This window comes from Pseudomonas sp. NPDC008258, from assembly GCF_042956345.1.
In the GTDB taxonomy this organism is placed as follows: Bacteria; Pseudomonadota; Gammaproteobacteria; order Pseudomonadales; family Pseudomonadaceae; genus Aquipseudomonas.
Map to the genome: position 1 here is coordinate 1 of NZ_JBIBGE010000013.1, position 56025 is coordinate 56025.

Here is a 56025-nt window from a genome sequence, read left to right on the forward strand (position 1 = left end):
GTCTCCCACGGTCTGTACTGCGCTAACAGTCAGAAGCTGGCTTTGTCCCTCCTCCTCCCTTCAAGTCTAACCATACAAGCTGGCTTGCCGGCGATGGGCTGCAAAGCAGCCCCAAATTCCATCAGACTGGTTTTGCCCCCATCAGCCCGGCAATCGACAGGAAGCAAACCCCGCTGAACACCGCCAGCGCCAGGGTAAAGCGCAGCCCCACCTCTTCAGCCTTGCGCAGCCGGTTCAGCCTTACCACCAGCCACCAAACGGCAAACGCGCCAAAGGTATAGATGACGCTGGACGCCAGCACCCAGGTCTGCCCCAGCGGCCAGCCGACAAGATGCACCAGCCACCAGCCGGTGAACGGCATGCTGACCAGGCACAGGCCCATCACCAGCCAGACGAACACCAGCGGCCGGCGCAGCAGCTTGGCGTAGGCCTGGGCATCACCTTGCCGGCGGGCACGCACGGTCCAGATAACCAGGCCAAGGGCGCCCAGCAGCAGCAGGGCGGTGGCGATGATGTGCGGGGTTTTCAGGGTGGTCAGGTGTTCCATGTCACTGTGTCCTTGAGCAGGCCATTTCGTGCTGGCTTCTTCGCGGGCTTGCCCGCTCCCACAGGGACATCACACGCCTGAGGCCTGCGCAGTACCTGTGGGAGCGGGCAAGCCCGCGAATAGGCCCTAAGGCCTAGCTTAGCCGCTCAGCCCAGGAACAGCTTGTAGGCCGGGTTTTCGGTTTCGTCCCAGTACGGGTAGCCAATCTTGGCCAACGCTGCCGGCACCAGGTGGCGCTCATCCTCCGGCACCTGCAACCCCGCCACCACGCGCCCGTCAGCCGCGCCATGGTTGCGATAATGGAACATCGAAATGTTCCAGCGCCCGCCCAGCTTGTTAAGGAAGTTGAACAACGCCCCCGGCCGCTCGGGGAACTCGAAGCGCAGCACCATCTCGTCGCTGGCACCGGCCGAATGACCGCCGACCATATGGCGAATATGCAGCTTGGCCAGTTCGTTGTCGGTCAAGTCGGTAACCGGGAAGCCCTGCTCGGTCAGGTGCTGCACCAGCGCCGCTCGCGGGTCGCTCTCCGGGTGCGTCTGCACGCCGACAAAGATGTGCGCTTCGTCCGAGGTGTGCTTGCGGTAGTTGAACTCGGTGATCTGCCGCTTGCCGATGGCTTCGCAGAAGGCTTTGAAGCTGCCCGGGCGCTCGGGAATGGTCACGGCGATGATCGCCTCGCGCTTTTCACCCAGCTCGGCACGCTCGGCCACATGGCGCAGGCGGTCAAAGTTGACGTTGGCACCGGAGTCGATGGCCACCAGGGTCTGCCCGGCCACGCCGTACAGTTCAACGTACTTCTTGATGCCCGCCACGCCCAACGCGCCGGCAGGTTCGGTGATCGAGCGGGTATCGTCGTAAATATCCTTGATAGCCGCGCAGATCTCGTCGGTACTGACGGTAACGACTTCATCCACATGGTGACGGCAGATATCAAAGGTGTGCTGGCCGATCTGGGCCACTGCTACGCCATCGGCGAACAACCCGACCTGCGGCAGCACCACGCGCTCACCCGCCGCCATGGCCGCCTGCAGGCAGTTGGAGTCGTCCGGCTCCACGCCGATCACCTTGATCTCCGGGCGCAGGTACTTCACGTAGGCGGCAATGCCGGCAATCAGGCCGCCACCGCCCACGGGCACGAAGATGGCATCCAGCTGGCCAGGGTGCTGGCGCAGGATTTCCATCGCCACGGTGCCCTGCCCGGCAATGGTGTGCGGGTCGTCGTAGGGGTGAACGTAGACAAAACCCTTTTCGTCCACCAGCTTCAGTGAATACGCCAGCGCCTCGGGGAACGAGTCGCCATGCAGCACTACCTTGCCACCGCGTGACCGCACGCCTTCGATCTTGATCTCAGGGGTGGTCTTGGGCATCACGATTGTGGCTTTTATGCCCATCTCACGCGCCGCCAGGGCCAGGCCCTGGGCGTGGTTGCCGGCCGAGGCGGTAACCACGCCACGGGCCAGCTCCTCCGGGCTCAGCTGGGCCAGCTTGTTGTACGCCCCACGGATCTTGAACGAGAACACCGGCTGCAGGTCTTCGCGCTTGAGCAGAATCTGGTTGCCCAGGCGCTTGCTCAGCTGCCCGGCGCTCTGCAGCGGGGTTTCGACGGCAACGTCATAGACGCGCGAGGTGAGGATCTTCTTGACGTACTGTTCGAGCATCGGGAACGCATCACTGGGCCGCGGGACAAGGGCTGGGAGTCTACCCCAGCGCTACGTCGGGCGACCACAGCAAAGCCGCCCAAGCCGTTATACTAGGCAACTTTGAAAACCGCCCTGCCCCTTTTCGGAGCCCGCATGACCCAGGACCAACTCAAACAGGCCGTCGCCCAGGCCGCTGTCGACTTCATTCTGCCCAAGCTGGATGAAAAGAGCGTCGTCGGCGTCGGTACCGGTTCGACCGCCAACTTCTTCATCGACGCCCTGGCTCAGCACAAGACCGCCTTCGACGGCGCAGTCGCCAGCTCCGAAGCCACCGCCCAGCGTCTGAAGGGCCATGGCATCCCGGTCTATGAGCTGAACAGCGTCAGCGAGCTGGAGTTCTACGTGGACGGTGCCGACGAGAGCGACGCGCACCTGAACCTGATCAAGGGCGGCGGCGCAGCCCTGACCCGCGAGAAAATCGTCGCGGCCGTGGCAAAGACCTTCATCTGCATCGCCGACGGCAGCAAGCTGGTACCGGTGCTGGGCGCCTTCCCGCTGCCGGTCGAAGTGATCCCGATGGCCCGCAGCCACGTGGCCCGCCAGCTGGTGAAGCTGGGCGGTGATCCGGTTTACCGTGAGGGCGTGGTGACCGATAACGGCAACGTGATCCTCGATGTGCACAACCTGCAGATCACCAACCCGGTGGAGCTGGAAGCGCAGATCAATGCCATTGTTGGCGTGGTGACCAACGGCCTGTTTGCGGCGCGGCCGGCGGATCTGCTGCTGCTGGGTACCGCTGAAGGTGTGAAGAGCCTGAAGGCCGAGTAACCTTCTTCGCGGGCACGCCCGCTCCCACAGGTACTGCACAGGGTCTGAAACCTGTGGCATACCTGTGGGAGCGGGCGCGCCCGCGAATAGGCCCTCAAATCCATCAATCAGCCGGCTGCTTGAACACATAGAACAGGTTCGGCTCACTGACCATGTAAATGGTCCCCGCTTCATCCATCGCAATCCCCTCCGCCTGCGGCACTGTCGCCTGCAACCCCTGGAAACCCTTGCGCAACGACAAGGTACTGAGCGGCCGGCCCTTTACATCCAGCTCCAGCACCAAACGCGACTCGTCCGACAGCGCCAGCAAATGCCCGCTGCGCTCATCGAACTGCAAGCTCGACAAATCCCGCACAAACAGCCGCGCATCACGCTTGCGGTCCTGCACCACATGCACGGCATAAGGCTTGTCCGGGTTGTCATGCGGGAAGCCGTGCACCTCATAGATCAGCATCGGGTCACGCTCCTTGGCCACGAACAGGCGCTTACCCGCCGAATCGTAGGCCAGGCCCTCAAAGCCCTTGTTGCCGTTCAGGCCGATGCCCAGGCTGAGCTGCTCGGCATCGCCGGCATCGAGGAACATCGTGTCGTCTTCCAGGCGCACGCGAATCAGCCGCTGCTGACGCTCATCGGTGATCACGTAGCTGTTCGGCCCAACGTACTCGACGGCTTCCGGGTCGCCGAAACCGGTCAGCGGTACGCGGCGCAGGATGCGGCCGTCCAGCGACAGCTCGATCAGCTCCGAACGGGCGTTGGTGACGGTGAACAGGGTCTTGCGGTCGGGGTCGTAGGTCAGCGCCGAGATGTCGTCATCCAGCCCTTCGACCGCCTTGGCCTCCACCACCACCCGGTAGCGGTCCAGGCCAATGCTCTGCTCGGCGGGCTGCCACCAGGTCTTCAGGTTGAACCAGCCACGCTCGAACAGGCGAAACTCCTGCCCGGCCCAGCCAAGCAGGAGCAGGCCGAGAACGGCAAGTATCAGAAACAGACGAACAAAACGGCGCATAGGGCAGACTCGACACAGGGATGGCGAATCTAACCATTAACGGCTGAAGCAAAGCTTAATGCCAGCGTCAGGCAAATCTGAAGGTGCTGTCAGTTTTTCTTGAAACGATAGAACAGCGCCGGCTCGCTGACCATGTACAGGTTGCCCTTGTCGTCCATGGCCACGCCTTCAGCACGCGGGATGGTGTCTTCAAGCCCGTTGAAGCCGCCCAGCAAGGTCATGAAGCTGACTTGCTGACCCTGTTCGTCCAGCTCCAGCAGCATGTTGGAGTCGGCCGAAAGCACCAGCAAGTGGCCAGTACGCGGGTCGACGCCCACCGCCGAGAGGTTGCGCAAGTCGAGTTCATCACTGGGCAACGGCTGTTTTTCACCCTTGAGCGGGCTGCGGCCATCGCTGTTCCAGGTGTAAAGCTTGGGCGGGCGCTCCTCGCCGATGATCAGGCGCTGACGCAGTGGGTCCCAGGCCACCGCTTCGAAGCCTTTATTGCTTTTCACCGACGGGCCCAGGTCGTGGCTCTGGAAGTCGTCGTGGTTCAACGAGGTGGTCTGTGCATCCACCTTGACCACGGTCAGATCATGCAGGCGCTCGTCGGTGATGGCCAGGTAGCCGTCTTCCAGCACGGCGACGCCTTCCGGGTTGCTCCAGCCGTTGAGCGGGATCTTGCGCAGTACATCGCCGTCCAGGCTCAGCTCGACCAGGATCGGGTTCTTGCCCATTACCGCGAACAGGGTACGGGTACGCGGGTTGAAGGCTAGGTCCGAGGCTTCGTCGTCGTCCATGCCCGGCAGTGGCTTGGCATCGATGTCCACCTGGTAGTCCGGCAGCCACACGCTTTCACTGCGCTCGGCAGTGCTTTCGAAGCTTTCTTTTACCCACAACGCGCCACGGTCATCCCAGTGCATGGCAACGGCCACGCCATAGCCGATCACCGCCGCCACGGCCAGGCCGAAGGGCCAGCGCAGGTAGAAGCGACGCTTGGAGGTTGCCGGGGCGGAGGGTGATGGCATGCGAGGTTCCTGGGGAAATGGGCGTAGGTGCGCGCATTATCCGGATAGGGTGTGAAAAATCGGTAAACGGGTCTGGCCTCTTCGCGGGCACGCCCGCTCCCACAGGAACCGCGCAACACTCAAGGGCGGCGCTGTACCTGTGGGAGCGGGCGCGCCCGCGAAGAAGCCAACCCGGTCTTGAATCAGAGCACCCGGCTTTCGAAGCGGCTTACACCCGGCAGCTCCAGCACCAGCTCATCCCCCACATTGAACGGCCCCACACCCGCCGGGGTACCGGTGAGGATCACATCCCCCGGCTGCAGCGAGAAATGCGCCGCCATGTACTGGATCATCGGCACGATCGGGTTCAGCATCATCGCGCTGTTGCCGTCCTGGCGCACTTCGCCGTTGACGGTCAGGCGCACCGGGATATCGGTCACGTCCTCGAAGCTGCCAGCCGAGACAAACGGCGGCAACACGCAGGCGCCATCAAAACTCTTGGCCAGTTCCCACGGCAGGCCCTTCTCTTTCAGCTTGGCCTGTACGTCGCGAAGGGTCAGGTCCAACGCCGGGGCATAACCGGAAATGGCGTCCAGCACCTCTTCTTCAGTCGGGTGGGCCGACAACGGCTTGCCCAGCAGCACGGCGATTTCCGCCTCATAGTGCACCGAACCACGCTCGGCCGGGATCTTGAAGCCACCCTCGGCCGGCACCACGCAGCTGCCCGGCTTGATGAACAGCAGCGGCTCGGTGGGGATCGGGTTGTCCAGTTCCTTGGCATGCTCGGCATAGTTACGGCCGATGCACACCACCTTGCCCAGCGGGAAGTGAATGCGCGTGCCGTCTACGTACTGGTGCTGGTAACTCATGGCCGACTCCTCTGGATACTGCTTTTTATTCAGGAGCGAAGATCTTACCCGGATTCATGATGCCGTTAGGGTCGAACACGGCCTTTATTGCCTTCATGCAGGCGATTTCTTCGGGCGAGCGGCTGTAGCCCAGGTAGTCGCGCTTGGTCATGCCCACGCCATGTTCGGCCGAGATCGAGCCGTTGTAGCGTTTGACGATGTCGAACACCCACTTGTTGACCTTGGTGCACGAGGCAAAGAAGTCATCCTTGCTCATGTGTTCGGGCTTGAGGATGTTCAGGTGCAGGTTGCCGTCGCCGATATGGCCGTACCACACCACTTCGTAATCCGGGTAATGCTCTGCGACGATGGCGTCGATATCCCGCAGGAACGCCGGCACTTTCGACACAGTCACCGAAATGTCGTTCTTGTATGGCGTCCAGTGCGAGATGGTCTCCGACAGGTATTCGCGCAGTTTCCACAGGTTTTTCAGCTGGGTTTCGCTCTGGCTCATCACCCCGTCCAGCACCCAGCCCTGCTCGACACAGTGCTCAAAGGTAGCCAGGGCTTCGTTGGCCACTTCTTCAGTGCTGGCCTCGAACTCCAGCAGCGCATAGAACGGGCAATCGGTCGCAAACGGTGCCGGCACATCGCCGCGCGCAAGGATCTTGGCCAGGCCCTTGTCGGAAAAGAACTCAAAGGCGGTCAGGTCCAGCTTGCCCTGGAAGGCATGCAGCACCGGCATGATCGAGTCGAAGTCAGGCGTGCCCAGCACCATCGCCGTGAGGTTGCGCGGTGCCCGGTCCAGCCGCATGGTGGCCTCGACCACGAGCCCCAGCGTGCCTTCGGCGCCAATGAACAGCTGACGCAGGTCGTAGCCGGTGGCGTTCTTGATCAGGTCTTTATTCAGTTCCAGCAATTCGCCCTTGCCGGTGACCACTTTCAACCCGGCGACCCAGTTGCGGGTCATGCCATAGCGAATCACCTTGATGCCGCCAGCATTGGTACCGATATTGCCGCCAATCTGGCTTGAACCGCTGGAAGCGAAATCCACCGGGTAATAAAGGCCCTGTTCTTCGGCGTAGGCCTGCAACTGCCGAGTGATCACGCCTGGCTGGCAGACCACGGTGCGGTCGAAGGCATTGAAGCCGAGAATCTGGTTCATGTAGTCGAAGGAAACGACAACCTCGCCATTGGCCGCCACGGCGCCGGCAGAAAGGCCGGTACGCCCGCCAGAGGGCACCAGCGCCACCCTGTGCGCATTAGCCCAACGCACAATCGCCTGCACCTGCTCTACTGTCTTGGGGAACACGATGGCGCTGGGCGCCGGCGGGTAATGCTTGGTCCAGTCCTTGCCATAGGCCTCAAGGGAAGCCGCGTCAGTCAGGACCTTGCCAGGGTCGACAAGGGTCATCAGTTCTTCAATTACAGCGGGGTGGGTCATCGCTGGAACTCTCGACTTATTCATAGTCACCCTGAGCACTCTTCACCTGTCGGGATAAGCTCAGATTGTGTCGCGTATGCTAGCATAGCCCTCCCGCTGTTCATGCTAAGGCTGCCCTCGCGCCTGGCATCACCCCTCGCCATTTTTTCTCCGGGATACAGGTTTACGCAGATGAGCAAGACTTCTCTCGACAAGAGCAAGATCCGGTTCCTTCTTCTTGAAGGTGTGCACCAGAACGCAGTCGATACCCTCAAGGCTGCCGGCTACACCAACATCGAATACCTCACTGGTTCGTTGCCGGAAGCCGAGCTGAAGGAAAAGATCGCCGATGCCCACTTCATCGGCATCCGTTCGCGCACCCAGCTCACCGAAGAGATCTTCGACTGCGCCAAGAAACTGGTCGCCGTTGGCTGCTTCTGCATCGGCACCAACCAGGTAGACCTGGAAGCGGCCCGCGAGCGCGGTATTGCCGTGTTCAACGCGCCGTACTCCAACACCCGTTCGGTAGCCGAACTGGTACTGGCCGAAGCCATCCTGCTGCTGCGCGGCATCCCTGAGAAAAACGCCTCCTGCCACCGTGGCGGCTGGATCAAGAGCGCGGCAAACTCGTTCGAAATCCGCGGCAAGAAGCTGGGCATCGTCGGCTACGGCTCGATCGGTACCCAACTGTCGGTCCTGGCCGAGAACCTGGGCATGCAGGTGTACTTCTTCGACCCGCTCACCAAGCTGCCACTGGGCAACGCCGTGCAGGTCACCAGCCTGAACGAGCTGCTGGGCCTGGCCGACATCGTCTCGCTGCACGTGCCTGAGCTGCCATCCACCCAGTGGATGATCGGCGAGAAGGAAATCCGTGCAATGAAGAAGGGCGCGATCCTGATCAACGCCGCCCGTGGCACCGTGGTCGAGCTGGACCACCTGGCTGCCGCCATCAAGGACAAGCACCTGATCGGCGCCGCCATCGACGTGTTCCCGGTCGAGCCGCGCTCCAACGACGAAGAGTTCGAAAGCCCGCTGCGCGGCCTGGACAACGTGATCCTCACCCCGCACATCGGTGGCTCCACCGCCGAAGCCCAGGCCAACATTGGCCTCGAAGTGGCCGAGAAGCTGGTCAAGTACAGCGACAACGGTACCTCGGTGTCCTCGGTCAACTTCCCGGAAGTGGCCCTGCCGGCCCACCCAGGCAAGCACCGCCTGCTGCACATCCACGAAAACATCCCAGGCGTGCTCAGCGAGATCAACAAGGTCTTCGCCGAGAACGGTATCAACATCTCCGGTCAGTTCCTGCAGACCAACGAGAAAGTCGGCTACGTGGTAATCGACGTTGACGCCGAGTACTCGGACCTGGCGCAAGAGAAACTGCAACAGGTCAAGGGCACCATCCGTTCCCGCGTACTGTTCTAAGTTTTCTTGCTGCAAAAAAAGGGAGGCCCTGGTGGCCTCCCTTTTTTTGCCTGTGACATCGGCATCGCCTGCTTCGCGGGCTTGCCCGCTCCCACAGGAATCCCGCAAACCCGAGGCTTACGGGATTCCTGTGGGAGCGGGCGAGCCCGCGAAGAATCCAACGCTTACTTCACGTCGACAGTAATCTTCTTCGACTCGACGCTTGGCTTGAACGGCACGTGATACTGGTCACCCAGAATCAGTTGCAGCGTGTGCTTGCCTGGCGTCAGGGTAATGCTGGTTTCGGTCTGTGCTTTACCGAAGTGCAGCACCTGCGGCCCGGCTGGCAGTGCGGTGCCGGCCTCTGGCATCAGGCTGGTCGGCAGTGGCATGTCGGCAACAGGCTCTTTGTCCACATCCACCAGCAGGTGGTGGTGCCCGGTGTGCGGGGTCTGGTCACCGGCAGGCTTGAGGCCCATACCCTCGATGCCGAACTTGACGGTGAAGGTCTTGTCGACTGTTGCACCATCGGCGGGGGAAACGATGAAGACCTTGGCCTCCTTGGGCGGCTCCTGGCTCTTCAGGGCGTCCGCAGCAACGGCAAAAACCGACGCTCCCATCAGCAGACCGGCAACGGCAGCACGCGAAAATAGGCTGTTCATTCACTTCTCCTGTGATTCACTTAATGACCGCTGCCGGTGTCCAAAAGCAGCGGTAGTTCACCTTAGTTGAAATATCCGCCAAGGTGTTCACATTGTCTGACAGAAATATTTCGGTCATGGTTAAACATTGCCGAGGCTTCAAGGTCATAGGCTGCGCTCGATCACGGCGAGGAAGAAAGCCGTGACGAAAGTTACTCATCTGCTGAAAGAAAAGGGGCATTCATGCGTTCGACCATAGGGGTACTGCTGGCAGTACTGATCAGTCCATTGGCCCAGGCGGAGCTGATAGACGAAGTCGCCGACCGGGGCGAACTGCGCATTGCCGTGCAGCCTGACAACTCGCCGTACGCCTTCAAGCAAGACGATCGCCTGACGGGCTTCGACATCGAATTTGGCCAGGACCTGGCCCGGGAACTGGACTTGCGCGCCGAGTTCGTCGAAAGCCCTGCTGCTGAGGTATTGAGCGGTGTCGAGAGTGGGAAGTACGACATTGCGCTCACGCCATCGACTGATGCGCCAAAAGGTGACGGCCCGCTCGATGTGAGCCTGCCGATTGGCGAAAAGAAGCTGGTGATTCCGTTCCAGAAGGACAACCCGGCGTTCGAGAGCGCGGTGAACAATGCGCTGCAACGGCTGAAAGACAGTGGCCGCACGGCCGAGCTTGAGCAGAAGTGGTTCAAGGGTGTGCAGGAGACTGCGGCCGGGCAGTAAATTATCGAGTGCCTGTCCCGGCCTCTTCGCGGGCACGCCCGCTCCCACAGGATCACCACATGATTCGAGACCTGTGCAGTACCTGTGGGAGCGGGCGCGCCCGCGAAAGGGCCGGGACAGGCTTAAACTGAAAGCCCAGCCAGCGCCCGCTGCGCCTCTTCCAGCTCCAGCTCACTGAACACCAGCACCCCCGCCCGCCGCAGCAACGCCGTGGTCACCCCTTCCCCCGCCACCTTCACACCACTGAACGTGCCGTCATAGGTCAACCGGTTGCCACACGAAGGGCTACCCGCCTTCAGCACCGCCACGCCAATGCCATGCCGCCGCACCAGCTCCAGCGCCAACTGCGCCCCGGCCAGAAACTCGGCACTGACGTCCTCGCCGGTCACGGTAATCACCTGCGCGCCGCCATCCAGCACCTCACCGCCCTGCCCGCCCGGGATCTCCGCAGGCGGGCGCGGCGTCGGCAAGCCACCGGCTACCTCCGGGCACAACGGCACCACACGCCCTTCGGCCTGCCACTGCTGCAACAGGTCGGGGTGGCCACTGGCGCGGCCGTCATAACGCACCGGCTGCCCCAGCAGGCAGGCGCTGACCAGCACCTTGGGCAGGTCAGAACGGGTCATTGCCACGGCGCCGGAACCAGCCGGTCAACGACAGCCGCTCACGCCCGGCCGGCAGCACCTCGTGGGGCACCTCACCCGACAGGAACACCACCAGGCAACCCGCCACCGGGTCGACGTCGTGCTCTACGCCCTCTGCGAGGAACATGCGCAACTGGCCACCGTCTTCTGGCTGCCAGCCTTCATTCAGGTACAGCACGGCCGACACCATACGCCGGTCATCGTCGCGAAAACGGTCCAGGTGCCGGCGATAGAATGCCCCCGGTGGGTACAGGGCAAAGTGGCTTTCGAAGTCTTCCAGGCCCAGGAACAGGCCCTGGTTGATGGCCAGGCGCAACTGGTCCATGGCCACCAGGTACTGGTCGCAGGCCTCTGCCTGCCCAGGGTCGATCCACTGGATCTGATCGCCGCGGATGGCCTCGCGCACCTCCTGGGCAACCCCGCGCCCAACCCCTGCCGGGTTGAGTTCGCCTTCGGCATCACGGCGCCGGCATTCGGCCGCCAGCGCGCGCACCAGGTCAGCAGGCAAAAACAGCGCCTGCTGGGACCAGCCATGGGTGGCCAGATCGTCGACGACGGCCGCAAACATCGGGTGTTCGGGGGAATTGTGCATGGCGCGCATCATATCCATTAGCCATGCCGGCGCACAGCGCCACTTGGCCGAGAAATACGCGGATATCTCGACAAACCGGCGCCGGGCCAAGGACAATAGCCGTCTGCCGACAGGAGTCCTGAATGCGCCGTCTGTTTTCCCTGATTCTGCTGATGATCTGCACCATGCCTGTCTGGGCAGACAACCTGGATCAACTGTACAAGGCCGCCGGCTGGCCCGACCAGCGCGCCCACTTCAACGATGCCCTCACCGCCGCCCAGGCGCGCTACCGCAACAGTTTGCCACCCGCCGTGTACCAGGCGCTGGTCAACAACAGCAACCAGCGCTTCCAGGCCCAGGCGGTAGACCGTCGCGCCCAGGCGCAGCTGCGCGCCACGCTGGCCAACCCGGCACCGGCCCTGGCGTTCTTCCAGTCGCCGCTGGGGCGCAAGGTGGTGGCAGCCGAGCTGAAGGCCACACGCAAGGACGAGCTGGCCAAGAATGCCAAAGGCCTGCCGAAGATCCAGGCCAGCGACGACCGCCTGCTGGTCATCGGCCACCTGGCACAAGCCCTGCCCGCGCGTGAGGCTGGTGCCGAAGTCAGCCTGGCCATCGCCGGCGTGGCAGCCGACAGCCTCAGTTCGATGATCCCCGGCCTGTTTGGCGGCGGCCAGGCCCAGGGCCTGCTCGACGGCCAGCGCCAGCGCCTCATGAACCAGATCGGCGAAGACCTCAACAACACCCTGCTGTACGTCTACCGCGACCTGTCCGACGCCGAGCTGGAAGAGTTCGCCACCTTTGCCGAGTCGCCCGACGGCAAGGCGTACTACCAGGCTGCCCTGGCCGCCGTGCGCGCCGGCCTGGCGGTTGGCCAGAGCAGCAACGACCTGAAGTGATCAACCCAGGCGCTGGTCGATGAAGTCGAAATAGCGCTGGCGAATGCCCGGCAGCTCGTTGGCCAGGTGGTGGCGGGCCTCGGGCAGCATCAATATCTGCGGCTCGGCAAACTTGGCCTTAAGCACTTCAAGGTTGTAGGGCCAGTCCACCGTGCCATCGGCCTCCCCCTGCACGATCAACGGCCGCCGCGAGCTGCGCGGCGCGGCCTCGATGCGCTTGACCCAGGCGATCAGTGCGCCCACCCAGGCGGTAGGCAGGCGCCGCGGTTGCAGCGGGTCGGCCTCCAGGAATGCCAGGAAGCCCGGGTCGTTGGTGTTTTCGCTGAAGCGCCGTTCGATACCGTTCACGAAGTGACGCAGCACGCGGTAGCTCAGTTTCGACCAGCGCCAGGAGCAAGGCCTCACCAACGGTGCCAACAGGATGACCTGCCCGTCGATCGGGCTGCGCACACCTTGGTGCAACAGGTGATCCACCGCAATGGCACCGCCAGTGCTCTGCCCGCACAGGTGCCAAGGGCGCGGCAGGTGCAGCGTGAGTGCCTGGTCGAACAACGCCTCCAGCACCTGCTGGTACACCGCGAAATCACTGATGCTGGCCCGTTCGCCACTGGACAGGCCGTGGCCGGGCAGGTCGCAGCTGATCACCGCGAAACCCTGCTTGAGCGCCCAGTCGATCACATGCCGATACAGGCCCATGTGGTCGTAATAGCCGTGCAGCAGAAACAGCGTCGCGCTTGGCTGTTCGGGTAACCAGGCCTGCCCGACCAGGTCGAACCCCGCCGCCTGGAAACTGCCCAGCCAGCTTTGTGCCGGCAAGTTCAGGCCGTAGAAGCGCTGGTAGTCCTGCGCTTCGGCCGTCAACGGTTGGCGAGCGCTCAACGGCGCCAGGCGGCTGCGCAGGTGGTCGGGGTGAAAAGCAGCGGGCATCGAGCACATCCACATTGATGCAATGTATTGATCTGGAATCTTCAGCTCTGGCCGGCGTCATGGCAAGCTTGGGCTATGTGTCACCTGTACTGGCCCTATCGCCGGCAAGCCAGCTCCCACAGGTTATCCTCCAGCCTGAGGTCAGCGGATAACCTGTGGGAGCTGGCTTGCCGGCGATAGGGCCAGTGAGCCCACCACAAGATATCCGCGGACATCCATGCAGACGCGACTCGTCAAACCAATCTTGATTGCCCTTGCCCTGCTGCTCTGCGCCGCTCTGCTCTGGCAGGCCTACACCACCTTCCAGGCCCGCTACCTGCGCCCGTTCGACAACCAGGCCACCCTGTTCGACGGTAGCCAGCTGCAACTACCCGCCGAACTCGCCGGCCCCGGCCCAATCCGCGTGGTGCACTTCCGGGACCCGTCCTGCCCCTGCAACGTCGGCAACCAGCAACATCTAAGCGACCTGGTCAGCCAGTTCGCCGACCAGGGCGTAAGCTTCCATGTGCTGCAAAAGCCCGGCAGCCACGGCCAGTTGCCCGCCAACCTCACCACCCTCAAGCCCCTCGCCAGCCTGCCAGGCAGCGAGCACTTGCCCGCCTCCCCGGCAGTAGCCATCTGGGACAAACAGGGCCACCTCGCCTACTTCGGCCCGTACAGCGAGGGCGCGGTGTGCAACGCCAGCAACAGTTTCGTCGAGCCCATCCTCAAGGCCTTGCTCGACGGCCGTCAGGTCAGCGCCTCCAATACCCTGGCGGTCGGCTGTTATTGCCCTTGGGCGGGCTGACGCACCCGCGCCGGGTTACCCACCACTGTCGCACCAGCCGGCACATCCCGGGTCACCACACTCCCGGCCCCCACCACTGCGTTGTCGCCAATGCTCACCCCCGGCAGGATGATCGCCGCGCCACCAATCCACACGTTGTTGCCGATGGTCACCGCCCGCCCACTCTCCAGCCCGCTGCGCCGCAGGTCCGCGTCCAGCGGGTGGTCGGCGGTGTAGATCTGCACATTCGGGCCAATCTGGCAGTCGTCACCGATCCGCACCGGCATCACGTCGAGGACCACGCAGTTGAAGTTCATGAAGGTATTGCGGCCAACGCTGATGTTGTAGCCGTAGTCGCAATAGAACGGCGGGCGGATCACCGTGCCTTCGCCAACCTGGCCGAAGTGCTCCCGCAACAGCCCATGGCGTGCGTCGTTGAGCAGTTCGACGCTGCTGTTGTAGCGGTGCATCCAGTGTTTGTTGGCGATCTGCTCGGCCTGCAACTCAGGGCAGCCAGCATGGTAGAGCTGGCCTGCAAGCATCTTCTGTTTTTCGCTGAGTGACATGGAATCTCCTTCCCGGGGCTATGCTCTGTTCGCGAATCCGCCGATGATCGGACCACATTTTCTGCTTTGACGCACAAGGAGTCTGCATGAAACGCAGCCTGACCCTGTTGGCCGTGGTGGTTGCCGCGGCCGCCGGCGCCGGTTACTGGTACGTGCAGGGCAAGCTGCCGCAGCGCGAGGGCGAGGTGGCCATGGCCGGCCTGCAGGCGCCGGTCAGCGTGCGCTACGACGCCCGCGGCGTGCCGCACCTGCAAGCGCAGAACGAGCCAGACCTGTACCGCGCCCTGGGCTACGTGCATGCCCAGGACCGGCTGTTCCAGATGGAAATCATGCGCCGCCTGGCCCGTGGTGAGCTGGCCGAGGTGCTGGGCGACAAGCTGCTGCCCACCGACACCCTGTTCCGCAGCCTGCGCATTCGCGAACAGGCCGCGCTGATGGCCAGCCGGCAGGACCCGCAGTCGCCGGCCTGGCAGGCCCTGCAAGCCTACCTCGACGGGGTCAACAACTGGCAGGCCAGCCACCCCGAACCCGTGGAATTCGACCTGCTCGGCATTACCCCACGCCCGTTCACCGCCGAGGACACCCTGAGCATCGCCGGCTACCTTGCCTACAGTTTTGCCGCCGCGTTCCGCACAGAACCTGCGCTCACCTACATCCGCGACCAGCTTGGCCCCGATTACCTGGCCATCTTCGACCTCGGCTGGCAGCCCGAGGGGGCGCTGGGTACGCCACTGGCCGCTGCCGACTGGCAAAGCCTGGAAGCCCTCGCCCGCCTCAGCCATGAAGCGCTGGGCGAAGCCGGCATCCCACAGTTCGAAGGCAGCAACGCCTGGGCCATTTCAGGCAGCCATACCCGCAGTGGCAAGCCGCTGCTGGCCGGCGACCCGCACATCAGCTTCGCGGTGCCTGCAGTGTGGTACGAAGCCGAACTATCGGCGCCCGGCTTCAACCTGTATGGCTACTTCCAGGCGCTGAATCCGTTTGCCCTGCTCGGCCACAACCGCGACTTCGGCTGGAGCCTGACCATGTTCCAGAACGACGATGTAGATCTGGTTGCCGAGCGCACCAACCCGGCCGATGCCAACCAGGTCATGGTCGACGGCAAATGGCAGGCGCTGGAGAAGACCGAACAGCAGATCGCGGTCAAAGGCGAAGCACCGGTCACCCTCAGCCTGCGCCGTTCCCCTCACGGCCCGATCGTCAACGACGTGCTCGGCGCCACGGCCGGGCCTACGCCCATCGCCATGTGGTGGGCGTTTCTGGAAACAGAAAACCCGATCCTCGAAGGCTTCTATCAGCTTAACCGCGCCGACACCTTGGGCAAGATGCGCGAAGCTGCGGCCAAGGTCCATGCGCCGGGGCTGAACTTTGTCTGGGCTAATGCCCGGGGCGATATCGGCTGGTGGGCCGCGGCCCAGCTCCCCATCCGCCCTGATGGCGTCGACCCGGCGTTCATCCTCGACGGCGCCAGCACGCAAGCCGACAAGCGCGGCTTCTACCCCTTCAGCGTCAACCCGCAGCAAGAGAACCCCGCGCGTGGCTATATCGTCTCGGCCAACTACCAGCCGCCGGCAGCGGTGCCAATACCGGGCTACTACAACCTGCCCGACCGTGGCCGCCAGCTCGACCGCCAGCTGGCCAACCCTGAGGTGAAATGGGATACGCAGAACAGCCAGGCCTTGCAACTGGACACCGCCAGTGACCACGGCCCGCGCACCCTTGCACCGCTACTGGCAACCCTGCGCTCGGTGGCCGAAGGTGACGAAGAGAAGGAACTGGTAGAGCAACTGGCCGCCTGGCGCGGCGACTACCCGCTGGACTCGACCAGCGCCACGCTGTTCAACCAGTTCCTGTTCGAGCTGGCCTTCGCGGCCCTGCATGACGAACTGGGCGACACCTGGTTCCCGGTACTGATCAGCACCCGCGCCATCGACGCCGCCTTGCCCCGCCTGGCGGCGGATGCCGATTCGCCCTGGTGGAACACCCGGGGTGGCAACCAGCGCACTGGCCGAACGGAGGTGGTGCGCACGGCGTGGCAGGCCAGCCTGAAGCACCTGCGCGACACCCTGGGCAGCGACCCGGCCAGCTGGCAGTGGGGCAAGGCGCACACCCTGACACACAACCATCCACTGGGTGTGAAAAAGCCGCTTAACCTGCTGTTCAACGTTGGCCCGTTTGCCGCGCCTGGTACCCACGAGGTGCCGAACAACCTGTCGGCGAAGATCGGCCCGGCACCTTGGCCGGTGACCTATGGGCCATCTACGCGGCGGCTGATCGACTTTGCCGATGCCGGGCAGGCACTGACCAGCAACCCGGTTGGGCAGAGTGGCGTACCGTTCGACCGGCACTATGCAGACCAGGCCGAGGGGTATGTGCAGGGGCAGTATCAGCGGGCACAGATGGGGGTGATACCGGCGCAGAGTACCTTGCGATTAGTACCCGGCGAGTGACCCAGAGGGCTGCTGCGCAGCCCATCGCCGGCAAGCCAGCTCCCACAGGTCCGGTGCAGGCCTGAAGACCTGTGAAGTTCCTGTGGGAGCTGGCTTGCCGGCGATGGGCCGCAAAGCGGCCCCATTCAAATTTTATCCCTGCCACTTGCCTCCTTCGACGATCACGCTTTCCGGCTTGGTGTCATCGCTCAGTTCCTTGCGCACATACTGGTCATACAGTTTGAGCAGGAACTTCTCCTCACCCAGCTTGGCCAGTTCGGCGTTCACCCAGTCACGCAGTTCGGTATTGCCCTTCTTCACCGCCGGCGCAATCGGTGCCTCATCACCCAGCAACTGCGGCAGCACGCGGTAGCCCGGGTTCTGCTTGGCCCAGCTGAACAGGATCAGGTTGTCCTGCGCATAGGCATCGCCACGTCCGGTAGCCAGGGCTTGCAGCGACTCGCTGTTCTTCTCGAACTTGAGCAGCTTCCACTCCGGGTGGTTTTTGGTCAGCCAGATGTCAGCCGTGGTGCCGGTGGTAACGATGATGGTCTTGTCGGCCAGGTCATCCAGTTTCTGTACCGGGCTGCCATCAGCGACGATGGCCTGCACGGCAACGCGCAGGTTGGGGTTGGTGAAGTCCACCGCTTCCTTGCGCTCCGGGGTCACGGTCATGTTGGCAAGGATCAAGTCGACCTTGTCGCTCTGCAGGAACGGAATACGGCTGGCAGGCTCCACGGCAACGAACTCGACCTTGTTTTCATCACCCAGCAGGTTCTTGGCCAGGCGCCGGCCAATGTCGGTGTCAAAGCCTACGTAGCGGCCCTTTTCATCGACGAAGCCAAACGGCGGCTTGTCGGTGAACACGCCGACAATCAGCTTGTCGCGGGCCTTGATGGTTTCCAGGTAACTGGTGGCCGGCGATGCGGCCGCAGGCTTGGGTGGCTCCTCGGCCTTGTTGCAGCCGGCCAGCAGGGCCAGGCCGAACAACGGCGCCAGCAGTTTGGTGAGGTTGGCAGTTTTCATGACAGTTCCTTGTGCAGTGTCTTTGGCAGGCTTTCTACGAAGGAGAATTTCTCCAGGAACTGCTGCGCGCGTGCGGTCTGCGGTCGGGTGAAGAAGCTCTCGGGGTCGCCCTGTTCAAGGATCCTGCCGGCCTCCATGAACACGATGCGGTCGGCCACCGCGCGAGCGAAGGCCATTTCGTGAGTAACGATGAGCAAGGTCATGCCGTCGCGGGCCAGGCCCTGGATCACCTGCAGCACCTCCTTGACCATTTCCGGGTCAAGGGCTGCGGTCACCTCGTCGAACAGCATCACTTCGGGGTTCATGCACAGCGAGCGGACAATGGCGATGCGCTGTTGCTGGCCCCCGGACAGCTGCCGGGGGAAGGCATCGCGCTTGTCCAGCAGGCCCACCCGCGCCAGCAGCGCCTCGGCCTGGGCCTGCGCTTCGGCCCGCGCGCGTTTTTGCACTTTCAATGGGCCCAGCAACAGGTTGTCGATCACGCTCATGTGGCCGAACAGGTGATAGCTCTGGAACACCATGCCCACCCGCTGGCGAATGGCGCGCCAGTCGGTGCGCGGGTCGAGCAGCTCTTCCCCGGCCAGCAGCAGGTGGCCGCTGTGGGCCTGCTCCAGGCCATTCAGGCAGCGCAACAGCGTGCTTTTGCCGCAACCGCTGGGGCCGAGGATGACCACCACTTCGCCGGCCGCCACCTTCAGGTCGACGTCCTTGAGCACCTGGTGCTCGCCGAAAAACTTGTTGAAACCCTGGAATTCGATCAATGCGCTCATGAGTGGGCCCAGCGGCGTTCCAGCACGCGCGAAGCGGCGGAAAGCGGATAACAGACAATGAAAAAGAACAGGAACAGGGCGCCGTAGATCAGCACTGACTCGTAGGTGCGCTCGATGATCTGCTGGCCAGCCTTGATCACCTCTACCACGCCGATCAGCACCGCCAGCGAGCTGGTCTTGATGATCCGCGTGTAGATGTTGATGGTCGGCGGGGTCATGCGCTTGAGCGCCTGCGGCAGCAGTACGTAGCCATACAACTGCCAGCCGGCCAGGCCAATCGACAGCCCCGCCTCGCGCTGCCCACGCGGCAGCGAAGCCAATGCACCGCGCACCACCTCGCCCACCTCGCTGGCGCCCCACAGGGCCAGTACCAGCACGGCGCACCAGAAGCTGGGGATGCTCAGGGCAAAGAAAATCGGCAGGCCGAAGAACACCAGGTACAGCCAGACCAGTACCGGGATGGCGCGGAACAGCTCCAGGTAAATCTGCAAGGCAATGTTCAGGGCACGGTTACCCAGTGTTGCCAGCACGCCGTACAGCACCCCACCCAGCGTCGCGAACAGAATCCCCAGCGCCGAGATGGCCAAGGTCTGTGCAGCGCCGCCGGCCAGCTGCGGCAAGGCCTGCAGCAACAATTCAAACCCCGAACTGGCCATGTTGCAGCCTCCTTTCCACATAGCGCAGCAGCAACGAAAGCGGCAGGAACAGCAACACGCAGAGCAAGGTCAGCACGGTGAGCATTTCGTAGGTTTTGTAGTACAGCGCGATGTAGTTCTTGGTGGTGTAGAGAATTTCCGGCACGGCCACCGCCGACACCACGGTGGTTTCCTTGAGCAGGAAGATGAAGTTGGCAAACAGCGCCGGCAAGCTGAGGATGCCGGCCTGGGGCAGCAGCACATGGCGCAGCAACTGGCCCTCGGACAAGCCGATGGAGCGCCCGGACTCAAGCTGGGCACGCGGCACTGCCTCGATGCCAGCCCGCAACACCTCGGTTAGGTAGGCACCGCCCATGAAGGTCATGGTGATGATGGCTGCGCTGAAGCCGGAGATCTTCAGGCCTAGGCTGGGTAATGCGAAGTAGACGAAAAACAGCTGGATCAGCAGTGGCGTGTTGCGTGCCAGCTCCACGTAGGCTTTGACCAAGCGCCACAGGTAGGGGGTGCGCAGCACCAGCAGGGTGGCGTTGACCAGGGCTACCAGCAGGGATGTGGCGATGGCGATCAGGCCGACCTGCAAGGTCACGCCCACGGCCTTGAGGAAGGCGGGTAGCGTGCTGAGGATGAATGCGGTGTCGAGGGTCATGGGTAGAGCAAGTCTGCAGGGTGCGCGTGGGCACAATAACTAGACTCTAATGATCTAAAAACTTTTTAATAAATACCTTTATTGCATATGCATATCACCGACCCTGTGGGAGCGGGCGTGCCCGCGAAGCAAGCGCTGCGGTGCATGGCACCGGCTACGCCGGTGTTCGCGGGCATGCCCGCTCCCACAGGTATTGGCGGCCCCAGAAACAAAAACGCCGACACAAGGGTGTCGGCGTTTGGTTACGCAAAAATCTACAAGCGCATCAGAACGCCGGCAGCACCGCACCCTGGTACTTCTTGGCGATGAATTCTTTAACTTCCGGGCTGGTCAGGGCCTTGGCCAGTTTCTGGATGGCCTCGCTGTCCTTGTTGTCCGGGCGGGCAACCAGGAAGTTCACGTACGGCGAGTCGGCACCTTCGATCACCAGCGCGTCCTTGGCCGGGTTCAGGCCGGCTTCCAGGGCGTAGTTGGTGTTGATCATGTCCAGGTCGACCTGGTCCAGCACACGCGGCAGCATGGCCGATTCAAGCTCGCGGAACTTCAGCTTTTTCGGGTTCTCGGCGATGTCCTTGGGGGTGGCCAGAGCATTTTTCGGATCTTTCAGGGTGATCAGGCCAGCCTTCTGCAGCAGGATCAGGGCGCGGCCGCTGTTGCTGCCTTCGTTAGGGATGGCAACGGTGGCGCCTTCCTTCAGCTCGGACAGGTTCTTGATCTTCTTCGAGTAGCCACCGAACGGCTCGACGTGCACACCGATCACGGTTTCCAGGTGAGTGCCCTTGCCTTCGTTGAAGCTCTTCAAGTACGGCAGGGTCTGGAAGTAGTTGGCGTCCAGGCGCTTCTGGTCAACCTGCACGTTCGGCTGCACGTAGTCGGTAAAGACCTTGATCTGCAGGTCCACGCCTTCTTTGGCCAGGGTCGGCTTGATCAGCTCAAGGATTTCGGCGTGCGGTACCGGGGTAGCGGCAACCACCAGTTTCTCGGCAGCGGCGGCCAGGCCGGAGAACGACAGGGCAGCGGCCAGGGCAGTGGTCAGCAGGGTCTTCTTCATGGTGGTCCTTGTTCTGAATCTGGGCCATCGGCGATGGCGAATCGGGTGCCCAACCGGTTCACCAGCGGGCGTGAGGCGGACAATACCTAGATTTTTTATTCCGTAACAATATCTTTTACTTAGTTGCTTATTCCAAAAACAAACTGCCATCAGTCACTTTGCTTATGAGCAATGTCTAGCGCGCGGTGTTGAGCAAGTCGAGGTCTTCTGGCTGGATCTCTTCGCCATCGTTTACCAGCAAGGCAAAGTGGATGACGTTCTCCAGTTCGCGGGTATTGCCAGGCCAGAAATGCGCTTCCAGCACCTGCTGCGCCGCCTCGCTCACCAGCGGCACTGGCCGCTGCAGGCGTACGCTGTAGATGCCCACGAAGTACTCCGCCAGCGGCAGAATGTCGCCTGGCCGCTCGCGCAGCGGCGGCAGTTCAAGCGCACCCTCACGCAGGTACTGGTACAGGCGTTCGTTGAAGCGCCCCGCTTTTACTACCCGCGCCAAGTCGATGCTGGTCGCGGCCACCAGCCGCACATCCACCGGCTGTGGCTGCTGTGCCCCCACCCGGGTGACTTCGCGGTTTTCCAGGGCTGCCAGCAGCTTGCCCTGGATGGCCAGCGGCAAGTCGGCAATCTCGTCCAGGTACAGCGTGCCGCCGTTGGCCGAACCGAACCAGCCGGCGCGGCTGCTGGCGGTACCGCCATGGCTGCCGGCGCTGTAGCCGAACAGTTCGGCATCGGCGTAAGTGGGGCTGATGGCCGCGCAGTTGACCGACACGAACAGCCCGCCACGGTCGCTGGCACGGTGGATTTGCCGGGCCAGCAACTCCTTGCCGGTGCCGGTCTCGCCACGGATCAGCACGGGCAAGGGTTGCGGCGCCAGGCGCTCAAGGTCCTCACGCAGCTGCTGCGAACGCGGGTCGATGAATACCAAGGCCTTGGCGCGGATACTCAGCGGGCTCTTGTCCAGCTCGGGGAAGGTCAGCAGCGGCTGGCCAAACGGGTTTTGAAACGTCATGACGGACTCCCGCCCCAGGCCTGCTCAGGCCGGGCGTCAGGTAAACGGAAAACAGCAAGGGCTGTCAGGCGCGACGCAGTGCGCGCTGCTCAACCCGGCTCTGCAAGCGGTACAGGTAGGCAAAGCCTTGTTCCCAGCGCTCATGGCCGGACTTGACGTTGATGTGCCCGGCATTGCTCAGCAGCCCTGCCTCGGCGCCCCATGCCTGGGCCAGGTACAGCGCCCGTGGCACGTTCACGGCCGGGTCGTTGTCCGAGCTGACCACCTGGCTGGGGAACGGCAATACATCGGTCGGGATCGGCGCAAAATTGCGCAAGGCAGGCGCGCAGGTGGGCCGCTCGACATCCGCTGGTGCCACCAACAGCGCACCACGCACGCGTCGCAGCAAAGCCGGGCTGGCCTGCGCGGCCCAGTGGGCGACGGTTATGCAGCCCAGGCTGTGGGCAATCAGGATCACCGGCGAGCGCTCGGCGGCAATTGCCTGCTCCAGCGCCTGCACCCAGTCCTGCCGTTGCGGGGTCAGCCAGTCAGCCTGCTCGACCCGTGCACTGTTGGGCAGGGTGCGCTGCCAATGACTTTGCCAATGGTTGTCTGGCGATCCTTGCCAGCCCGGCACAATCAGGTAACGAATTGACTCATTGCGCATGGGGACGCCTCCAGTAAGTTTGCGTGCTTGGAGACAAGTATAGGGAGGGAGTTATATTCGTAAAGGAATAAGAAGCTATTTATTAATAACCAAATAAACATGCCAACACGAATCCTGTGGGAGCGGGCGAGCCCGCGAAACAGGCGACGCGGTGGATGGCACCGGCTCTGCCGGTGTTCGCGGGCGCGCCCGCTCCCACAGGGATCGCGAAAGCAAAAAAAAGGGCCAACCCCTGCCAAGAGATGTGGCCCATAAGCACTTGCCTGAAGAGGGTTGCCGGTTATCAGCGCGCGGTAATCACCGCCAGCTTGCTGATCCCCGCACGTTCGATGGCTGCCATGGCCCGCGCCACTTCGCCGTAGTTCACGCCGTCGTCGGCCTGCAACTGCACGCGCACGTCTGCGTCCTTGTCCTTGGCGGCCTTGAGGTTGGTTTCCAGCAGGTCGGGCTGTATCTGGTCCTTGTTGATGAACAGCTTGCCTTCACCGTCGATACTCACCACCAGTGGGTCCTTCTGCTCCACCGGGGCCACGGCCTCGGTCTTGGGCAGGTTGATGGGGATGGCGTTGGTCAGCAGCGGCGCGGTGACAATGAACACCACCAGCAGCACCAGCATGACATCCACCAACGGCGTGACGTTGATTTCACTGAGGACTTCGTCGCTGTCCTGGGTCGAAAAGGCCATATCAGGACGCCTCCTTCACCGGCTGGGTGAAACCGGCCTGGGCTTTTTGCACAGCGGGGTGCACCAGCACGCGGAAGGCACTCTTCTGCGCCAGGCTATAAAAGTCGTGGGCGAAGTCATCGAGGTCGGCAGCGGTCAGCTTGAGGCGGCGCAGGAAGTAGTTGTAGACCAGCACCGCAGGCACGGCGACGGCAATACCCACACCGGTTGCCACCAATGCCGCACCGATTGGCCCAGCCACGGTTTCCAGGCTGGCAGAGCCGGCCGCGCTGATGCCCTTGAGCGCTTCCATGATGCCCCACACGGTGCCGAAAAGGCCGATGAAGGGCGAGGTGCTGCCGATACTGGCCACTACCGCCAGGCCGGTTTCCAGCGAGCGGCGCTCACGCACGATCTGCTGGCGCAGGGCGCGTTCCAGGCGGTCCTGGTGGTTGATGGCATGGCTCAGGTCGTTGGCCTGGGTGTCGCCAACGGCAATGGCAGCGTAGCCAGACTGGGCAACGCGGGCAGCCGGGCCGGGCAGCTCGTGGCTGAGCTCGGCGGCCGAGTCCAGGCTGGAGGCCGCCCAGAACTGCTGGTGGAAACGCTTGTCCTGATTCTTCAGCCGCACGAACTGCGCGACCTTGATCAGGGCCAGGCCCCAGGTGACGACAGAGAAACCAACCAGCAGCCAGATGACTGCGCTTTCAACGGATTCGAGGGGGGATGCCAGCAGGCTCATGATGATGTCTTCCTGTGTTCTGCGAAAAAGTTAGCGAAGCTTGAAATCAATCGGCACGCTGACCCAGCCGGTCTGGGCCACGTCGCCCTGCTTGGCGGGGACGAAGCTCCAGCGCTTGACCGCGGCCAGCGCAGCAGCGTCGAGGGCATCACGGCCACTGCTCTTCTGGATCTGGATCTGCCCTGGCTTGCCACTGGGCAGCACCTCTACGCGCAACAGCACGGTGCCCTCCCAACCACGGCGCTGGGCCATCTGCGGGTATTCCGGCGCCGGGTTCTTCAGGTACGCGGCGTTGGCCGATGCCGGGGTTATCGGGGCCGGCACAGGTGGTGCCGGTGCAGGCGGCGCCGGGGCGGCCACCGGAGCTGGCGGCGGTGCCTCGACCGGTTTTGGCTGTGGTTTGGGCGCTTGCTTGACCACAGGCTTAGGCACAGGCTTTGGCTTGGGTTTGGGCTTGGCGGCCAGCTCGTCGACTACCGGTGGCGGCGGTGGTGGCTCGACTACCGGCGGCGCGGGGGCTGGTGGCGGCGGCTCGACCACAGGCGGTGCAGGTGCGGCGAACTCGATGGTCATGGGCGGCACTTGCGGTGGCACTACCGGCAGCTCAGGCGTTGGTGCCTGGCTAACCCAGTACGCTGCAGCGCCATGCAGGGCCAGCACCAGCAGGCCCAACACCAGCTTGTCGCGGCGCTTGAGCCCGCTGACGGGCGTGCGTTGCAGGCGCAGCTGGCCAAGCGGGAGGCGAAGCGTGCGTCCAAGCTCGACCAGGTCGCCCGGGGCCGGGCGCCATGGCTGGTCGTAGGCCCTGACGGCCGACTGGACATTACCCATTGATCAAACTCCTGGGGTCTCGATTCAGGTGTGTGGCTGAATCATCGGTGCCAGAGGCTTATCTCTTAAAGTAATGTTTAAAATTATGGTTAGAACTTAAGTGAATATTGTTTTTGCTGGGTCATGCCAAGGCCGCGGATTTCGCGGGCTGTGGCTTGGGGGCCTTAAGGCGATGCATTGTGGGCATGCAAAATATTCGCGTAAGGCATGAAATTGCCGCGAGGGCTGCGCCCTCGATCGCCGGCAAGCCAGCTCCCACAGGTACTGCACATGGCCCGCAGTCGATGCGATCCATGTGGGAGCTGGCTTGCCGGCGATGGGCTGCAAAGCAGCCCCGGCAATTTCACAGGCATAAAAAAGCCCGGGACCAACCCCGGGCTTTTCATCAGCATGGCTCAGATATCCGCCACCTTCTGCCAGACCTTCGGCCGGAAGAACAGCGTCTCCCCTCGCGCCAACCCGGTCAGGCTGTCATGGTCCTTGACCACCTCAGCCTCGATCAGATCGCTCTGCCCTTCCACCTTCAAGGTCACCCGTGTGGTCGCACCCAACGGCCGAATATCACGCACCTCGGCCGCATGGTGCCCTTCAGTCTCATGCCGCGACAGCGACACTTCGTGCGGGCGGAACAGCACGTGGCGCCCTTCGCTCAAGGCCAGGCGGTTGGAGTCACCAAGGAAGTGGTAGACGAAATCGTTGGCCGGCTGCTCGTACACCTCGCCCGGCGAGCCGATCTGCTCGATCACGCCCTTGTTCATCACCACGATGCGGTCAGCCACTTCCATGGCCTCTTCCTGGTCGTGGGTAACGAACACCGACGTCAGGTTGATGTCCTCGTGCAACCGCGCCAGCCAGCGTCGCAGTTCTTTACGCACCTTGGCATCCAGCGCACCGAACGGCTCGTCCAGCAGCAATACCTTGGGCTCCACAGCCAGTGCCCGGGCCAGGGCGATACGCTGGCGCTGCCCCCCAGACAACTGCTCGGGGTAACGGTCGGACAACCAGTCCAGCTGCACCATGTTCAGCAGCTCATGCACCTTCTCGGCAATCTTGCTTTCGCTCGGGCGCTCGCCCTTGGGCTTCATGCGCAAGCCGAAAGCGACGTTGTCGAACACACTCATGTGGCGGAACAGTGCGTAGTGCTGGAACACGAAGCCGACGTTGCGGTCGCGCACGTCATGGCCGGACACGTCCTCGCCATGGAACACGATGTTGCCCTGGTCCGGGGTTTCCAGGCCGGCAATGATACGCAGCAGGGTGGTCTTGCCGCAGCCGGACGGCCCCAGCAGGGCCACCAGCTCGCCGCTGTTGATGTCCAGGTTGATGTTGTTCAGGGCCTGGAAGCTGTTGAAGCGCTTGCTGACATTACGAACTTCGATCGACATGAATCATTCCTCCGCGGCGCTGTGGCGCAGGCGGTTAATACGGTTCTCGCTCCACTGCTTGAGCAGCAGGATGAAGAGCGCCAGGATCAGCAACAGGCTGGCCACGCTGAAGGCCGCGACGTGGTTGTACTCGTTGTAGAGGATCTCCACATGCAGCGGCAAGGTGTTGGTCACGCCACGGATGTGGCCAGACACCACCGACACCGCGCCAAACTCGCCCATGGCCCGTGCAGTACACAGCACCACGCCATAGATCAGGCCCCATTTGATGTTGGGCAAGGTCACGTGCCAGAACATCTGCCAGCCATTGGCACCGAGCAGGCGCGCGGCCTCCTCTTCTTGCGTGCCCTGCTCCTGCATCAGCGGGATCAGCTCACGGGCCACGAACGGCACGGTGACAAAGATGGTCGCCAGCACGATGCCCGGCAGGGCGAACACGATCTGGATGTCGTGGTCCTGCAGCCAGGGCCCGAACAGCCCCTGCGCGCCAAACATCAGCACGTAGACCAGGCCGGCGATAACCGGCGACACCGAGAACGGCAGGTCGATCAGGGTGACCAGGATACTCTTGCCACGGAAGGTGTACTTGCTTACGCACCAAGCGGCACTGACGCCGAACACGAGGTTCAGCGGCACCGAAATGACCACGGCGAGCAAGGTGAGCTTCAGTGCCGACAATGCATCGGGCTCGAAGATCGCCTCGAAGAAGGTGCCGAAGCCGTTCTTCAGCGCCTGCGAGACCACGATCACCAGTGGCAGCAGCAGGAACAGGGCGAACACCAGCCAGCCAAGGCCGATCAGGATACGCCGCGAAGTAGCATTGCCACGGCGGGCAGCGTTGGCGGCCGCGCTTGCACTCAGGGATGAACTGGACATGCCGGCCTCCTTCAAGGGGTTTCGATGCGGCGCTGCAGCAGGTTGATCAGCAGCAGCAGGATGAAGGAAACCACCAGCATCAGCACGCCGATGGCAGTCGCGCCGGTGTAGTCGTACTGGTCGAGCTTGACCATGATCAGCAGCGGCAGGATCTCGGTCTTCATCGGCATGTTGCCGGCAATGAAGATCACCGAACCATACTCACCCACACCGCGGGCAAAGGCCAGGGCAAAGCCGGTGAGCCAGGCCGGCAACAGGGCCGGGGCCAGCACGTGGCGGAACACCTGCAACGGCTTGGCGCCCAGGCAGGCAGCGGCCTCTTCCACTTCACGCGGGATGTCGGCCAGTACCGGCTGCACCGTGCGCACCACGAACGGCAAGGTGACGAAGGTCAGTGCCAGGGTGATGCCCAGCGGGGTGTAGGCGATCTTGAAGCCCAGGTCGGTGGCGAACTGGCCGACCCAGCCGGCAGGCGCGTACAGGGCGGTCAGGGCGATACCGGCGACGGCGGTGGGCAAGGCGAACGGCAGGTCGATCATCGCATCGATGATCTTGCGCCCGGGGAAGGTGTAGCGCACCAGCACCCAGGCCAGCAGGGTGCCGATCACACCGTTGATGATGGCGGCGAACAGCGCGGTGCCGAAACTCAGCTTGAGCGCGGCGATTACCCGCGGCGCACTGATGATGTTCCAGAACTGTTCGAAGGTGAGCTGCGAGGCATGGATGAACATGGCCGCCAGCGGTATCAGCACGATCAGGCTGAGGTACACCAAGGTGTAGCCCAGCGTCAGCCCGAAGCCGGGTATGACGGGGGAGATGCGACGTGACATAAGTATCCCTTTGAATGCACATGGCCCAGTATCGATCCGGGGCCGGTGCAGGATTCTGAATCTCTGGGGCTGCTTTGCAGCCCATCGCAGGCAAGCCAGCTCCCACAGGATCACCACAGGCCTGAAGTCTGCGCAATCCCTGTGGGAGCTGGCTTGCCTGCGATGGGCCGCAAAGCGGCCCCGCTTTTCCGTGGCCCTTACTGTGCCTGATAGATCTGGTCGAACACACCGCCATCATTGAAGAATTTTGGTTGTGCAGTCTTCCAGCCACCGAAGTCCTTGTCGATGGTTACCAGGTCCAGTTTCGGGAACTGCTTGCCGAATTCGGCAGCAACCTTCTCGTCACGCGGGCGGTAGAAGTTCTCGGCGGCAATCTTCTGCCCGGCCGGGCTGTACAGGTGCTTGAGGTATTCGGTGGCAATATCGGTATTGCCCTTCTTCTCGGCGTTCTTGTCCACCACGGCAACTGGCGGTTCGGCCAGGATCGACAGCGACGGTACGACGATGTCGAACTTGTCGGCGCCACCGTCTTCCTTCAGCGCCAGGAAGGCTTCGTTTTCCCAGGCCAGCAGCACGTCGCCCTGGCCGTTGTTGACGAAGGTAATGGTCGAGCCACGGGCGCCGGTATCCAGCACCGGTACGTGCTTGAACAGCTCTTGCACGTATTCCTTTGCCTTGTCTTCGCTACCGCCGGTCTTCAGGCCGTAGGCCCAGGCAGCCAGGAAGTTCCAGCGTGCACCGCCGGAGGTTTTCGGGTTGGGGGTGATGACCGACACGTCCTTCTTGATCAGGTCGCCCCAGTCCTTGATGCCTTTCGGGTTGCCCTTGCGCACCAGGAACACGATGGTCGAAGTGTACGGGGTGCTGGCATCCGGCAGGCGGGTCTGCCAGTTGTCCGGCAGGGTCTTGCCGAGCTTGGCGACTTCGTCGATGTCACCGGCCAGGGCCAGGGTCACCACGTCGGCACGCAGGCCGTCGATTACCGCACGGGCCTGCTTGCCCGAGCCACCGTGGGACTGCTGGATCTTCACCTTGTCGCCCGGGTGGGCCTGCTGCCAGTGCTTGATGAACTCGGCGTTGTACTGCTGATACAGCTCGCGGGTCGGGTCGTAGGACACGTTCAACAGTTCGTAGTCCTTGGCGATGGCGGAACCGGCAAAAACAGCACTGGCCAGGGCGGCGAGCGCATAACGGCGGATGGACATGGTGAAGCTCCCGATTGGCATTTTTCTAGTTTTGAATGTTTGGGCGCAGATCAGCCGGGCTTGTTGCCAGGCTGTTGCAGGCGGAACTTCTCCTTGCGCTCGATCTGTACGACCTGAGCGTTGTGCACAGTGATCTCCACCGCACCGAAACGCAGGTCGCGCAGGGCGCTCTGGATTTCACGCAGAATGGTGGCTTCGTCCTGACCGTCGATGCTACGCAGAGATGCACTCATGCTCGTTCTCCTTGGAGTGAGGTGCCGGGCAGGGGTTTGAAGGGGATTTGCGCCTGGCTTGAGGGCAATAGTAGTGATGCGGAGATATTCTTAAAAATACTGTTTAAGAATGTTTATATAACCAAAATTCAAAGACGATTTTGAAGGCGACAACATGCCTCTGTGGGGCGGGGGGGGGGGGGGGGGGGGGGGGGGGGGGGGCGCCCCCCCCCCCCCCCCCCCCCCCCCCCCCCCCCGCTCCCACAGGGTTCAGTGTTGGGTTCCAGTACCGTTTTCAGGCTCGCGGATCTTGTACCAGGCCACATACAACGCCGGCAGGAACAGCAGCGTCAGCAGCGTTGCACTGATGATGCCGCCAATCATGGCGTAGGCCATCGGCCCCCAGAACACCTCGCGGGCAATCGGGATCATGCCCAGGCTCGCCGCGGCGGCCGTCAGCAAGATCGGCCGGCGGCGGTGGTTGGTCGCTTCCATCACCGCGTCCCAAGGGGCATAGCCCTGCGCTTCGAACTCGTCGATCTGGGTTACCAGGATCACCGAGTTGCGAATGATGATGCCCGCCAGTGCCAGGATGCCCAGGATCGCCACAAAGCCCATCGGTGTGCCCGTCGGCACCAGCGCCAGCACCACGCCAATCAGCCCCAGCGGCGCCACGCTGACAACCAGGAACAGCTTCTGCACGCTGTGCAACTGGATCATCAGGAAGGTCGCCATGAGGAACAGCATCAGCGGGATGACTTTGGCAATCGGCCCCTGGGCCTTGCCGCTTTCTTCCACCGTACCCCCCGTAGCCACTTCGTAACCGACCGGCAGCTTGCTGGCAAACTCGTCGATCCTGGGCTTCAGTTCGGCCACCAGGTCGGTGGGCTGGATTTCGCCGTTGACCGAGGCCTTGATGGTGATGGTCGGCTTGCGGTCGCGGCGCCATACCAGCGGCTGCTCCAGCTCGTAGCGCACGGTGGCGAATGACAGCAGCGGGATCGAGGTGCCGTTGGGGGTAAGGATCTGCAGGTTCTGCAAGGTATCGGGCGAGCCGCGTTCGCTGTCTTCGGCACGGGCGACCACGTTGACCAGGTAGATGCTGTCGTTGACCTGGGTGATCTGCACGCCACTGACAATGCTGTTCATCACATTGGCCACGTCTTCAGACGACAACCCCAGCTGGCGTGCCTTGTCCTGGGCGATTTCCACGCGCAGCACCTTACCGGGCTCGTTCCAGTCGTAGATCATCTCGCCGATGTGCTCGTTCTGGTTGAGCAAGGTGGCCAGGTCGATGGCGTGCTTGCGTACCTCGTCGATACTGGCGCCACTGACCCGGTACTGGATCGGCCGGCCCACCGGCGGGCCCATTTCCAGCGATTGCACGTTGGTACCGATGCCGACGAACTCTTCATGCAGGATCTTCTGCAAGCGCTCCATCATGCCCTGGCGCTCTTCAAAGCCCTTGCTGACTATCACCAGCTGGGCGTAATACGGGTTCTGCAGCTGCTGGTCGAGCGGCAGGTAGAAGCGGATCGCACCCTGGCCAATGTAGGTGCTCCAGTGCACCAGGTCAGGGTCGTCCTTGATCCGCGCCTCGAAGCGGTCGACCACCTTGCGCGTCTCTTCGATCGAAGCGTTTTGCGGCAGGTTGAGGTCAACCAGGATCTCCGGGCGATCCGACGAGGGGAAGAACTGGTTCTGCACGAAACGCATGCTGAACAGCGACAGGGCAAACAGCAGGATGGTGCCGATGATGGTCAGCCAGCGATGGCGCATGCACCACAGCAACCCGCCTTCGAATGCCCGGCCGACCCGCCCGGGCTCGGCTTCGTGGGCCTTGAGCTTGCTGCTGCTGAGAATGTGCACCCCCAGCACCGGGGCGAAGAACACGGCAACGATCCATGACACCAGCAAGGCCACGGCAATGACCGCGAACAAGGTGTAGGTGTACTCGCCGGCGGAGCTGGCGTTGAGCCCGATCGGCACAAAGCCGGCCACCGTCACCAGGGTACCGGTGAGCATCGGGAAGGCCGTGGAGGTGTAGGCAAAGGTTGCCGCCTGCTCCTTGCTCTCGCCCATCTCCAGCCGCGTGACCATCACCTCCACGGTGATCATCGCATCGTCCACCAGCAGGCCCAGGGCAATGATCAGCGCGCCCAGCGAAATGCGCTGCATGGTGATGCCGCTGTACTCCATGAACACGAACACCATGGCCAGCACCAACGGAATCGAGCAGGCCACCACCAGCCCGGCACGCATGCCAAGGCTGACGAAGCTCACCGCCAGCACGATCACCACCGCTTCGAACAGCGCGCTGGTGAAGCCGCCAACCGCCTGCTTGACCACCACCGCCTGGTCCGACACGGTGTGCACGCCAACGCCAATCGGCAAATCCTGGATCACCTGGTCCATGCGCTTTTTCAGCGCGGCACCAAATACCTGCATGTTGCCGCCCGCCTTCATGCCAATGGCCAGGCCAATGGCGGTCTGGCCGTTGTAGCGGAACATCGGTGACGGCGGGTCAACATAGCCGCGCTCGATGTCAGCAATATCAGCCAGGCGGAAGAACCGGTCGTTGATCTTGAGGTTGACGGTTTGCAGGTCCTTTTCCGAGGCGAACTGCCCGGAGGTACGCACCGAGATGCGCTCTGGCCCTGCCTCGATCACCCCGGCCGGGGTAACCGCGTTCTGCGCTTGCAGGGCCTGCATGACCTGGCGCTGGTCAATGCCCAGGGCGGCCAGCTTGCGGGTGGAGAAGTTCAGGTACAGCACTTCGTCCTGGGTGCCGATGAACTCGATCTTGCCGATGTTGGGCACATCGCGTACTTCGGCCCGCGCCTGCTCAACGTAGTCCCGCAACTGGCGCAGGGTGAGGCCGTCGGCAGTAAACGCGTAGATCGAGCCGAACACGTCGCCGAATTCGTCGTTGAACCCGGGCCCCTGGATACCGGCGGGGAACTGGCCACGAATGTCCTGGATCTTCTTGCGCACCTGGTACCAGATGTCCGGGATGTCCTTGGCCTTGGTGGTATCACGCAGGTACACATAGACCGTGGATTCGCCGGGGCGGGTGTAGCTCTTGGTGTAGTCGAGCGAGTCGAGTTCTTCGAGCTTCTTCTCGATGCGGTCGGTGACCTGGTACAGGGTTTCGTCCTGGGTCGCACCGGGCCAGCGGGTCTGGATGACCATGGTCTTGATGGTGAACGACGGGTCTTCTTCACGGCCCAGGTTGAAATAGGAAAAAATCCCCATCAACAGGCCGACGAACATCAGGTACCAGACGAACGATTGATGCTTGAGTGCCCAGTCGGACAGGTTGAAGCTTCCTTTCATTGCGCATCCTCGTCGAAGGTGACCTTCTGGCCAGGCTTGAGGCTGTTCACGCCCGCAGTCACCACGCGCTCACCGGGCTGCACACCGGAGGCCAGGACGATGCTGTCGGAGGTGCGGTCAATCAGGGTGACGTCGCGGGTGCCGACCGTTTTCTGCCGGGTGTCGATCACCCACACCTGGGTCTTGCCGTCACGCTCAAGCAAGGCACTGCGGGGCAGCTCGCTGCGCGGGGACATCTGCGAAGTCAGGGTCACACTGACCGCGGTGCCCAGGTGGAACGCCGCCGGGGTGCTTACCAGGGTCAGGCGGGCACGGCGGGTACGGGTTGTCGGGTCGGCCTGCGGCTCCAGCTCGCGCAAGGTGGCGGTGGTGTTGATGGTGGGGTCGAGCTGCGAGGCAACGGTGAAGGTCAGGTCCTTGCTCAGTTGCTCGGCCAGGCCAATCGGCAAGTCGATCACCGCCTCCTTCACGTCGGGCCGAGCCAGGGTCACCACGGCCTGTCCGGCAGTAACGGTTTGCCCGGCTTCGGCCTGCCAGGCGGTGATCACGGCGGCGTGGTCGGTGCGCAGGGTGCTGTAGTCGAGCTGGTCACGCGCCTGGCTGAGCGCAGAGCGCGCCTGCTCCAGCGCGGCACTGGTGGTTTTCAGGTTGGTCTGGGCGATATCCAGCTGGGCCTGGGCACCGACGCCTCGGTCATACAGCTGTTGCTGGCGGCGGGCATCGGCCTGGGCGTTGATCCATTGCGCCTGCACCTTGGCCAGGTCGCCTTCGGCGGCACGCAGCTGGTTCTGCTGGTCGGTGGGGTCGAGCGTGGCCAGTGTGTCGCCCGGCTTGACCTGGGCCCCCACATCCAGCCAACGCCGGGCAATGCGCCCGGCAACCCGGAAGCCCAAGGTGCTTTCGAAGCGCGCCTCGATATTGCCGGCAAAGCGGCCCAGTTGCGACTGCACCTGGGGCTCTACGGTCACCGACAGCACCGGGCGGACCGGCTCTGGTGCTTGCTCCTCGCTACCGCAGGCAGCCAGCAGCAGGCCGGCCGACAGCATCAGCAGCAGGCGCTTCATAGCTCACCCCCTTGGGCCTTGGCATCGACCTTCTGCACCTGCATGCCGGGGTGCAAGAGCTGGCTACCCGTGACCACCACGGTCTCGCCAGCCTGCAAGCCGCTGGCGACGACGATCTTGCCGGTCAGGTAACGGCTGACCTCGACCTTGCGCAGTTCGACCTTGTCGCCCTCGCCCACCACCCACACGGCAGGCTCATGCAGGGCCTTGGTCAACGCCGACCACGGCAATTCGATGCTCGGCCGCCCCACCGCATTAGTGCTGGCCGTTACCGGCGCGCCCAGCTGCATGCCCGCTGGCACGTCCTTCAGGGCTACCTTGACCTGCACCGTGCCGCTTTGCGCCGACACTGTAGGGGTGATTTCGCGGACAAAGCCGTGTGCCTGGATCTTGGGGTCGTCCAGCAGGCTGACGATCACACCGGCGTCGCTGGGCGGTGCCACCAGCAAGGATTCATAGACGTTGAACACTGCATCGCGATCACCATCGACGGCCAGGCCGAAGATCGGCATGGTCGCCTGCACCACCTGGCCGACCTCGGCCTGGCGCTCGGTGATGACCCCGGCGGCTTCCGAGACCAGCGCGGTATAGCTGAGTTGTTCGTTGGCATTGGCCAGTTGCGCCTGGGCGGCCTTGAGTGCGCTCTGGTTGCTGCGCAGCGCAGCTTCAGCGGAATCGTATTCGCTCTGGCTGGTGTAACCCTTGGGCAACAGTTTTTGCTGGCGCACGAAGGCAGCGCTGGTCTGGGTAACCCGCGCCTGCGCGGCGAACACTTCAGCCTTGGCCGAGTTGACGTTGTTCTGCAGGTCTTTCGGGTCCAGGCGTGCCAGCACCTGGTTGGCCTTGACGTGGTCACCCACATCGACGCTACGGGAAATGATCTTGCCGCCCACGCGGAACGACAAGTCGGTCTGCACGCGCGCTTGCACATCGCCCGTCAGGGTGACCCTGGCAGCGAAATCGGTGGGTTGGACCTGTTGCACACCAACCCGAGGCAGCGTCTCGGGGACCTCTTCCTTGCTACAGCCGGTGAGCATGTACAGCAGCCCCAGGCAAACGACCGACAGCGGACGTATCAACGCCATGCTGGCTCCTTGCTTGCGCACAAATGATTTGTGGGATGCGACTGTGAGCGTAGTTCAGGGTTCGATAAACATCACTGACGGGGATCAGTTCGGCATTGTCGGCGCTTGTGCGGGCCTCTTCGCGGGCACGCCCGCTCCCACAGGGAGAGCGCAGGCCTTGAGACTTGCGCTGTACCTGTGGGAGCGGGCGTGCCCGCGAAGAGGACGGTACAGGTCAGACCTGAACTGAAGCCTTGTTCAGCCCAAGCTCAATGTCATCAATGAGGGCTTTGGCAAAGCCACTGAGAATTCTTGCTGCACTACCAGCAAGCCGGTCATTTTCCATCTCGGCTTCGGTTGTCAGGTGATTGATGCAGCCGAGCATGACGGAGAGTTCGGAGAAGGCATGGTTGAAAGGGATATTGGCCTGGACACGGAACAGGTCCATGCAGGTTTCTTTACCCACAGTGCTGCTTTGTGACGGGTGATTATTGGTCATGGCGGATCTCCTATATCGGGGTAAGGAGTTGCCACCTGCATCTTTCTCACGGATTGGGCGGCAACCGTACGCGAGGTGAGAAACCGCGGATATAGGAACGCAGCCAGACCTAGGTCTGCCCGCGCACGGCTGCCATGACGGAAGCACTATATCGTTGGGTTCTCACACCCAGTCACCAGTACTGGCGACCCAACGACGTTATCCCTGGGGCATTTCCCCTACAACAGAGCAGCTTCCACGCGGGTCGTAGGATAATTCCCAAGCTGACCCGAATGAAGCTTTGGGTTTGAGTTGATGAAAAGTCGTACGCCTTGAGGGCCTCTTCGCGGGCTTGCCCGCTCCCACAGGGAACGCGCAGGCCTTGGGACTTGCGCTGTACCTGTGGGAGCGGGCAAGCCCGCGAAAGGGCCGGCACAGCCAAGCACATGCTTCAGTTATATCCGGAAACCATCAACCATCCGGCCACCCCGCTTCAGCCACTACTTTCAAAGGGAGGTTCAACTTCAAGGAAGATCACAATGCCGTTAGCCGAATCCCATCTACTGCGCCGTGGGCGCTTTTCCGAGCCGGGCAGGCTCTACATGCTGACCACCAAAACACACCTGCGGCGGCCACTGTTCCATGACTTCGACCACGCTCGCCTGGTGGTCAAACACCTGAGGGTCTCCGATGACATTCAGGACTGCCGGTCGTTAGCCTGGGTAGTAATGCCCGACCATCTGCATTGGCTGATCGAGTTGAAGGAAGTGGCATTGGGAACCCTGATGCGCAAATTCAAATCACGCACTGCCATCGCCTTGCGCAAGGCAGGTGTCAGGCACAAGCCGATATGGCAACCGGGATACCACGACCATGCATTGCGGCGGGAAGAGAGTGTGGTGCATGTGGCCCGGTACATCGTTGCCAATCCCTTGAGGGCTGGATTGGTCAGGAGTGTCAGGGATTATCCACACTGGGATGCGGTATGGCTTTGAATCGGTGCTGGGGCCTTCGCGGGCTTGCCCGCTCCCACAGGGAGAGCGCAGGCCTTGAAACTTGCGCTGTACCTGTGGGAGCGGGCATGCCCGCGAAGGGGCCGGGTCAGGCGGACGCAGCCACCTGCGTCGGGCGCTTGACCTGCGGCTGGGAAGCATTGGCCGCCGCACCCTCTTCGATCGCCTGCTGAATCGCCTTGCGACGACGCTCTTCGGCCTGGCGGCTGAAGTACCAGACAAAGAAGGTCACCAGCGACACCGACAACAGGATCAGGCTGGCCACGGCGTTGATCTCCGGCTTCACGCCCAGGCGCACCGCCGAGAACACTTCCATCGGCAAGGTGGTCGAGCCCGGGCCGGACACGAAGCTGGCCAGTACCAGGTCATCCAGCGACAGGGCGAACGACATCATGCCGCCCGCCGCCAGCGATGGCGCGATCATCGGGATGGTGATCAGGAAGAACACCTTCCACGGCTTGGCACCCAGGTCCATCGCTGCCTCTTCAATCGACAGGTCCAGCTCACGCAGGCGAGCCGACACCACCACCGCCACATACGCCGCACAGAACGTGGTGTGGGCGATCCAGATGGTGACGATGCCGCGCTCCTGCGGCCAGCCGATCATCTGCGCCATGGCCACGAACAGCAGCAACAGCGACAGACCGGTGATCACCTCGGGCATTACCAGCGGCGCGGTGACCAGGCCACCGAACAGCGTGCGGCCCTTGAAGCGGGTGACCCGGGTCAGCACGAAGGCTGCCAGGGTACCCAGCGCCACTGCCGCCACTGCCGTGTAGCAGGCGATTTCCAGCGAGCGCATCACCGAACCCATCAACTGGGTGTTGTCGAGCAAGCCGACGTACCACTTGATCGACCAGCCACCCCACACCGTCACCAGCTTGGAGGCGTTGAACGAGTAGATCACCAAAATCAGCATCGGCAGGTAGATGAACAGCAAGCCCAGCACCAGCATCAGCTTGGAGAAACTGAAGCGTTTCATGCGCGGCCCTCCATTTCTTTGGCCTGGCTGCGGTTGAACAGCAGGATCGGCACGATCAGGATCGCCAGCATCACTACCGCCAGGGCAGAGGCCACCGGCCAGTCACGGTTGTTGAAGAACTCTTGCCACAGCACCTTACCGATCATCAGGGTTTCCGGGCCGCCGAGCAGTTCAGGAATCACGAACTCACCCACCACCGGGATGAACACCAGCATGCAGCCGGCGATGATGCCGTTCTTCGACAGCGGCACGGTGATTTTCCAGAAGCTGTTGAAGGTGCTAGAGCCCAGGTCCGAAGCAGCCTCCAGCAACGCCGGGTCATGCTTCACCAGGTTGGCGAACAGCGGCAGGATCATGAACGGCAGGTACGAATAGACCACGCCGATGTACACCGCCAGGTTGGTGTTGAGGATTTGCAGCGGCTGGTCGATCAACCCGGTCCACAGCAGGAAGCCGTTGAGCAGGCCGTTGTTGCTGAGGATGCCCATCCAGGCATAGACGCGGATCAGGATCGCGGTCCAGGTCGGCATCATGATCAGCAGCAGCAATACCGTTTGCGTCTCTTTCTTGGCGTTGGCGATGGCGTAGGCCATCGGGAAGCCGATCAACAGGCACAGCAGGGTGCTGAAGAAGGCCATCTTCAACGAACCCAGGTAGGCCGAGAGGTACAGCTCATCCTCGGTCAACAGGCCGTAGTTGGCCAGGTTGAGCACCAACTGGATCTTGTCTTCGACGTAGCTGTAGATCTCGGTATACGGCGGGATCGCCACGTCGGCTTCGGCAAAGCTGATCTTCAGCACGATGAAGAACGGCAGCATGAAGAACAGGAACAGCCAGATGAACGGCACGCCGATCACCACATGCCGCCCCTGCGGGGTCAGGCGCTGGAAGGCTCGCTTGAGCTTGCGCAGTTTCATGACCGCAGTACCACGCCGCTGTCGTCTTCCCACCACACGTACACTTCATCGCCCCAGGTCGGGCGGGTGCCTTGGCGCTCGGCGTTGGCAACGAACGACTGGACAATCTTGCCGCTCGGCAGCTCTACGTAGAACACCGAGTGGCCGCCCAGGTAGGCAATGTCGTGGACCTTGCCACGCGACCAGTTGTGCTCGCAGGTCGGCTGCTGGGTAGTAACCAGCATCTTCTCCGGGCGCAGCGCGTAGGTGATGTGCTTGTCTTCGACCGAGGTGGTGATGCCGTGACCGACGTAGATCTTGCGCTCCAGCTCCGGGCTGGCAATGATCGCGTGGCCTTCGGCGTCGTCGACCACTTCGCCTTCGAACAGGTTGACGTTGCCGATGAACTCGCACACCAGGCGGCTGGTCGGCGTCTCGTAGATATCCACCGGCGAGCCGATCTGGGCGATCCAGCCCAGGTGCATGATGGCGATGCGCTGGGCCATGGTCATGGCCTCTTCCTGGTCGTGGGTCACCATCACGCAGGTCACACCCACGCGCTCGATGATCTCTACCAGCTCAAGCTGCATCTGCGAACGCAGTTTCTTGTCCAGTGCGCCCATCGGCTCGTCGAGCAGCAGCAGCTTGGGGCGCTTGGCCAGCGAGCGGGCCAGGGCCACGCGCTGGCGCTGGCCACCGGACAGCTGGTGCGGCTTGCGCTTGGCGTACTGGGTCATGTGCACCAGCTTGAGCATCTCGGCCACGCGGGCGTCGATCTCGGCCTTGGGCATCTTGTCCTGCTGCAGGCCGAAGGCGATGTTCTGCGCCACGGTCATGTGCGGGAACAGCGCGTAGGACTGGAACATCATGTTGATCGGCCGCTCATAGGGCGGCATGTCGGTGATATCGACGCCATCGAGGAAAATCCGCCCTTCAGTCGGGCGCTCGAAGCCGGCCAGCATGCGCAGCAAGGTGGACTTGCCGGAACCGGAGCCGCCCAGCAGGGCGAAGATCTCGCCCTTGCGGATTTCCAGGGACACATCGTCCACGGCTACGGTTTCGTCGAATTTTTTCGTAACCCGGTCGATCTTGACCAGCACCTGCTTGGGTTGCTGGCCACCCTCGAGGGCTTTTTTATAGGCACCGGAGGCAACTGCCATGAGTGAAACTCCCAACAAGATTTTTGTGCCCGCGCGGCCTGTGTTCCAGGTACCGCAGCGGGTCTGGATAATTACTTGCCCGACTTGACCTTGGTCCAGCTACGGGTCATCAGGCGCTGCACCTTGGGCGGCAACTCTGAGTTCACGAACATCTTGTCCAGCACTTCCTGCGGTGGGTAAACCGCAGCGTCAGTCCTCACGGCCTGGTCCATCAGGTCGCCAGCCTTGGGGTTCGGGTTGGCGTAACCGACGTAATCACTGACCTGGGCGATAACCTCAGGCTTCAGCAAATAGTTGATGAAGGCGTGGGCCTCCTTGACGTTCTTGGCGTCCTTGGGAATCGCCAGCACGTCGAACCAGAGGTTGCCGCCTTCCTTGGGAATGGCGTAGGCCAGGTTCACGCCCTTCTTCGCTTCTTCGGCGCGGGCCTTGGCCTGGAACACATCACCCGAGAAACCCGCCGCGACGCAGATGTCGCCATTGGCCAGGTCGGTGATGTACTTGGACGAGTGGAAGTAGGTCACGTACGGGCGTACGGCCAGCAGCTTCTGCTCGGCTTTTGCATAATCCTTGGGGTCGGTGCTGTTGGGGCTGAGCCCCATGTAGTTGAGCACCGCCGGCAGCATTTCGTCCGCCGAGTCGAGGAAGGCTACACCGCACTTGGAGAGCTTCTTCATGTTCTCGGGTTCGAACAGCACCGCCCAGGAGTCGATGGTGTCCACGCCCAGCGCGGCCTTCACCTTGTCGACGTTGTAACCGATGCCGTTGGTGCCCCACAGGTAAGGCACGGCGTACTGGTTGCCCGGGTCGTTCTTTTCAAGGCGCTTCATCAACGCCGGGTCGAGATTGGAATAATTGGGCAGCAGGTTCTTGTCGAGCTTCTGGAACGCGCCCGCCTTGATCTGCTTGCCGAGGAAATGGTTGGACGGCACCACCACGTCATAGCCGGTGTTGCCGGCCAGCAGCTTGCCTTCCAGGGTTTCGTTGGAGTCGAACACGTCCTGCACAGGCTTGATGCCCGTGGCTTTCTCGAAGTCCGCAAGGGTGGTCGGGCCGATGTAGTCGGACCAGTTGTAGAAATGCACCGTAGGCGCCGCTTGGACGCTGCATGCCAGCGTCAGGCCCGCGCCAGCCATCAAGGCCTTGCGGAATACAGAAATAGACAAGTGGGTGCTCCTCACAATCAGTGCCTGGGTAGCGACAATGCTGCCGCACACGCAAAACCGGCGCGCAACTTACCTTCGCAGCTTCGATGCCGCAATCATCAATTGCCTTTCACTGGCTCTGGGCCGGGAAACCCCGGCCCAGAGGTGCCGCATCGGGGTTATTTGCCCGACTTGATCTTGGTCCAGCTGCGGGTGATCACACGCTGTACCGAAGCATCAGGCGCAGCGATTGCGTACAGCTGCTTCTTCACGTCGGCTGGCGGGTAGATGCTCGGGTCGCTGGTGATGTCTTTGTCGACCAACGGGGTCGCAGCCTCGTTACCGTTCGGGAAGCGTACGGCGTTGGTGATTTCAGCCATGATTTCTGGCTGCATCAGGAAGTTCATGAACTGGTAGGCAGCGTCTTTATGCTCGGCATCTTTCGGGATGGCGACCATGTCGTAGAAGGTGCCGGCACCTTCTTTCGGAATCACGTAGTCCACTTTGACCTTGTCGCCAGCTTCGTGGGCACGGGCCTTGGACTGCTCCAGGTCACCCGAGTAACCGACGGCCACGCAGATGTTGCCGTTGGCCATGTCGCCGATGTACTTGGACGAGTGGAAGTAGGTGATCGAAGGACGGATCTTGAGGAACAGGTCCTCGGCGGCCTTCAGGTCTTCTTTCTTGGTGCTGTTGCTTGGCAGGCCAAGGTAGTGCAGCGCGGCCGGCAGCATTTCGGTCGGGGCATCCAGGAAGCTCACGCCGCAGCTCTTGAGCTTGGCGATGTTCTCGGGCTTGAACACCACGTCCCACGAGTCGATCTTGTCCACACCCAGTGCGGCCTTGACCTTCTCCGGGTTGTAGCCGATGCCGATAGAGCCCCACATGTACGGGAAGGCGTGCTTGTTGTCCTTGTCGCTGGCATCGCCAACGGCTTTGAGCAGGTCGGTGTCGAGGTTCTTCCAGTTCGGCAGCTTGGAACGGTCCAGCTCTTCGTACACACCGGCCTTGATCTGCTTGGCCAGGAAGTTGTTGGACGGTACCACGATGTCGTAGCCCGACTTGCCTGCCAGCAGCTTGGCTTCGAGCGTTTCGTTGCTGTCGAAGACGTCGTACTTGACCTTGATACCGGTCTGCTTCTCGAACTTGGCGATGGTGTCTGGCGCGATGTAGTCCGACCAGTTGTAGACGTTCAACACCTTGTCTTCAGCCTGTGCAGCAGTAGCCATGGCACCCATCAGGGCTGCGGCCAGCAACGTCTTGCCCATTTTATTCATGCGTCATGCTCCAGATTTTTTTGATTAGCCATCCGTTCAGCAGCCAGGTCCCGCAGTACACGCGTTTGGGCGACTGAAGCAGCCGCTAGTCTGGCAAGTTCCAAGGCCCTGTTTCAAGGAAAGCAGGGCCTTGTAACGACTTAATGTCACATCGCTAGCCTAGCAAACTGTCAACGGATCGCTTCGAGCGTCAAATCGAGGCACTTGCGGGCCTTTTCCACCAGCTCGTCAATCTCCGCGTGGCTGATCACCAGCGGCGGCGCGATGATCATGGTGTCGCCCACCGCACGCATGATCAGGCCGTTCTCGAAGCAGAAGTTACGGCAGATCATGCCTACGCCCTTGCCTTCATAACGGCTGCGGGTGGCCTTGTCCTTGACCAGCTCGATTGCACCGAGCAGGCCCAGGCCGCGTACCTCGCCCACCAGCGGGTGGTCCTGCAGCTCACGCAAACGCTTTTGCAAATACGGTGCCGCTTCGCTGCGCGCCTTCTCGACAATGTGCTCGTCACGCAGGATGCGCAGGTTTTCCAGGCCCACGGCAGCCGCCACCGGGTGGCCCGAGTAGGTGAAGCCATGGTTGAAGTCGCCGCCTTCGCTGATCACCTTGGCCACGGCGTCACGCACGATCACACCGCCCATGGGGATGTAACCGGAGGTCAGTCCCTTGGCGATGGTCATCAGGTCGGGCTTGAGGTCGTAGTAGTCAGAGCCGAACCACTCGCCGGTGCGGCCGAAACCACAGATGACTTCGTCGGCAACAAACAGAATGTCGTACTTGGCCAGAATCTCCTTCACCTTCGGCCAGTAGGTCTCAGGCGGGATGATCACGCCGCCGGCGCCCTGGATCGGCTCGGCGATGAAGGCGGCGACGTTGTCTTCGCCGACTTCGAGAATTTTCTGTTCCAGCTGCTCGGCTGCCCACACGCCGAACTGGTCCGGGGTCATGTCACCGCCTTCGCCAAACCAGTACGGTTGCGGGATGTGCACGATACCCGGAATCGGCAGGCCGCCCTGCTCATGCATGCCGCTCATGCCGCCCAGGCTGGCACCGGCCACGGTGGAGCCGTGGTAGCCGTTGATGCGGCCGATGATGGTCTGCTTGTGCGGTTTTCCCTTGAGCGCCCAGTAGTGGCGCACCATGCGCAGCACGGTGTCGTTGCCTTCGGAGCCGGAGCCGGTGAAGAACACATGGGTCATGCCTTCGGGGGCCACGTCGGTGATCGCCTTGGCCAGCTCCAGCGCAGGCGGGTGGGCGGTCTGGAAGAACAGGTTGTAGTACGGCAGCTCGCGCATCTGCTTCTCGGCTGCCTGCACCAGTTCTTCCCGGCCGTAACCGACCGCCACGCACCACAGGCCAGCCATGCCGTCGAGAATCTTGTGCCCCTCGCTGTCCCACAAATGCACACCCTGGGCCTTGGTGATGATGCGCGGCCCCTTCTCTTTCAGCTGCTTGTAGTCACTGAAAGGTGCGAGATGGTGCTCCCCGCTCAGGGTTTGCCATTCACGGGTTTGCGGGTTGTTGACGCTCATGTGCTTCTCCGTTATTCGACAGCCGCGCTCCAGCGGCACCAGGGTTGATCAGACAGCGAACAGCAGGAACTCACGCTCCCAGGAACTGATGACACGCTTGAAGTTTTCGTGCTCGGCGCGTTTGGTGGCCACGTAGCCAGTAATGAATTTCTTGCCCAGGTACTGCACCAGCGCACGGCTGTTTTCCATGCGTTCCAGGGCGTCTTCGATGGTCAACGGCAAGCGCAGGTTGCGGCGTTCATAGCCACGGCCCTGTACAGGCGCGCTGGCTTCGATGCCTTCGACCATGCCGATGTAGCCACACAGCAGGCTGGCGGCGATGGCCAGGTACGGGTTGGCGTCGGCGCCCGGCAGGCGGTTCTCGACACGGCGGCTTTGCGGGCCGGCATCCGGCACACGCAGGCCGACGGTGCGGTTCTCTTCGCCCCACTCCACGTTTACCGGCGCCGATGTGTCGGGCAGGAAGCGGCGGAACGAGTTGACGTTGGGGGCGAACAGCGGCAGCGCCTCGGGGATGAACTTCTGCAGGCCACCAATGTGGTTGAGGAACAGCTCGCTCATGCTGCCGTCTTCGTTGCTGAAGATGTTCTTGCCGGTGGCCACGTCGACCACGCTCTGGTGCAGGTGCATGGCACTGCCCGGCTCGCCGGTCATAGGCTTGGCCATGAACGTGGCGGCCACGTTGTGCTTGAGCGCAGCCTCGCGCATGGTGCGCTTGAACACGAGGATCTGGTCAGCCAGGTGCAAGGCGTTGCCGTGACGGAAGTTGATTTCCATCTGCGCCGTGCCGTCTTCGTGGATCAGTGTGTCCAGGTCCAGCTGTTGCAGTTCGCACCAGTCGTAGACGTCTTCGAACAGCGGGTCGAATTCGTTTGCAGCTTCGATCGAGAACGACTGGCGGCCGGTTTCCGGGCGGCCCGAACGGCCAACCGGCGGTTGCAGCGGGAAGTCCGGGTCTTCGCTGCGCTTGGTCAGGTAGAACTCCATCTCGGGGGCCACAATCGGCTGCCAGCCCTTGTCGGCGTAGAGTTTCAATACCTTCTTCAGCACGTTGCGCGGCGACAGTTCGACCGGGTTGCCCTTCTTGTCGTAGGTGTCGTGGATCACCTGGGCAGTCGGCTCGATGGCCCACGGCACCAGGAACACGGCGTTCTCGTCGGGGCGGCAGATCATGTCGATGTCGGCCGGGTCGAGCAGTTCGTAATAGATGTCGTCGTCGACGTAGTCGCCGGTCACGGTCTGCAGCAGCACGCTCTCGGGCAGGCGCATGCCTTTTTCGGCGATGAATTTGTTGGTAGGCGAAATCTTGCCGCGCGTGATGCCGGTCAGGTCACTGATCATGCATTCGACTTCGGTGATCTTGTGCTCTTTCAACCAATCGGTGAGCTGGTCGAGGTTGTTACTCATAAATACCTCAGGAGGTAAGGTGGTCCGCGACTTGATTCTGGATGGAGTAGGTTGCTAAAGCAAAAACCCCCGCGCAGAGCCACAGTGGATACACTGAAAACAGCTGTGTCCGTAATGAGTTCGATAGGCAGAAAGACGAAGCGAAAGGCGGCAAGCCGCTACGAGGGCGAGTCCGGGTAGGCCAAACGTCAATTATTGCGGCCAGGGCGGCCACGCCATTGACGAAGCTTGCAAAAACGACGGAGGTACCCGATGGCACTGCGCAGGCAGTGCTTTCAGGTCGCGGCAAGCGGACCATGTGACCCTCGTATTATTGTGTTTTGGGTTGTGACCGAGCTTAGCCTTGTTCATTTTTTTACACAACACCTGCGTAAAAAATAAAAGACGGCACGCTTGAGATAGCCCTTCACAGGTGAAATAGCGGATAATGGCACGCCCCGATATGCAGCAAATCTGCCGTAGATGTGCCATTTCAGGGCATCATGGGGTTGGCTTGACATCAGTAGGGCTTTTCGATTGACTGGTCTTGCAAGCCCCCCTTGATTGATATTTTTAACAACAAAGGTGTTGCATCATGTCGGTACCCCCGCGTGCCGTTCAGCTTAACGAAGCGAACGCGTTCCTTAAGGAACATCCTGAGGTTCTCTACGTTGACCTTCTGATTGCAGATATGAATGGTGTGGTGCGTGGCAAGCGCATTGAGCGCACCAGCCTCCACAAGGTTTACGAGAAAGGCATCAACCTGCCGGCCTCCCTCTTCGCCCTGGACATCAACGGTTCCACCGTCGAAAGCACCGGGCTGGGTCTGGATATCGGCGATGCCGACCGCATCTGCTATCCAATCCCCGACACACTCTGTAACGAGCCGTGGCAAAAGCGCCCTACCGCCCAGCTGCTGATGACCATGCACGAGCTGGAAGGTGAGCCGTTCTTCGCCGACCCGCGTGAAGTGCTGCGCCAGGTGGTGAGCAAGTTCACTGACATGGGCCTGACCATTTGCGCCGCGTTCGAGCTGGAGTTCTACCTGATCGACCAGGAGAACGTGAACGGCCGCCCACAACCGCCGCGCTCGCCAATCTCGGGTAAACGCCCGCAGTCGACCCAGGTGTACCTGATCGACGACCTCGACGAATATGCCGACTGCCTGCAGGACATCCTTGAAGGCGCGAAAGAGCAAGGCATCCCGGCCGACGCCATCGTCAAGGAAAGCGCCCCGGCGCAGTTCGAAGTCAACCTGCACCACGTGGCAGACCCGCTCAAGGCCTGCGACTACGCGGTATTGCTCAAGCGGTTGATCAAGAACATCGCCTACGACCATGAAATGGATACCACCTTCATGGCCAAGCCCTACCCGGGCCAGGCAGGCAACGGTCTGCATGTACACATTTCCGTGCTGGACAAAGATGGCAACAACATCTTCACCAGCGAGGATCCCGAGCAGAACGCCGCGCTACGTCACGCTGTCGGCGGTGTGCTCGAGACCCTGCCCGCGTCCATGGCGTTCCTTTGCCCGAACGTCAACTCGTACCGCCGCTTTGGCGCGCAGTTCTATGTACCGAACGCGCCAAGCTGGGGCCTGGACAACCGCACCGTGGCCCTGCGCGTGCCAACCGGCTCGGCGGACGCCGTGCGCATCGAGCACCGCGTGGCCGGTGCCGACGCCAACCCGTACCTGATGATGGCTGCTGTGTTGGCCGGTGTGCACCATGGCCTGACCAACAAGATCGAGCCTGGCGCCCCGATCGAAGGCAACTCGTACGAACAGCTGGAGCAGAGCCTGCCGAACAACCTGCGCGACGCCCTGCGCGAGCTGGACGACAGCGAGATCCTGAACAAGTACATCGATCCGAAGTACATCGACATCTTCGTCGCGTGCAAGGAGAGCGAGCTGGAGGAGTTCGAGCACTCGATCTCCGACCTCGAGTACAACTGGTACCTGCATACCGTGTAAACAAGAACGCCGCCCATAAGGGCGGCGTTTTTGTTTGAGATCGGTGTCGCCTGCTTCGCGGGCTTGCCCGCTCCCACAGGTACATCACAGGTTTCAAGCCTTGTGATTACCCTGTGGGAGCGGGCGAGCCCGCGAAGAGGCCGGTGCAGGCTTACAGGGACTTCTCGAAAATCTTCGAATTGCGCTGGTAGTTGTACAGCGAAGCCCGCGCCGCCGGCAGCCGCTCTACCCCGCTTGGCGCAAAACCACGCTCACGGAACCAGTGCGCGGTACGCGTTGTAAGCACGAACAAGGTATTCAGCCCCATCTGCCGCGCCCGGCTCTCGATGCGCTCCAGCAATTCATCCCCACGCCCGCCATGGCGGTACTCCGGGTTCACCGCCAGGCACGCCAGCTCCCCTGCCTCGGAATCGGCAATCGGGTACAGCGCCGCGCAGGCGATGATCATGCCCTCGCGCTCCACCACGCTGAACTGCTCGATCTCCCGCTCCAGCACCTCGCGCGAGCGGCGCACCAGGATGCCCTGCTCTTCCAGCGGGCTGATCAGCTCCAGCAAGCCACCCACGTCCTCGATGGTGGCCTCGCGCACCACTTCAAACTGCTCCTGCGACACCAGCGTACCGCCACCGCCACGGGTGAATAGCTCGGTCAGCAAAGCGCCGTCTTCGGCATAGCTGACGATATGGCTGCGCGCCACACCGCCTTTGCAGGCCTCGGCGGCAGCATCCAGCAACTCGCCCTGGTAGTCGCTGCCCAAGCGCTGAAGATGCGGGGCAACCTGCTGCGGGCGCAGCTCCCGTACCAGCTTGCCATCTGCATCCAGCAACCCCGGCTCGGCACCGAACAGCAGCAGCTTGTCAGCGCCCAGCTCGATGGCAGCGCGGGTGGCCACGTCTTCGCAGGCCAGGTTGAAAATCTCGCCAGTTGGCGAGTAGCCCAGCGGCGACAGCAGCACGATGGAGCGCTCATCCAGCAGGCGGCTGATGCCCTTGCGGTCGACCCGGCGCACTTCGCCGGTGTGGTGGTAGTCCACCCCTTCAAGCACGCCGATCGGCCGTGCGGTCACCAGGTTGCCAGACGCTACACGCAGGCGTGAGCCCTGCATCGGCGAAGCAGCGATGTCCATCGACAGGCGCGCCTCGATGGCCAGGCGCAGGGCACCAACGGCATCGATCACGCAATCAAGGGTGGCTGCGTCGGTGATGCGCAGGCCATGGTGGTAGTGCGGGGTCAGCCCGCGATCCGCCAGGCGGCTTTCGATCTGCGGGCGCGAGCCATGCACCAGCACCAGCCGCACGCCAAGGCTGTGCAGCAGCACCAGGTCATGGACGATGTTGCCGAAATTAGGGTGTTCCACCCCATCGCCAGGGAGCATGACCACGAAGGTGCAGTCGCGATGGGCATTGATGTACGGGGAGGCATGACGCAGCCAGTTGACGTAGTCGGGCATGACAGGGCCTGTGGATAAGTGGACGGAGAACGGCGATAAAGGGGGCGTTCAGGATCATCGTCGGAACAGGCTTGCGGTCACGCGCGGTCTCCTCTAGGCAGGAACGAATAAGGTCAATGGACGTTTAGTCCAGGCAATAGTGCCGGATCAGGTCACGCAATAGACGCACGGTAGGCTCGATTCGTGACATTTCAAGGTATTCGCCGGGCTGGTGGGCACAGGCGATGTCGCCAGGGCCCAGCACGATGGTCTGGCAACCCAGCTGCTGAAGATAAGGCGCTTCGGTGCCGAACGCCACCGCTTCGGCGCGATGCCCGGTCAGGCGCTCCGCCACTTGCACCAACTCGGCATCGGCCGCCTGCTCGAACGGCGGAACCTCCGGGAACAGGGGCGCGTAGTCGATGCGCACATCATGGCGCTCGGCCACGGGCACAAGCTTCTCGCGAATGGCGGCACGCAGCTGCTCCACATCCATGCCCGGCAACGGCCGCAGGTCGAACTCCAGGGCGCACTGGCCGCAGATGCGGTTGGGGTTGTCGCCACCGTGGATACAGCCAAAGTTCATGGTCGGGGTCGGCACGGTGAATTGCGGGTTGCGATAGGTTTGCTGCCAGTGCTGGCGCAGGCCCATCAGCTCGCCCATCACGGCGTGCATGGCCTCCATGGCACTACGGCCCAGGTTCGGGTCCGACGAATGGCCGCTGCGCCCGAGGATGTCGATGCGGTCCATGAGGATGCCCTTGTGCATGCGGATCGGCCGCAGCCCGGTCGGCTCGCCGATCACCGCCGCACGGCCCAGCGGCTGGCCGGCCTCGGCCAGGGCGCGGGCACCGGACATGGAGCTTTCTTCGTCGCAGGTGGCAAGGATCAGCAGCGGCTGCTTGAAGTCGTGCTCCAGCAGCGGGATGACCGCTTCGATGACCAGGGCGAAAAAACCCTTCATGTCGCAGCTGCCCAGGCCGACCCAGCGGCCATCCACCTCGGTCAGCTTCAGTGGGTCACTGGCCCACAGTTGTTCGTCATAGGGCACGGTGTCGCTGTGCCCCGCCAGCACCAGGCCACCCGGGCCGGTGCCACGGCTGGCCAGCAGGTTGAACTTGCCGGGGGTGACCTGCTGGATGTCACATTTGAAACCCAGGTCGCCCAGCCACCCCGCCAGCAGGTCGATGACCTGGCGGTTGGGCTGATCCAGCGCAGGTTGGGTGCAACTGACCGAAGGCGCGGCGATCAAGGCGGCAAACTGGTCTTTCAGCGTCGGCAACGGCATGCACATACTCCTCGGAAGCGTTGCCCATCATAGGACTATCCGCTGTCTGGAATAAACCGTTGGCAGCGGACTGCTGTAGACTCTCTGCCAACCACGCCCCCCTTCGAGTCTGTGATGCACAAAGAAACCGAACTGAAGCTCCGCGCCAGCCGCGAGACCCTTGCCGCCCTGCGCGAGCACCCTCTGCTGAAAAAGCGCAACAAGTCCGGCTGGCAGACCCGCGAACTGACCAACCAGTACTTCGACACCCCCGAGCGTGAGCTGTCCGCCGCGCGTGTCGCCCTGCGCCTGCGCCGCGATGGCGATGTGGTCATCCAGACCCTCAAGTGCCGCGGCCAGAGTGTGGCGGGCCTGTCCGAGCGCAACGAGTACGAGTGGAACCTGGACAAAGCCAAGCTCGACCTGAAAAAACTCGACGCCAGCTGCTGGCCCGAGCAGTTGGCCGAGCTGGACAAAAAGACCATCAAGCCACTGTTCACCACCGACTTCACCCGCGAGTTCGCTGAAATCGCCTGGGGCCGTGGCAAAAGCAAGGTCGTGATCGAGGCCGCGCTGGACCAGGGCTTTGTGGTTGCCGGCAAGCGCAAGGAAGAGATCTGCGAGCTGGAACTCGAACTGCGCGAGGGCGAACCGCAAGCCCTGCTGGAACTGGCCGCCGAGCTGGCCGCCAGCCTGCCACTGATGCCCTGCGACATCAGCAAGGCGGAGCGTGGCTACCGCCTGCTGGAGCCGGACAGCTACGAGCTGGGCCTGCCACACACCGAGCTGGACGCCGAAATGGCTGTGGACGACGCCTACGCCGCGCTGGCCTGGCAACTGCTGGGCAGCACCCAGCGCCTGGCTGAGCAATATCGCCATAATGGCCACTGGCGCCTGCTGCAGGACTGGGTCGAGTGCCTGAGCGAGCTGCGCGCAATCACCGCCAGCCTGGGCCAGGCCGCACCGCGTGCCACTACCCGCGACCTGCGCAGTAGCCTGGATGCCTTGCTGGAAGACTGGCGCCCGCTGGTACAAGCCGGTAACGATGACGAAGACATCCGCCGCGCCGCCCCCGAGCAATTCGCCGAAGAGCTGGAAGACGTGCGTTGGGGCCAGTTCTCGCTGGAAACCTCGCGCTGGCTGCTGGCCCGTGCCTGGACCGCAGAGCGCAAAGGCCGTGGCGAACGCCAGGGCAAGGCGCAACTGGCCAGCTGGCTGGGGCATTTGCTGGGCGAAGAAGGCCGTGCACTGAAGCTGCCGCTGTACACCCAGCGCCCGGAAGACCTGGCCGAGCAATTGCCGCGTATCGAACAGCTGCTGGCCTGGCTGCACCATGCCCGTCAGGTACTGGAGGCGCCGCAGATGGACCGCCTGTATGGCGACCTGAAGAAACTGCATGAGCTGGCAGAGCTGCCATTGGGCGAGGAGCCTGATGAACTGCTTGAGGCGCGTATCGAGCAGGCTCGTGCTGTGGATCAAAGCCGCGGCTGGAAACACCTGCTCAAGGCTTGAGACCGCGTCGCCTTCTTCGCGGGCTTGCCCGCTCCCACAGGTACTGCGCAGGCCTCAGGCTTGGCGCAGTACCTGTGGGAGCGGGCAAGCCCGCGAAAGCTTCACCGAGACAGTGGCAGGCTGGTGGTGGACTTGATCTCCGACAGCGCCACAATCGAATTCACTTCCTGGATACCCGGCACGTTCGACAGCTTTTCAAAGAAGAACCGCTCATAAGCCTCGATATCCGACGTAACGATCCGCAGCAGAAAGTCCACCGACCCCATCAGCACATAGCACTCCAGTACCTCAGGGAACCCGCGGATCGCCTCGGTAAACTCGGTAAAGTTGGAGCGCCCGTGAGCATTGAGCTTCACCTCGGCGAAAATCTGCGTGTTGAGGCCAACCTTCTTGCGGTCCAGCAAGGTCACCTGCCCGCGAATCACCCCCTCCTCCTTCAAGCGCTGAATGCGCCGCCAGCACGGCGATTGCGAAAGCCCAACACGCTCGGCGATCTGCGCGCTGGACAGCGAAGCGTCCTCTTGCAGCAGTTCTAGAATACGGCGGTCGTAGGCGTCCAGCTCGCTATGCATTATTCAATCTCCTGAAAGCCAATATCTGAATTAATCAATTCGCCAACATTGCGAAATGATCAAATCATAGCGAAATAATACCGCTACCAACGTGCAAAAATTTCTCCCACATTCGCGGAGACCAGCATGAACGCACAGCCCCGTACCGACGCCTGGGCCGCCAGCAACGCCCACAGCACCGTCCACTATCGCCTGCAAGCCGAAGCCGAACCCGACAGCTTGTGCCGGGTACTCAACCTGTTTGCCCTACAATTCCTGACCCCACACAGCGTGCAGGTCTGCCAGCAGGATGATTGGCTGGATATCGAGGTGGGTATCGGCGGGCTGAGCTGGCACCGGGCCGAGGTGATTGCGCAGAAACTGCGCAACCTGGTGTGCGTGGGTGAGGTGAGCCTGACCAACCAGCAGCGGGTGGAGTTGGCGGTGGTCTGAGGTATCCGTTGTTCCTGCTCTGGCCTCTTCGCGGGCATGCCCGCTCCCACAGGTCCAGCGCAAGCCTCGAATGCCGTGCAGATCCTGTGGGAGCGGGCGTGCCCGCGAAGAGGCCAGCACCGGCAGCGCAAAATCCCGAAACCCTTCACCGCCATCAACCGCCCCACGTCCGTCTAACCTTGATCAGCACTCCCCTCAGGCACGGACGCCACCATGCACACCCCCGACAACCCGGCACTCGATCTCAGGCGCGTGCTCGAAGCCCTGCTCGCCGACCAGCACCTGCACGCCAATGACACCCTGCAAGTCCTGGAACACGCCGCCGCCCACCCGGCCAGCCACCCGCTTGAGCAGATAGCCGCCTGCAGGCTGGAGAACCGCCTGCACCCCGGCCAATGCCTGGACCTGGACCGCCTCTGCCAATGGCTGTCCGGCAAGGTCAACCAGCCGTACCTGCGCATCGACCCGATGCAACTCGACCTGCCCCAGGTCACTGGCCTGATATCCCCGGCCTTCGCCCAGCGCCATGGCATCCTCATCGTCGCCGCCGACCCTTCCGGTATCACCGTCGCCAGCGCCCAGCCTTATCAGGATGACTGGCAGCAAGACCTGGCCCGCAGCCTGGGCCGGCCAATCCGCCGCGTGCTGGCAAGCCCGGTGCAAATCCGCCAGTCTGGGCAGGCTTTCCACCGCCTGGCCCAGTCGGTAAAGGGTGCACAGCACCAGCAATCGACCCGCCTGGGCGAGCTCGAACAGCTGCTGGAGCTGGGCAAGCGCCAGGCCGAGGCCAGCGCCGACGACGCGCACATCGTGCATATCGTCGACTGGCTGCTGCAGTACGCCATTGAACAACGCGCCAGTGATATCCACCTGGAGCCCCGACGCGAACAAGGCCAGTTGCGCTACCGCATAGATGGCCTGTTGCACACCGTCTATAGCTTCCCCGCCGGGGTAACCCTGGCACTGGTCAGCCGCCTCAAGCACCTGAGCCGCATGGACGTTGCCGAGAAGCGCCGGCCGCAGGACGGCCGCCTGCAAAGCCGGCTGCCGAGGGGCCGCGAAGTGGAGTTGCGGCTGTCGACCCTGCCGACGCCATTCGGCGAAAAGCTGGTACTGCGCCTGTTCGACCCGCACCAGTTGCAAGAGGGCTTCGACCGCCTCGGCCTGGAGGGGGCGCAGCTGGCACAGTGGCAAAGCCTGCTTGGCCAACGCCAAGGGATCATCCTGGTTACCGGCCCCACTGGCTCCGGCAAGACCAGCACGCTGTACGCCAGCCTCAAGCTGCTGGCCACGCCACAGGTCAACCTGTGCACCATCGAAGACCCGATCGAGCGACTTGAGCCGGCCTTCAACCAGTTGCAGGTCCAACCGGCCCTGGACCTGGGCTTTGCCGACGGTGTGCGGGCTTTACTGCGCCAGGACCCGGACATCATCATGATCGGTGAAATCCGCGACCGCGAAACCGCCCTGGTGGCGGTGCAGGCAGCCCTGACCGGGCATCTGGTGCTGTCGACCCTGCATACCAACGACGCCTGCTCGGCAATCACCCGCCTGCAAGAACTGGGTGTGGCCGACTACCTGATCAAGGCGACGCTTATCGGCGTCATGGCCCAGCGGCTGGTGCGTACCCTATGCACGGATTGCCAGGCGACGGCATCAGCCAACTGCCGCACATGTCGGGGTACCGGCTTTCATGGGCGCACGGGGTTGTTCGAACTGCTCGAGCCAAGCGACAGCCTGCGTGCACTGATCGGCCCGAACGCCGACCTGACCCGATTGCGGCGCCAGGCACTGGCCGACGGCCTGGTGGACCTGCGCCGTTGTGGCGAGGCGAAAGTGGCCAGCGGGCAGACGCGAGAGGAAGAAGTGCTGCGCGTCTGCAGCTGACGAAAAGCCCCTTGCATTCAGGAACTTGCCTCGCCTGAAAAGATCCAACCGCGCATCTTCAACCCCCTCACCCTTCGAGGTGTTTCAACATGCGTCTCAAAACCGCCATCGCTGCCGCTGCCTTGCTTTCGCTGCCTGTGGGCTCGGCCATGGCCGATACCTTCTGGCGTAACATAATGACTTCCGGTGCCACCACGGCATCGAGCTACCTGACCTCGCACGATCACAAGCTGGTAGTAGCGGCACAGGATGATGCCGGCAGCTTCGTGGCCAGCGAAGGGGCCATTCGAGGGCCGTTTCTGGAGGCGGCGTTGAAGCAGGTGCGGGCGGAGAACCCGGGGATGCAGGCTTCCGATATGGAACTGGCCAATGCCATCCTGGCCAAGAATGCAGTAGCCGAATAACCGCGTCGCCTTCTTCGCGGGCTTGCCCGCTCCCACAGGAGTTGCACAAGATTCAAGCCCTGCACGGTCCCTGTGGGAGCGGGCAAGCCCGCGAAGAAGCCACCACCAATCTCAGCGATAAGCCTCCACCGGTACACACGAACAGAACAGGTTCCTGTCCCCATACACGTTGTCGACCCGGTTCACCGCCGGCCAGTACTTGTGCTGGCGCACGTGTGCACTGGGCGCCACCGCCTGCGCCTGGCTATAGGGCCGATCCCACACCCCCAGCACATCCTCCAGCGTATGCGGCGCATGCTTGAGCGGGTTGTTCTCCGCAGGCCAGTTACCCTCCTGCACCTCGGCAATTTCCGCGCGAATCGCCAGCATCGCCTCGACAAAGCGGTCCAGCTCGGCTTTCGACTCACTTTCGGTCGGTTCCACCATCAGCGTGCCCGGCACCGGGAATGACATGGTCGGGGCATGGAAGCCATAGTCCATCAGGCGCTTGGCCACATCCTCTTCGCTGATGCCGGTCTGCACTTTCAACGGCCGCAGGTCGAAGATGCACTCGTGCGCCACCCGCTGGTTGCGCCCGCGGTACAGCACCGGGAAGGCGCCACCCAGCTGGCTGGCCAGGTAGTTGGCCGAAAGGATCGCCACCTCGCTGGCGTCGGCCAGCTGCGGCCCCATCATGGCGATGTACATCCAGCTGATCGGCAAAATGCTCGCGCTGCCCCACGGCGCGGCACTGACCGCACTGTTGTTCGGGTCCAGGCCAGCCACCGGGACTACCGGGTGGCTGGCGACGAATGGTTCAAGGTGCGCACGAATGCCGATCGGCCCCATGCCCGGGCCGCCACCACCGTGAGGAATGCAGAAAGTCTTGTGCAGGTTCATGTGCGAGACATCGGCCCCCATGTCCGCCGGGCGCGCCAGGCCCACCTGGGCATTGAGGTTGGCACCGTCCATGTACACCTGGCCGCCATGCTGGTGCACCACCTCGCAGATTTCGCGGATCCCTTCTTCGTACACGCCGTGGGTCGACGGGTAAGTGACCATCAGGCACGACAAGCGCTCCCCGGCCGCGTGGGCCTTGCGCTTGAGGTCGGCCAGGTCGACGTTGCCATTGTCATCGCAATCGACGATCACCACGTCCATGCCCGCCATCTGCGCTGAAGCCGGGTTGGTGCCATGGGCTGACGACGGGATCAGGCACAGCGTACGCGCTGGCTGGTGGCGGCTGCGGTGATAACGGGTAATTGCCATCAGGCCAGCATATTCGCCCTGCGCGCCGGAGTTGGGCTGCATGCAAATGGCGTCGAAGCCGGTAATCGCGCACAACCAGCTTTCCAGTTCGTCGATCATCGCCTTGTAGCCGGTGGCCTGCCCGGCCGGGGCAAACGGGTGCAGCTGGGCAAAACCGGGCCAGGTGATGGGGATCATCTCGCTGGTGGCGTTGAGCTTCATGGTGCAGGAGCCCAGCGGGATCATCGACTGATTCAGGGCCAGGTCCTTGTTCTCCAGCTGCTTGAGGTAGCGCAGCATTTCGGTTTCGCTGTGGTGCAGGTTGAACACCGGGTGAGCGAGGATGGGTGAACGCCGCGCCAGGGTGGCCGGGATGCCCTCAGGCAGGGCCAACTGATCCAGCGTGGCGATATCCAACCCGTGATCGACCCCCAGGAAGATGTCGAACAACCGCAGCACCGTATGCTCGCTGCACGTCTCGTCCAGGCTCACAGCCAAATGCCCGCGACCGAGGATGCGCAAGTTGACCTGCGCAGCTTCGGCGCTTTCGATGATGGCCGCCTGGGTCCCCCCAACATCCAGCGTGAGGG

Annotated in this window: 53 protein-coding genes (1 of these 53 only partly in view); 12 read left to right on the plus strand and 41 right to left on the minus strand. The window is 62.6% G+C overall.

Features of this window, described 5'->3' with window-relative positions:
• Positions 1-121 precede the first annotated feature (121 nt).
• Entirely contained in the window at positions 122-547 is a 426-nt protein-coding gene (locus ACFY9W_RS12515) for a DUF2269 family protein (protein WP_391130466.1), read from the minus strand.
• Between the two features lie 146 nt (positions 548-693).
• Positions 694-2208 (minus strand): threonine ammonia-lyase, biosynthetic, encoded by a 1515-nt coding sequence (gene ilvA / locus ACFY9W_RS12520; RefSeq protein ID WP_391130469.1) that lies wholly within the window; start codon positions 2206-2208, stop codon positions 694-696.
• A 135-nt stretch (positions 2209-2343) separates the two neighbouring features.
• On the opposite strand from ilvA, the gene rpiA reads away from it, so the two are divergent.
• Complete coding sequence (rpiA, locus tag ACFY9W_RS12525) at positions 2344-3018, plus strand: ribose-5-phosphate isomerase RpiA (RefSeq protein WP_016502110.1); 675 nt, start codon at positions 2344-2346, stop codon at positions 3016-3018.
• A gap of 103 nt (positions 3019-3121) precedes the next feature.
• Here rpiA and ACFY9W_RS12530 read toward each other — a convergent pair whose 3' ends face one another.
• The 4 genes from ACFY9W_RS12530 to ACFY9W_RS12545 form a co-directional block, all read right to left on the minus strand.
• A complete protein-coding gene (locus ACFY9W_RS12530) occupies positions 3122-4024 on the minus strand; it encodes an SdiA-regulated domain-containing protein (protein WP_391130472.1) in 903 nt (300 codons plus the stop codon).
• 89 nt (positions 4025-4113) lie between these two features.
• Positions 4114-5031 carry an SdiA-regulated domain-containing protein gene (locus ACFY9W_RS12535; protein WP_391130475.1) on the minus strand — a complete coding sequence of 306 codons (918 nt, stop codon included), beginning with the start codon at positions 5029-5031 and terminating at the stop codon, positions 4114-4116.
• Between the two features lie 182 nt (positions 5032-5213).
• Positions 5214-5879 carry a fumarylacetoacetate hydrolase family protein gene (locus ACFY9W_RS12540; protein ID WP_391130477.1) on the minus strand — a complete coding sequence of 222 codons (666 nt, stop codon included), beginning with the start codon at positions 5877-5879 and terminating at the stop codon, positions 5214-5216.
• Positions 5880-5904: 25 nt separating this feature from the next.
• On the minus strand, positions 5905-7302 hold the full coding sequence (locus ACFY9W_RS12545) for an FAD-linked oxidase C-terminal domain-containing protein (protein ID WP_391130480.1): 1398 nt from the start codon (positions 7300-7302) through the stop codon (positions 5905-5907).
• Between the two features lie 171 nt (positions 7303-7473).
• Here ACFY9W_RS12545 and serA point away from each other — a divergent pair, with 171 nt between their 5' ends.
• Complete coding sequence (serA, locus tag ACFY9W_RS12550) at positions 7474-8703, plus strand: phosphoglycerate dehydrogenase (protein WP_391130483.1); 1230 nt, start codon at positions 7474-7476, stop codon at positions 8701-8703.
• A 164-nt stretch (positions 8704-8867) separates the two neighbouring features.
• On the opposite strand, the gene ACFY9W_RS12555 is transcribed toward serA, so the two are convergent.
• On the minus strand, positions 8868-9344 hold the full coding sequence (locus tag ACFY9W_RS12555; protein ID WP_391130486.1) for a DUF4399 domain-containing protein: 477 nt from the start codon (positions 9342-9344) through the stop codon (positions 8868-8870).
• A 222-nt stretch (positions 9345-9566) separates the two neighbouring features.
• Here ACFY9W_RS12555 and ACFY9W_RS12560 point away from each other — a divergent pair, with 222 nt between their 5' ends.
• Positions 9567-10055, plus strand: coding sequence for a transporter substrate-binding domain-containing protein (locus ACFY9W_RS12560; RefSeq protein WP_391130489.1), 489 nt, complete (start codon positions 9567-9569; stop codon positions 10053-10055).
• 122 nt (positions 10056-10177) lie between these two features.
• Here ACFY9W_RS12560 and ACFY9W_RS12565 read toward each other — a convergent pair whose 3' ends face one another.
• Both ACFY9W_RS12565 and ACFY9W_RS12570 read right to left on the minus strand, forming a co-directional pair.
• Positions 10178-10681, minus strand: a complete 504-nt coding sequence (locus ACFY9W_RS12565; protein WP_391130492.1) for a 2-thiouracil desulfurase family protein — start codon at positions 10679-10681, stop codon at positions 10178-10180.
• Positions 10668-11300, minus strand: a complete 633-nt coding sequence (locus tag ACFY9W_RS12570; protein WP_391130794.1) for a 2OG-Fe(II) oxygenase — start codon at positions 11298-11300, stop codon at positions 10668-10670. Before ACFY9W_RS12570 ends, ACFY9W_RS12565 begins: the two co-directional genes overlap by 14 nt.
• A 113-nt stretch (positions 11301-11413) precedes the next feature.
• On the opposite strand from ACFY9W_RS12570, the gene ACFY9W_RS12575 reads away from it, so the two are divergent.
• On the plus strand, positions 11414-12166 hold the full coding sequence (locus ACFY9W_RS12575) for a DUF2059 domain-containing protein (RefSeq protein ID WP_105947244.1): 753 nt from the start codon (positions 11414-11416) through the stop codon (positions 12164-12166).
• Here ACFY9W_RS12575 and ACFY9W_RS12580 read toward each other — a convergent pair whose 3' ends face one another.
• Positions 12167-13093 (minus strand): alpha/beta fold hydrolase, encoded by a 927-nt coding sequence (locus ACFY9W_RS12580; RefSeq protein ID WP_391130495.1) that lies wholly within the window; start codon positions 13091-13093, stop codon positions 12167-12169.
• 217 nt (positions 13094-13310) lie between these two features.
• On the opposite strand from ACFY9W_RS12580, the gene ACFY9W_RS12585 reads away from it, so the two are divergent.
• Positions 13311-13880, plus strand: coding sequence for a DUF6436 domain-containing protein (locus ACFY9W_RS12585; RefSeq protein WP_391130498.1), 570 nt, complete (start codon positions 13311-13313; stop codon positions 13878-13880).
• Here ACFY9W_RS12585 and ACFY9W_RS12590 read toward each other — a convergent pair.
• Positions 13859-14425, minus strand: a complete 567-nt coding sequence (locus ACFY9W_RS12590) for a maltose acetyltransferase domain-containing protein (RefSeq protein ID WP_391130501.1) — start codon at positions 14423-14425, stop codon at positions 13859-13861. The genes ACFY9W_RS12585 and ACFY9W_RS12590 overlap by 22 nt on opposite strands.
• 86 nt (positions 14426-14511) lie before the next feature.
• Here ACFY9W_RS12590 and ACFY9W_RS12595 point away from each other — a divergent pair, with 86 nt between their 5' ends.
• Positions 14512-16875, plus strand: a complete 2364-nt coding sequence (locus ACFY9W_RS12595; RefSeq protein ID WP_391130504.1) for a penicillin acylase family protein — start codon at positions 14512-14514, stop codon at positions 16873-16875.
• 132 nt (positions 16876-17007) lie between these two features.
• On the opposite strand, the gene ACFY9W_RS12600 is transcribed toward ACFY9W_RS12595, so the two are convergent.
• The 19 genes from ACFY9W_RS12600 to ACFY9W_RS12690 all read right to left on the minus strand — a co-directional run bounded on the left by ACFY9W_RS12600 (position 17008) and on the right by ACFY9W_RS12690 (position 35312).
• The gene (locus ACFY9W_RS12600) at positions 17008-17880 is read right to left on the minus strand and encodes a transporter substrate-binding domain-containing protein (RefSeq protein ID WP_391130507.1); all 873 of its coding nucleotides are present in this window, start codon (positions 17878-17880) and stop codon (positions 17008-17010) included.
• Positions 17877-18650, minus strand: coding sequence for an ATP-binding cassette domain-containing protein (locus ACFY9W_RS12605; RefSeq protein ID WP_391130510.1), 774 nt, complete (start codon positions 18648-18650; stop codon positions 17877-17879). The genes ACFY9W_RS12600 and ACFY9W_RS12605 overlap by 4 nt, the downstream gene beginning before the upstream one ends.
• On the minus strand, positions 18647-19306 hold the full coding sequence (locus ACFY9W_RS12610) for an ABC transporter permease subunit (protein ID WP_391130513.1): 660 nt from the start codon (positions 19304-19306) through the stop codon (positions 18647-18649). Before ACFY9W_RS12610 ends, ACFY9W_RS12605 begins: the two co-directional genes overlap by 4 nt.
• Positions 19287-19952: an ABC transporter permease subunit gene (locus ACFY9W_RS12615; RefSeq protein WP_391130516.1), complete on the minus strand. Its 666-nt coding sequence runs from the start codon at positions 19950-19952 to the stop codon at positions 19287-19289. The genes ACFY9W_RS12610 and ACFY9W_RS12615 overlap by 20 nt, the downstream gene beginning before the upstream one ends.
• A gap of 265 nt (positions 19953-20217) precedes the next feature.
• Positions 20218-21003 (minus strand): MetQ/NlpA family ABC transporter substrate-binding protein, encoded by a 786-nt coding sequence (locus ACFY9W_RS12620; protein WP_016502129.1) that lies wholly within the window; start codon positions 21001-21003, stop codon positions 20218-20220.
• Between the two features lie 175 nt (positions 21004-21178).
• A complete protein-coding gene (locus ACFY9W_RS12625; RefSeq protein WP_391130520.1) occupies positions 21179-22009 on the minus strand; it encodes a sigma 54-interacting transcriptional regulator in 831 nt (276 codons plus the stop codon).
• A 64-nt stretch (positions 22010-22073) separates the two neighbouring features.
• Positions 22074-22655: an alpha/beta hydrolase gene (locus ACFY9W_RS12630; RefSeq protein WP_391130523.1), complete on the minus strand. Its 582-nt coding sequence runs from the start codon at positions 22653-22655 to the stop codon at positions 22074-22076.
• Positions 22656-22938: 283 nt separating this feature from the next.
• A complete protein-coding gene (locus ACFY9W_RS12635; RefSeq protein WP_012274719.1) occupies positions 22939-23340 on the minus strand; it encodes a biopolymer transporter ExbD in 402 nt (133 codons plus the stop codon).
• A gap of 1 nt (position 23341) precedes the next feature.
• On the minus strand, positions 23342-24061 hold the full coding sequence (locus ACFY9W_RS12640; RefSeq protein WP_391130526.1) for a MotA/TolQ/ExbB proton channel family protein: 720 nt from the start codon (positions 24059-24061) through the stop codon (positions 23342-23344).
• Positions 24062-24091: 30 nt separating this feature from the next.
• Positions 24092-24892, minus strand: coding sequence for a TonB family protein (locus tag ACFY9W_RS12645; protein ID WP_391130529.1), 801 nt, complete (start codon positions 24890-24892; stop codon positions 24092-24094).
• Between the two features lie 395 nt (positions 24893-25287).
• Positions 25288-26277 carry a TOBE-like domain-containing protein gene (locus tag ACFY9W_RS12650; protein ID WP_391130532.1) on the minus strand — a complete coding sequence of 330 codons (990 nt, stop codon included), beginning with the start codon at positions 26275-26277 and terminating at the stop codon, positions 25288-25290.
• 3 nt (positions 26278-26280) lie between these two features.
• Positions 26281-27153 (minus strand): sulfate ABC transporter permease subunit CysW, encoded by an 873-nt coding sequence (gene cysW / locus ACFY9W_RS12655; protein ID WP_060498120.1) that lies wholly within the window; start codon positions 27151-27153, stop codon positions 26281-26283.
• Positions 27154-27164: 11 nt separating this feature from the next.
• Complete coding sequence (gene cysT, locus ACFY9W_RS12660; protein WP_145191084.1) at positions 27165-27983, minus strand: sulfate ABC transporter permease subunit CysT; 819 nt, start codon at positions 27981-27983, stop codon at positions 27165-27167.
• Positions 27984-28180: 197 nt separating this feature from the next.
• Entirely contained in the window at positions 28181-29188 is a 1008-nt protein-coding gene (locus ACFY9W_RS12665; protein ID WP_391130536.1) for a sulfate ABC transporter substrate-binding protein, read from the minus strand.
• A gap of 50 nt (positions 29189-29238) precedes the next feature.
• On the minus strand, positions 29239-29421 hold the full coding sequence (oscA, locus tag ACFY9W_RS12670) for a sulfur starvation response protein OscA (protein ID WP_003248957.1): 183 nt from the start codon (positions 29419-29421) through the stop codon (positions 29239-29241).
• 249 nt (positions 29422-29670) lie between these two features.
• On the minus strand, positions 29671-32736 hold the full coding sequence (locus tag ACFY9W_RS12675) for an efflux RND transporter permease subunit (RefSeq protein WP_391130539.1): 3066 nt from the start codon (positions 32734-32736) through the stop codon (positions 29671-29673).
• Entirely contained in the window at positions 32733-33800 is a 1068-nt protein-coding gene (locus tag ACFY9W_RS12680; RefSeq protein ID WP_391130542.1) for an efflux RND transporter periplasmic adaptor subunit, read from the minus strand. The genes ACFY9W_RS12675 and ACFY9W_RS12680 overlap by 4 nt, the downstream gene beginning before the upstream one ends.
• A complete protein-coding gene (locus ACFY9W_RS12685; RefSeq protein ID WP_391130545.1) occupies positions 33797-34885 on the minus strand; it encodes an efflux RND transporter periplasmic adaptor subunit in 1089 nt (362 codons plus the stop codon). Before ACFY9W_RS12685 ends, ACFY9W_RS12680 begins: the two co-directional genes overlap by 4 nt.
• A 214-nt stretch (positions 34886-35099) precedes the next feature.
• Entirely contained in the window at positions 35100-35312 is a 213-nt protein-coding gene (locus ACFY9W_RS12690; RefSeq protein WP_391130797.1) for a DUF3077 domain-containing protein, read from the minus strand.
• Positions 35313-35881: 569 nt separating this feature from the next.
• Here ACFY9W_RS12690 and ACFY9W_RS12695 point away from each other — a divergent pair.
• On the plus strand, positions 35882-36337 hold the full coding sequence (locus tag ACFY9W_RS12695; RefSeq protein ID WP_391130548.1) for an REP-associated tyrosine transposase: 456 nt from the start codon (positions 35882-35884) through the stop codon (positions 36335-36337).
• Positions 36338-36443: 106 nt separating this feature from the next.
• Here ACFY9W_RS12695 and ACFY9W_RS12700 read toward each other — a convergent pair whose 3' ends face one another.
• The 7 genes from ACFY9W_RS12700 to ACFY9W_RS12730 all read right to left on the minus strand — a co-directional run bounded on the left by ACFY9W_RS12700 (position 36444) and on the right by ACFY9W_RS12730 (position 44754).
• The gene (locus ACFY9W_RS12700) at positions 36444-37337 is read right to left on the minus strand and encodes an ABC transporter permease subunit (RefSeq protein WP_391130552.1); all 894 of its coding nucleotides are present in this window, start codon (positions 37335-37337) and stop codon (positions 36444-36446) included.
• Complete coding sequence (locus tag ACFY9W_RS12705) at positions 37334-38254, minus strand: ABC transporter permease subunit (protein WP_391130555.1); 921 nt, start codon at positions 38252-38254, stop codon at positions 37334-37336. The genes ACFY9W_RS12700 and ACFY9W_RS12705 overlap by 4 nt, the downstream gene beginning before the upstream one ends.
• Positions 38251-39393, minus strand: a complete 1143-nt coding sequence (gene potA, locus ACFY9W_RS12710; protein ID WP_016712588.1) for a polyamine ABC transporter ATP-binding protein — start codon at positions 39391-39393, stop codon at positions 38251-38253. The genes ACFY9W_RS12705 and potA overlap by 4 nt, the downstream gene beginning before the upstream one ends.
• Positions 39394-39464: 71 nt before the next feature.
• On the minus strand, positions 39465-40559 hold the full coding sequence (locus ACFY9W_RS12715; protein WP_391130558.1) for an extracellular solute-binding protein: 1095 nt from the start codon (positions 40557-40559) through the stop codon (positions 39465-39467).
• A 158-nt stretch (positions 40560-40717) separates the two neighbouring features.
• Positions 40718-41815: an extracellular solute-binding protein gene (locus ACFY9W_RS12720; protein ID WP_391130561.1), complete on the minus strand. Its 1098-nt coding sequence runs from the start codon at positions 41813-41815 to the stop codon at positions 40718-40720.
• 170 nt (positions 41816-41985) lie between these two features.
• Entirely contained in the window at positions 41986-43347 is a 1362-nt protein-coding gene (locus ACFY9W_RS12725; RefSeq protein WP_391130564.1) for an aminotransferase, read from the minus strand.
• Positions 43348-43395: 48 nt separating this feature from the next.
• The gene (locus ACFY9W_RS12730; protein WP_391130567.1) at positions 43396-44754 is read right to left on the minus strand and encodes a glutamine synthetase family protein; all 1359 of its coding nucleotides are present in this window, start codon (positions 44752-44754) and stop codon (positions 43396-43398) included.
• 574 nt (positions 44755-45328) lie between these two features.
• Here ACFY9W_RS12730 and ACFY9W_RS12735 point away from each other — a divergent pair.
• Positions 45329-46705 carry a glutamine synthetase family protein gene (locus ACFY9W_RS12735; RefSeq protein WP_014592784.1) on the plus strand — a complete coding sequence of 459 codons (1377 nt, stop codon included), beginning with the start codon at positions 45329-45331 and terminating at the stop codon, positions 46703-46705.
• Between the two features lie 151 nt (positions 46706-46856).
• On the opposite strand, the gene argA is transcribed toward ACFY9W_RS12735, so the two are convergent.
• Positions 46857-48155: an amino-acid N-acetyltransferase gene (argA, locus tag ACFY9W_RS12740; protein ID WP_391130569.1), complete on the minus strand. Its 1299-nt coding sequence runs from the start codon at positions 48153-48155 to the stop codon at positions 46857-46859.
• 124 nt (positions 48156-48279) lie between these two features.
• Positions 48280-49422 (minus strand): acetylornithine deacetylase, encoded by a 1143-nt coding sequence (gene argE / locus ACFY9W_RS12745; protein WP_391130572.1) that lies wholly within the window; start codon positions 49420-49422, stop codon positions 48280-48282.
• A gap of 114 nt (positions 49423-49536) precedes the next feature.
• Between argE and ACFY9W_RS12750 the strand changes: the two genes are divergently transcribed.
• A complete protein-coding gene (locus ACFY9W_RS12750; protein ID WP_391130575.1) occupies positions 49537-50913 on the plus strand; it encodes a CYTH domain-containing protein in 1377 nt (458 codons plus the stop codon).
• Positions 50914-51014: 101 nt separating this feature from the next.
• Here the strand turns inward: ACFY9W_RS12750 and ACFY9W_RS12755 are convergent, their stop codons facing one another.
• The gene (locus ACFY9W_RS12755) at positions 51015-51485 is read right to left on the minus strand and encodes an Lrp/AsnC family transcriptional regulator (RefSeq protein WP_043198918.1); all 471 of its coding nucleotides are present in this window, start codon (positions 51483-51485) and stop codon (positions 51015-51017) included.
• 126 nt (positions 51486-51611) lie between these two features.
• Between ACFY9W_RS12755 and ACFY9W_RS12760 the strand changes: the two genes are divergently transcribed.
• From ACFY9W_RS12760 to ACFY9W_RS12770, 3 genes are all read left to right on the plus strand, one after another.
• Positions 51612-51917, plus strand: a complete 306-nt coding sequence (locus ACFY9W_RS12760) for a hypothetical protein (RefSeq protein WP_391130578.1) — start codon at positions 51612-51614, stop codon at positions 51915-51917.
• 213 nt (positions 51918-52130) lie between these two features.
• The gene (locus tag ACFY9W_RS12765) at positions 52131-53804 is read left to right on the plus strand and encodes an ATPase, T2SS/T4P/T4SS family (RefSeq protein ID WP_391130581.1); all 1674 of its coding nucleotides are present in this window, start codon (positions 52131-52133) and stop codon (positions 53802-53804) included.
• Between the two features lie 89 nt (positions 53805-53893).
• Complete coding sequence (locus ACFY9W_RS12770; RefSeq protein WP_391130584.1) at positions 53894-54208, plus strand: DUF2388 domain-containing protein; 315 nt, start codon at positions 53894-53896, stop codon at positions 54206-54208.
• A gap of 111 nt (positions 54209-54319) precedes the next feature.
• On the opposite strand, the gene gcvP is transcribed toward ACFY9W_RS12770, so the two are convergent.
• Positions 54320-56025: the 3' portion of an aminomethyl-transferring glycine dehydrogenase gene (gene gcvP, locus ACFY9W_RS12775; RefSeq protein WP_391130587.1), read on the minus strand. Its footprint extends 1168 nt past the window's final position; only the last 1706 of its 2874 coding nucleotides appear in the window; its start codon lies beyond the right edge, outside the window; its stop codon occupies positions 54320-54322.

Excerpts from the sequence above, each read along its gene's own strand:
- ACFY9W_RS12515 (WP_391130466.1), bottom strand. The coding sequence starts at position 547 with ATGGAACACCTGACCACCCTGAAAACCCCGCACATCATCGCCACCGCC.
- ilvA (WP_391130469.1), bottom strand. The coding sequence starts at position 2,208 with ATGCTCGAACAGTACGTCAAGAAGATCCTCACCTCGCGCGTCTATGAC.
- rpiA (WP_016502110.1), top strand. The coding sequence starts at position 2,344 with ATGACCCAGGACCAACTCAAACAGGCCGTCGCCCAGGCCGCTGTCGAC.
- ACFY9W_RS12530 (WP_391130472.1), bottom strand. The coding sequence starts at position 4,024 with ATGCGCCGTTTTGTTCGTCTGTTTCTGATACTTGCCGTTCTCGGCCTG.
- ACFY9W_RS12535 (WP_391130475.1), bottom strand. The coding sequence starts at position 5,031 with ATGCCATCACCCTCCGCCCCGGCAACCTCCAAGCGTCGCTTCTACCTG.
- ACFY9W_RS12540 (WP_391130477.1), bottom strand. The coding sequence starts at position 5,879 with ATGAGTTACCAGCACCAGTACGTAGACGGCACGCGCATTCACTTCCCG.
- ACFY9W_RS12545 (WP_391130480.1), bottom strand. The coding sequence starts at position 7,302 with ATGACCCACCCCGCTGTAATTGAAGAACTGATGACCCTTGTCGACCCT.
- serA (WP_391130483.1), top strand. The coding sequence starts at position 7,474 with ATGAGCAAGACTTCTCTCGACAAGAGCAAGATCCGGTTCCTTCTTCTT.
- ACFY9W_RS12555 (WP_391130486.1), bottom strand. The coding sequence starts at position 9,344 with ATGAACAGCCTATTTTCGCGTGCTGCCGTTGCCGGTCTGCTGATGGGA.
- ACFY9W_RS12560 (WP_391130489.1), top strand. The coding sequence starts at position 9,567 with ATGCGTTCGACCATAGGGGTACTGCTGGCAGTACTGATCAGTCCATTG.
- ACFY9W_RS12565 (WP_391130492.1), bottom strand. The coding sequence starts at position 10,681 with ATGACCCGTTCTGACCTGCCCAAGGTGCTGGTCAGCGCCTGCCTGCTG.
- ACFY9W_RS12570 (WP_391130794.1), bottom strand. The coding sequence starts at position 11,300 with ATGCGCGCCATGCACAATTCCCCCGAACACCCGATGTTTGCGGCCGTC.
- ACFY9W_RS12575 (WP_105947244.1), top strand. The coding sequence starts at position 11,414 with ATGCGCCGTCTGTTTTCCCTGATTCTGCTGATGATCTGCACCATGCCT.
- ACFY9W_RS12580 (WP_391130495.1), bottom strand. The coding sequence starts at position 13,093 with ATGCCCGCTGCTTTTCACCCCGACCACCTGCGCAGCCGCCTGGCGCCG.
- ACFY9W_RS12585 (WP_391130498.1), top strand. The coding sequence starts at position 13,311 with ATGCAGACGCGACTCGTCAAACCAATCTTGATTGCCCTTGCCCTGCTG.
- ACFY9W_RS12590 (WP_391130501.1), bottom strand. The coding sequence starts at position 14,425 with ATGTCACTCAGCGAAAAACAGAAGATGCTTGCAGGCCAGCTCTACCAT.
- ACFY9W_RS12595 (WP_391130504.1), top strand. The coding sequence starts at position 14,512 with ATGAAACGCAGCCTGACCCTGTTGGCCGTGGTGGTTGCCGCGGCCGCC.
- ACFY9W_RS12600 (WP_391130507.1), bottom strand. The coding sequence starts at position 17,880 with ATGAAAACTGCCAACCTCACCAAACTGCTGGCGCCGTTGTTCGGCCTG.
- ACFY9W_RS12605 (WP_391130510.1), bottom strand. The coding sequence starts at position 18,650 with ATGAGCGCATTGATCGAATTCCAGGGTTTCAACAAGTTTTTCGGCGAG.
- ACFY9W_RS12610 (WP_391130513.1), bottom strand. The coding sequence starts at position 19,306 with ATGGCCAGTTCGGGGTTTGAATTGTTGCTGCAGGCCTTGCCGCAGCTG.
- ACFY9W_RS12615 (WP_391130516.1), bottom strand. The coding sequence starts at position 19,952 with ATGACCCTCGACACCGCATTCATCCTCAGCACGCTACCCGCCTTCCTC.
- ACFY9W_RS12620 (WP_016502129.1), bottom strand. The coding sequence starts at position 21,003 with ATGAAGAAGACCCTGCTGACCACTGCCCTGGCCGCTGCCCTGTCGTTC.
- ACFY9W_RS12625 (WP_391130520.1), bottom strand. The coding sequence starts at position 22,009 with ATGACGTTTCAAAACCCGTTTGGCCAGCCGCTGCTGACCTTCCCCGAG.
- ACFY9W_RS12630 (WP_391130523.1), bottom strand. The coding sequence starts at position 22,655 with ATGCGCAATGAGTCAATTCGTTACCTGATTGTGCCGGGCTGGCAAGGA.
- ACFY9W_RS12635 (WP_012274719.1), bottom strand. The coding sequence starts at position 23,340 with ATGGCCTTTTCGACCCAGGACAGCGACGAAGTCCTCAGTGAAATCAAC.
- ACFY9W_RS12640 (WP_391130526.1), bottom strand. The coding sequence starts at position 24,061 with ATGAGCCTGCTGGCATCCCCCCTCGAATCCGTTGAAAGCGCAGTCATC.
- ACFY9W_RS12645 (WP_391130529.1), bottom strand. The coding sequence starts at position 24,892 with ATGGGTAATGTCCAGTCGGCCGTCAGGGCCTACGACCAGCCATGGCGC.
- ACFY9W_RS12650 (WP_391130532.1), bottom strand. The coding sequence starts at position 26,277 with ATGTCGATCGAAGTTCGTAATGTCAGCAAGCGCTTCAACAGCTTCCAG.
- cysW (WP_060498120.1), bottom strand. The coding sequence starts at position 27,153 with ATGTCCAGTTCATCCCTGAGTGCAAGCGCGGCCGCCAACGCTGCCCGC.
- cysT (WP_145191084.1), bottom strand. The coding sequence starts at position 27,983 with ATGTCACGTCGCATCTCCCCCGTCATACCCGGCTTCGGGCTGACGCTG.
- ACFY9W_RS12665 (WP_391130536.1), bottom strand. The coding sequence starts at position 29,188 with ATGTCCATCCGCCGTTATGCGCTCGCCGCCCTGGCCAGTGCTGTTTTT.
- oscA (WP_003248957.1), bottom strand. The coding sequence starts at position 29,421 with ATGAGTGCATCTCTGCGTAGCATCGACGGTCAGGACGAAGCCACCATT.
- ACFY9W_RS12675 (WP_391130539.1), bottom strand. The coding sequence starts at position 32,736 with ATGAAAGGAAGCTTCAACCTGTCCGACTGGGCACTCAAGCATCAATCG.
- ACFY9W_RS12680 (WP_391130542.1), bottom strand. The coding sequence starts at position 33,800 with ATGAAGCGCCTGCTGCTGATGCTGTCGGCCGGCCTGCTGCTGGCTGCC.
- ACFY9W_RS12685 (WP_391130545.1), bottom strand. The coding sequence starts at position 34,885 with ATGGCGTTGATACGTCCGCTGTCGGTCGTTTGCCTGGGGCTGCTGTAC.
- ACFY9W_RS12690 (WP_391130797.1), bottom strand. The coding sequence starts at position 35,312 with ATGGACCTGTTCCGTGTCCAGGCCAATATCCCTTTCAACCATGCCTTC.
- ACFY9W_RS12695 (WP_391130548.1), top strand. The coding sequence starts at position 35,882 with ATGCCGTTAGCCGAATCCCATCTACTGCGCCGTGGGCGCTTTTCCGAG.
- ACFY9W_RS12700 (WP_391130552.1), bottom strand. The coding sequence starts at position 37,337 with ATGAAACGCTTCAGTTTCTCCAAGCTGATGCTGGTGCTGGGCTTGCTG.
- ACFY9W_RS12705 (WP_391130555.1), bottom strand. The coding sequence starts at position 38,254 with ATGAAACTGCGCAAGCTCAAGCGAGCCTTCCAGCGCCTGACCCCGCAG.
- potA (WP_016712588.1), bottom strand. The coding sequence starts at position 39,393 with ATGGCAGTTGCCTCCGGTGCCTATAAAAAAGCCCTCGAGGGTGGCCAG.
- ACFY9W_RS12720 (WP_391130561.1), bottom strand. The coding sequence starts at position 41,815 with ATGAATAAAATGGGCAAGACGTTGCTGGCCGCAGCCCTGATGGGTGCC.
- ACFY9W_RS12725 (WP_391130564.1), bottom strand. The coding sequence starts at position 43,347 with ATGAGCGTCAACAACCCGCAAACCCGTGAATGGCAAACCCTGAGCGGG.
- ACFY9W_RS12730 (WP_391130567.1), bottom strand. The coding sequence starts at position 44,754 with ATGAGTAACAACCTCGACCAGCTCACCGATTGGTTGAAAGAGCACAAG.
- ACFY9W_RS12735 (WP_014592784.1), top strand. The coding sequence starts at position 45,329 with ATGTCGGTACCCCCGCGTGCCGTTCAGCTTAACGAAGCGAACGCGTTC.
- argA (WP_391130569.1), bottom strand. The coding sequence starts at position 48,155 with ATGCCCGACTACGTCAACTGGCTGCGTCATGCCTCCCCGTACATCAAT.
- argE (WP_391130572.1), bottom strand. The coding sequence starts at position 49,422 with ATGCCGTTGCCGACGCTGAAAGACCAGTTTGCCGCCTTGATCGCCGCG.
- ACFY9W_RS12750 (WP_391130575.1), top strand. The coding sequence starts at position 49,537 with ATGCACAAAGAAACCGAACTGAAGCTCCGCGCCAGCCGCGAGACCCTT.
- ACFY9W_RS12755 (WP_043198918.1), bottom strand. The coding sequence starts at position 51,485 with ATGCATAGCGAGCTGGACGCCTACGACCGCCGTATTCTAGAACTGCTG.
- ACFY9W_RS12760 (WP_391130578.1), top strand. The coding sequence starts at position 51,612 with ATGAACGCACAGCCCCGTACCGACGCCTGGGCCGCCAGCAACGCCCAC.
- ACFY9W_RS12765 (WP_391130581.1), top strand. The coding sequence starts at position 52,131 with ATGCACACCCCCGACAACCCGGCACTCGATCTCAGGCGCGTGCTCGAA.
- ACFY9W_RS12770 (WP_391130584.1), top strand. The coding sequence starts at position 53,894 with ATGCGTCTCAAAACCGCCATCGCTGCCGCTGCCTTGCTTTCGCTGCCT.